The sequence below is a fragment of the Streptomyces sp. NPDC052301 genome (assembly GCF_044593395.1).
In the GTDB taxonomy this organism is placed as follows: Bacteria; Actinomycetota; Actinomycetes; order Streptomycetales; family Streptomycetaceae; genus Streptomyces.
Genome location: NZ_JBIUBE010000010.1, coordinates 170,643 through 228,313 on the forward strand (window position 1 = coordinate 170,643; position 57,671 = coordinate 228,313).

Here is a 57,671-nt window from a genome sequence, read left to right on the forward strand (position 1 = left end):
GGACCGCGAGCACGGCCTGCGCCTGGTCATCGAGATCAAGAACGGCTTCGTGCCGGAGGCGATCCTGGAGCAGCTGTACAAGCTGACCCCGATGGAGGAGTCCTTCGGCATCAACAACGTGGCGCTGGTGGACGGCCAGCCGCTCACTCTGGGCCTGAAGGAGCTGCTGGAGGTCTACCTCGACCACCGCTTCGACGTGGTCCGGCGCCGCAGCGAATTCCGCCGCACCAAGCGCCGCGACCGCCTGCACCTGGTCGAGGGCCTGCTCACCGCGCTGGTCGACATCGACGAGGTCATCCGGCTGATCCGGTCCAGCGAGAACTCCGCGCAGGCCAAGGAGCGCCTGATGGAGCGCTTCTCGCTGAGCGACGTGCAGACGCAGTACATCCTCGACACGCCGCTGCGCCGGCTCACCAAGTACGACCGCATCGAGCTGGAGGCGGAGAAGGACAAGCTCACCGCGGAGATCGCGGAGCTGACCCGGATCCTGGAGTCCGACGCGGAGCTGCGCAAGCTGGTCTCGAACGAACTGGCGGCCGTGGCCAAGAAGTTCGGCACCGACCGGCGCACGGTCCTGCTGGAGTCGGCGGGTGCCCCGGTGGCCGCGGTGCCGCTGCAGGTCGCCGACGACCCGTGTCGGGTCCTGCTGTCCTCGACGGGGCTGCTGGCCCGTACGGCGACCGACGAGCCGCTGCCGGACGAGGCCGGTGCCAGGCGCGTCAAGCACGACGTGATCGTCTCGGCGGTCCCGGCGACCCAGCGCGGCGAGATCGGCGCGGTGACCTCGGCGGGCCGGCTGCTGAGGATCAACGTGGTCGACCTGCCGCAGCTGCCGCCGACCGCGGCGGCACCGAACCTCTCCGGGGGCGCGCCGCTGGCGGAGTTCGTCTCCCTGGAGGGCGACGAGACGGTGGTCTGCCTGACGACGCTGGACGAGTCGTCCCCGGGCCTCGCGCTCGGCACCGAGCAGGGCGTCGTCAAGCGCGTGGTGCCCGACTATCCGTCCAACAAGGGCGAGTTGGAGGTCATCACGCTCAAGGAGGGCGACCGGATCGTCGGCGCGGTGGAGCTGCGCACCGGCGAGGAGGACCTGGTCTTCATCACGGACGACGCGCAGCTGCTGCGCTTCCAGGCGTCCATCGTGCGTCCGCAGGGCCGCCCGGCGGGCGGTATGGCGGGCATCAAGCTGACCGAGGGCGCGAAGGTCATCTCCTTCACGGCGGTCGAACCGGCGGCCGAGGCGGTGGTGTTCTCGGTGGCGGGCTCGCGCGGCACGCTGGACGACTCGGTGCAGACGACGGCCAAGCTGACCCCCTTCGACCAGTACCCGCGCAAGGGCCGGGCCACGGGTGGCGTGCGCTGCCAGCGGTTCCTGAAGGGCGAGGACTGCCTGGCGCTGGCCTGGGCGGGCCCCACGCCGGCGCGTGCCGCGCAGAAGAACGGCACCCCGGCGGAGCTGCCGGAGCTGGACCCGCGCCGCGACGGCTCGGGCACCTCGCTGCCCAAGACGGTGGCGGTGGTCGCCGGGCCCGCGTTCTAGGCCTCGTACGCCTCCTCGGCGTCGGGTTCTTCCTCGGAGCCCTGTACGTAGCGCAGGACGCCCCACATGCCGTGCTCGTCGGCGTGTGGGGCGTCGCCGTTCCCGCACCCCTCGAGCTCCTTGCGGAGGGCCTCGGTGTCGATACCGGAGCCGATCAGTACGAGCTGGGTGAGGCGGGCGTCCCCGGCCGGCGGCCAGGGTTCGGGGTAGAAGCGCAGGAACCGGCCGACGGCGTGCACGGCGTACCGGTTGAGCGTGTCGTGCGGCCCGAAGTCGACGTACCCCTTGATCCGGTACAGCCCCTCCGGCCGGCTGTCCAGGACCCGCATCAGCCGGCGCGGGTCCATGGGGACGTCGGAGGCGAAGGACAGACTGTCGTAGCCGGTGTGGAGATGGCCGGGGTGGTCGTGCCTGTGGGGGTCGTGCCCGCCGTGATCGTGTCCGCCGCCTTCGTGCAGGTCGCCTTCGTGCCTGTCGTCTTCGATCCTGTCGTCTTCGCGCAGGTCGTCGAAGGACAGCTGCCCGATGCGCTCCTCGCTCGGCCTGCAGTCGAAGAGGAGCTCCGGGTCGATGCGGCCGTAGGTGGCGGGGACGACGGCGGCACGGTCGGTCAAGGACCCCACCAGGCCGAGCACCCGTTCGGCGTCCGCGGCCCGGTCGAGCTTGTTGACCACCACCAGGTCGGCGAGGGCGAGGTGCCGGTCGATCTCGGGGTGCCGCGCGCGCGTGTCGTCGAACTCGGCGGCGTCGACGACCTCGACGAGGCCGCCGTAGACGATCCCCGGATGCTCGCTCGCCAGCACCATCCGCACGAGCTCCTGCGGCTCGGCCAGTCCGCTCGCCTCGATGACGATCACGTCGATGCCGGCCGCGGGCGCGGCGAGCCGGTCCAGGTAGAGGTCGAGTTCGCTCGCGTCGACGGCGCAGCACAGGCAGCCGTTGCCGAGGGAGACGGTCGAGTCGCCGAGGGCGCCCGCGACGGCCATCGCGTCGATCTCGATGGCTCCGAAGTCGTTGACGACGGCCCCGATGCGACTGCCTCCGCTGCGGTGCAGGAGGTGGTTGAGGAGTGTGGTCTTGCCGGAGCCCAGGAATCCGGCGAGCACGACGACCGGGATCTGCTGCGGGCCGCGGGCGCCGACCGGATGGCGTGTCCGGCCGTTCGCCACGGTGTTCCCCGGGCTGTTCCCCAAGCTCTTCCCCAACGGGCGACCCCTCTCGTGCTCTGTCCTGTCTCGTGCTCTGTCCTGCGGACCGGCTGCCGGATCAGGATAGGAGAACGGCGGGAGGGGGCCGGGTCCCGTCAGCCGGCGGTCGGCACCGCGACCGGCGGCTCCGGTCCCACGTAGCGCGCCACCGGTCGGATGATCTTCGAGTCGGTGGCCTGTTCCAGGATGTTGGCGCTCCAGCCGACGACGCGGGCCGCCGCGAAGGTGGGCGTGAACATCTCGCGGGGCAGCCCGCACAGTTCCATGACCACACCGGCGTAGAACTCGACGTTGGTGTGGAGTTCGCGGCCGGGCTTCAGCTCGGCGAGGATCGCCTCGACCCGGCGCTCGACCTCCACCGCGAAGTCGACCCTGGGTCCGCCGAAGCCGAGGGCGATCTCGCGGAGCATCCGCGAGCGGGGGTCCTCGGTGCGGTAGACGGCGTGCCCGAAGCCCATGATCCGGTCCCCGGCGAGCACCCGCTCCCGGATCCAGGGATCGATCCGGTCCGGCGTCCCGATCGCGTCCAGTGTGTCCAGGGCCCGGCTGGGTGCACCTCCGTGCAGCGGCCCCGACAGTGCGCCCAAGGCGCCGATCAGGCAGGCCGCCACGTCGGCGCCGGTGGAGGCGATGACCCGCGCGGTGAAGGTGGACGCATTGAATCCGTGATCAATGGTGGAGATCAGATACTGCTCGACCGCCCGGGCCCGCCGGGCGTCCGGTTCCTCGCCGGTGAGCATGTACAGGTAGTTGGCCGCGTACGGCAGGTCGTCGCGCGGTTCGACCGGGTCGAGCCCCTGCCCGAGCCGGTACAGCGCGGTGAGCAGGGTGGGTACGACCGCGCAGACGGCGACGGTGTCGGCCCGGCGCCGGTCCGCGTCGACGTCGTAGACCGGGCGGAGCGCCTGGGCCGAGCCCAGCAGCGACAGGGCCGTGCGCAGGCCGGCCAGGGGGCCGGAGAGGCGCGGCGCCGCGGCGATGGCGGGCAGCGCGGCGCGGACCTCCCGGGGCGGCCGGCGCAGTGCCGCCGCCTCGGCGGCGAAGGCGGCGCGGCGGTCGGCGTCGGGGAGCGTGCCGTGGATCAGGAGGTGCCAGACGTCCTCGAAGCCGCGGGTGCGCGCGAGTTCGACGGCCGAGTACTGGCGGTAGTGGTAGAAGCCCTCACGCCCCCGGACGTCACCGATCTCGGTCTCGGTGACGACGACGCCGGCGAGGCCGCGCGGGGCGTCGATCAGCGTCGGGGTTGCGGTCCTGTTGATGGTCATGTTGCTCCTTCCTGGACTTGATGTGACTGTCCATGCTTGACTAAATCCTTGTCAATATTGATCAAATCAATGTGTAGGCATCAAGGTGTGCACAGGCCGCTACGGTGGCCCCATGCGCGATCACGAACCCGCTCCGCACCGTCCCGGGCGAAGGCTGACCACCAAGGAGACCGCCGAACTGCTCGGTGTGAAGCCCGAGACGGTGTACGCGTACGTGAGCCGCGGCCTGCTCAGCAGCAGACGCGAACCCGGCGGCCGGTCCAGCACCTTCGAGGCCAAGGAGGTGGAGGCCCTCGCCCGGCGCAACCGGCGCGAGGCGGCCGGGAGTCCGGGCTCCGGCGGGGAGCTGTCCGTCCGGACGCGGATCACGCTGATCGAGAAGGACCGGTACTTCTTCCGCGGCGCGGACGCCGTCGAGCTGGCCACCGAGCACTCCTACGAGGAGGTCGCGGAGTGGCTGTGGACGGGCCGGCTGACCCCGGGGGTGACCTTCTCCGCGCCCGCGAACACGGTCGAGGTCACCCGCCGCGCGGTGCTCGCCCTGTCCGAACACGCCTCCCCCGTCGACCGGCTGCGGGTGGCGGCGATCGCCGCCGCGGCGGAGGACCCGCTGCGCTTCGACCTCTCCGAGGAGGCCGTGCTGAACACCGCACGGATCCTCATCCCCACGCTCGTCTCCGCCCTGCCGCCCGTCCTGTACGGCCCCCAGGACGACGGCCCGCTGGCCCACCGTCTGTGGGGCAGGCTGACCGCCCGCTCCGCCGACGAGGCCTCGCTGCGCGTCCTGGACACCGCCCTCGCCCTGCTCGCCGACCACGACCTGGCCGCCTCCACCCTCGCGGTCCGCGTCGCCGCCTCGGCACGGGCCCACCCCTACGCCGCCGTCTCCGCGGGGCTCGGCGTCCTGGAGGGCCCGCTGCACGGTGCCGCGAGCGGTCTGGCCCACCGGATGCTGCTCGACGTGCTCGATCAGGGCACCGCGGTCCCGGTGATCGCCGCCGAACTGCGCGAGGGCCGCCGTGTGCCCGGACTCGGGCATCGGCTGTACCCGGGCGAAGACCCCCGCGCGCGCGTGCTGTTCGACCTCCTGGAGCAGGTCCCGCAGGCGGAGTCCGCGCTGCTCGCGGCCCGCGACATCGTCGCCACGACCGCCCGGCACACCCCGCTGCACGCCAACGTGGACCTGGCCCTGGCGGTGTTCACCACCGCGTGCCGCATGCCCGCCACCGCGGGCGAGACGATCTTCGCCGTCGCCCGGACGGCGGGCTGGATCGCGCACGCCCTGGAGGAGTACGGCGAGCGTCCGCTGCGAATGCGTCCCAGCGGTCACTACGTCGGTCCGCGACCGCCGCAACCCCTGCCCGAGTAGGACACGACCACGGCCGGAAGTCACCTCGAGGGCAGTCAGGTTAGGCTCACCTCTGTGAGTAGGTGTGCGACCGTCTCCCGGAGTCTCGACGAGCCTGTTTCCGGTACGGCGGCCACGGCGCGGACGTGGCTGCTCCTGGAACAGCCCGGCCCCTGGGGTGCCAAGGCGCTCACTTCGAGCCATCTGGACCCCGCACTCGGCCGGGCGCTGGAGGCCGCTGCCGAGGGAACCGGCGTACGCGTCGCGCTCATCCGGCGCCCGGGGCGGCACGCCGACCCCGGCACGCCCCCGGTCCGGCACGTCTACGCCGCGCACACCGTCCCGGGGCGCGTGTGGCTGCACGGCGCCGTCACACGAGATCCGGAGCGGCTGCTCGACCTCGACTTCGCCGCCCTCGGCGCGGGCGACCACCGCACGTTCGGCGTGGCGCTCGGCGGACGCGCGCACACCGGCGACCCCTTGGCGCTCGTGTGCACCAACGCCAAGCGCGACCGCTGCTGCGCCCTGCTGGGCCGCCCCCTCGCCGCCGAGCTGGCCGCCTCCGGGGTGCGCGGCGTCTGGGAGGTCACCCATCTGGGTGGACATCGTTTCTCACCGACCGTGCTGGTCCTGCCGTACGGCTACGCCTACGGCCGCGCCGAGGCGCACACCGTCAAGGAGGCGCTGCACGGCACCCAGGAGGGGCGCGTGGTCGTCGAGGGGTGCCGCGGCTGCTCCGCCTGGGACCGGCCCGGCCAGGCGGCCGAGCTGGCGGTCCGCTCGGCCGCGGGCGAGTACCGGGCGGGTGTGCTGAGCGTCGTACGGACCGACGGCGGGGCCCCGCGCTGGGACGTCACCGTCCTGCACGCGGACGGCCGCCGGTGGCGGGTCACCGTGGCGCAGGGCGCGTCGCTCCCGCCCCGCCCGGAGAGCTGCGGCGCGACGGTCCTCGGGACGCCCGCACGGATGGACGTGGTGGCCGTGCGCGAGCTGCGGCCGACGGCGATGGCCGGCTGACCCGGCATCGCTCGTGCCGTACCGGCGCCGGACGTTGATCTTCCGTACGTATTGATCGGCAGATCAAGAACGGGTCAAGAGATCCACACCACATCTCCTGGGGCGGGTCCGGCCGTCCCACGTACCGTCGTGGGTATGAGCCCGACTCCCCCCGCACGCCGTCTGCGCCTCGGTCTGCCCCGGCGGATGTTCTCGCAGGTGCTGCTGATGCAGGTGGCGATCGCCGCGGGGGTCGCCGTGCTCGCGACCGGCCTGTTCCTGGCGCCGCTGAGCAAGCAGCTGGACCAGGAGGCGGAGCGCCGCGCACTGGCCATCGCCCAGACGACGGCCCAGGACCCGCAGATCGCCGAGGGCCTCCTGAACACCCCGCCGACCGCCGGCGGCCCGGTGCAGAAGGAGGCCGAGCGGATCCGGAAGGCCACGCACGCCGAGTACATCGTGGTGCTGGACACCCACAAGGTGCGCTGGTCGCATCCCACCACCTCGAACATCGGCCATGTGGTCTCCACCGACCCCCGCGACGCCCTGGCCGGCAAGGAGGTCATGGAGATCGACAAGGGCACCCTCGGCCGCTCGGCGCGGGGCAAGGTACCGCTGTACGACGCCCACCACCGCATCATCGGGGCGGTCTCGGTGGGCATCGCCTACGACAGCGTGCGGGCGCGGCTGATCAACGCGATCCCCGGGCTGTTCGCGTACGCCGGCGGCGCTCTCGCGGTCGGTGCGCTGGCCGCCTGGCTGATCTCCCGCCGGGTCCAGAGGCAGACCCGGGACCTGGCCTTCTCCGACATCTCCGCGCTGCTCGCGGAGCGCGAGGCGATGCTGCACGGCATCCGGGAGGGCGTGGTAGCCCTCGACCGGGGCGGCCGTGTCCGCCTGCTCAACGACGAGGCACGGCGGCTGCTGGGCATCGGCGACGAGGCCGTCGGCCGGACCCCCGACGAGGCGCTCGGCGCGGGCCGCACGACGGACGTCCTGGCCGGCAGAGTCACCGGCACCGACCTGCTGACGGTGCGCGGCCAGCGCGTCCTGGTCGCCAACCGCATGCCCACCGAGGACGGAGGCGCCGTGGCCACGCTGCGCGACCGTACCGAACTGGAGCAGCTCGGACGGGAACTCGACTCCACGCGCGGGCTGATCGACGCCCTGCGCGCCCAGGACCACGAGCACGCCAACCGTATGCACACCCTGCTCGGGCTGCTGGAACTGGACATGTACGACGACGCGGTGGAGTTCGTCGGCGAGGTGGTCGGCGACCACCGGGTCACCGCCGAGCAGGTCACCGAGAAGATCCAGGACCCGCTGCTGGCCGCGCTGCTGGTCGGCAAGGCGACCGTGGCGGCCGAGCGCGGCGTCGCCCTGTGGGTCGCGGAGCGCAGCCGGCTGCCGGACCGGCTGATCGACCCGCGGGGGCTGGTCACGATCATGGGCAACCTCGTGGACAACGCCCTGGACGCGGTCGCGGGCACCCCGCACGCGCGCGTGGAGGTCGAGGTGCGCACGGAGGGCCGAACCGTCGTCCTGCGAGTGCGGGACACCGGGCCCGGAATCCCGGCCGACCAGCGAGAACTGATCTTCACGGACGGGTGGACCACCAAGAAGCCGCCCGCGCACGGCAAGCGGGGCATCGGACTCTCCCTGGTGCGCCGGCTCGCCGAACGGCAGGGCGGCAGCGCGACCGTGGGTACGGCGGACGGCGGCGGCGCGCAGTTCACCGTGGTGCTGCCCGAGGCGCTGACCGAGCCGGAGCCGGTCGCGCCCGTCGAGTCCCTGGAGCGCGTCGCCGTCGCCGAGGAGGAGGCGTGATGATCGAGGTCCTGGTCGTGGACGACGACACCCGGGTCGCCCGGGTCAACGCCGCCTACGTGGAGAAGGTGCCCGGGTTCCATGTGGCCGGTGAGGCGCACAACGCGGCCGAGGCGCTGCAGCAGGTGGAGCGGCTGCCGCACGTCGACCTGGTCCTCATGGACCACTATCTGCCGGACGAAACGGGTCTCGCGGTGGTTCGCGAGATGCGCCGGCGCGGCCACCAGACCGACGTGATCATGGTGACGGCGGCACGGGACGTGTCGACCGTGCAGGCCGCGATGCGCCAAGGGGCGCTGCAGTACCTGGTGAAGCCGTTCGCCTTCGCCGGCCTGCGGGCCAAGCTGGAGGCGTACGCCCGGCTGCGGCGGACCCTGGACGGCGGCGGTGAGGCCGAGCAGGCGGAGGTGGACCGCATCTTCGGCGCGCTGTCCGCGCCGTCGGAGCCCGCGCTGCCCAAGGGACACTCGCCCACGACGGCCGCGTTGGTGCGCCAGGCGCTGATCAACGCGGAGGACCCGCTGTCCGCCCAGGAGATCGCCGAGCGGACGGGCGTGAGCCGGCAGACCGCCCAGCGGTATCTGAAGCTCCTGGAGCGCACGGGCCGGGCCCGGCTGACGCTGAAGTACGGCGACGCGGGCCGCCCGGAACACCGTTACGTGTGGGCGACCCGCGCCTGAACGCGGCCACTGCGCGCGTTACTTGACGGCCTTCACGAACTCGGTCGTGTACGTCTTGCTCAGGTCGACCTCGGCGTTCTTGATGTTGGGGTTGAACGCCTTGAGAACCTTCTCGACGGTCGCCGGGCCGTCCTGGGGCATCACACCGTCGTCGGTGAACATCGGCAGGGTGCTCTTGATGGACTGCGCGTAGAGCGCCTTGTCGCCCTGGGAGTAGTCGGCGGGCATCTTGGCGGCGATCTCGTCGGCGCTGTGGGTGGCCATCCACTTGAGCGTCTTGACGAATGCATTGGCCAGCTTCTGGACGGTGGCCTTGTGCCCGTTCACCCAGTCCGTCTGCATGTACAGACTTGACGACGGGTACGGGCCGCCCAGCGCCTTCTGCGAACCCTCGGGGGTGCGCATGTCGAGGAGGACCTTGCCGGCCTTCTTGTCCAGGATCGTCGCGACGGTCGGGTCGGTGGTCATGCCTCCGTCGATCGCGCCCTTCTGCAGGGCCGCGATGAACGTCGGACCGGCCCCTACGGCGACCGGGGTGAACTGACTGATGTTCACCCCGTTCTTGACCGCCAGGTACTTGGTGAGGAAGTCGGTGGAGGACCCGAGCCCCGTCACGCCCAGCTTGCGGCCCTTGAAGTCCTTCGGCGAGGTGAGATCGCCGGCCGCCTTGTTCGACACGACCTCGACCTCGCCGGGCGCGTGCGAGAACTGCACGACCGACTCCACCGACTTGCCCTTCACCTGGAGGTCGAGGGTGTGGTCGTAGAAGCCGACCGCCCCCTGCACCTGGCCCGAGACGAGCGCGGTCTCGGCCTGGACCCCTGCGGGCTCGCTGAGGAGCTGGACGTTCAGTCCCTCGGCCTGGAAGTAGCCGAGGCGCTGGGTGAGCATCGCGGGCAGGTAGATGACCTTGTCCAGGCCACCGACCATGATCTTGACGTTCTCCCCCTTGCCGCCGCCCCCGCCGCTGCCGGTGTCGGCCGTGGAGCTGGCCGCGTCGTTGGCGCAGGCGGTGAGCGAGGAGAGGGCGAGCAGGCCGGCGGCGGCCAGGGAGGCGTATCTGGCGGTCTTGCGCATGGCGGTTCACGTCCTTGTGAGAGGGCGGTGCGGGGAAGGGCAGGGGAGCGTGGTTCAGCTGTCGGAGCCGGTGGACTTCCAGCGGAAGATGCGGCGCTCGGCGAAGGTCAGAAGCCCCTCGGCGGCGAGGGCGACGACGGCGAGGATGACCATCGCGGCGTAGACACCGGCGGGGTTGAAGGTGTTCTGCGACTGCGAGACGAGCAGACCGATGCCCTTGGTCGCGCCGATGTACTCGCCGACGATGGCGCCGATGAGCGCGAAGCCGAAGCTCACGTGCAGGCTGGTGAAGATCCAGGAGGTGGCCGACGGGATGACCACCTGAAGGGTCACCCTGCGGTCGCTGGCACCGAGGATGCGGGCGTTGGCCACCAGATTGCGGTCCACCTCGCGGGCACCCTGGAAGGCGTTGAAGAACACCGGGAAGAAGACCAGCACGACGGCGGAGGCGACCTTGGAGGTCGGCCCGAGCCCGAACCAGATCAGGAAGATCGGCGCCAGGACGATCCTGGGGATCGAGTTGAGTACCTTGATGTAGGGACCAAGAACCTCGGCGAGCAATCTGATCCGCCCGAGCGCAATGCCGAGCAGTACACCGGCGACCACACCGAGGACCCAGCCCAGGAGTGCCTCGTAGAGCGTGTACCAGATCTGTTCGCCCAGCGAGCCGAGCGCGGTCCCGTGCATCACCCAGGTCCAGATCTGGTCCCAGATCTTCGAGGGCATGGAGAAGTTGAACGGGTCGATGACCTTCGCCCGGGACAGCCCCTCCCACAGACCGAGGACGGCCACCAGGAGCAGCACGCGTGCGGCGTTCACGAAGACCTTGCGGCGGCGGGCGGCCTGGGCGCGGGTCTGCGCGCGGTCGGGGGCCTTGGCGGTGTCGACGACCGGAGTGCTGAGAACCTCAGGCGACACGGGCGGCACCCCTCTCGCGGGTGATGCGGACCTCTTCGCCGAGGGACTCCCAGATCTCGCGGTAGATCTCGATGAACCGCGGCTCCAGGCGCACGGACTCGACCTTGCGCGGCCGGGGCAGGTCGATGTCGAAGACCTGCTTCACGGTCGCGGGCCCGGCCGTCATCACGACGACCTTGTCGGCCAGCGCGATGGACTCCTCCAGGTCGTGGGTGACGAAGACGACGGAGGCGCCGGTGCCCTCCCACAGCTCCAGCAGCTCGTCCGACATCAGCGCCCGGGTCTGCACGTCGAGCGCCGAGAACGGCTCGTCCATGAGCAGGATCTCGGGGTCGTTGACGAAGGTGGCCGCGAGGGCGACGCGCTTGCGCTGGCCGCCGGAGAGCTGGTGCGGGTAACGGTCCTCGAAGCCGGCGAGTCCGACCCGGGACAGCCAGTCCCGTGCCTTCTCCTTCGCCTCCGCCTTGGGCACGCCCCGGAAGCGCGGGCCCGCCATGACGTTGGACAGCACCGTCCGCCAGGGGAACGTGGCGTCCTGCTGGAAGACGAAGCCGACCTTGTCGCCGACGCCGTCGACCGGTGCGCCGGCCACCAGCACCTCCCCCTCACTGGGCTCCTCCAGACCGCTGACCAGGGTCAGCGTGGTGGACTTGCCGCAGCCGGTCGGCCCTACGACGGCCACGAACTCGCCGCGCTCGACAGTGAGGTCCAGACCGCGCACGGCCGTGTGCAGTCCCCCTGACGGGGTTCTGAAGGTCTTGCTCGCGCCCCGCAACTCGATGGCGGGGCTGGTGTGTGCGCTCATGGCCCGGGACGGTAGGTGTGGCCCCGGCCACAGCAGCAGTCTTGTGAGCGCAAGCCGTTCTTTTGCTCGCAAGCACCTGTTGTGCTCATTTTGCTCGCGTTACAACTGCGGAGCCGAAACACGGGCTCAACGCTCGTCGGCCTTGAAGGAGAGGCCTGATGATTGACGTCCTGGTGGTGGACGACGACTTCCGCGTCGCTGAGATAAACGCCAAGTACGTGGGGAAGGTTCCCGGCTTCCGGGTGGCCGCCCGGGCGCACAGCGCTGCCCAGGCCCTGACCGCGGTGGAGCGCGGCGGAATCGACCTGGTCCTGCTCGACCACTATCTGCCGGACCGGACCGGCCTCGACCTGGTGCACCGCATGCGTGAGCAGGGACATCACACCGACGTCATCATGATCACCGCGGCCGGCGACGTGACCACCGTCCAGCAGGCGATGCGCCTGGGCGCGCTGCACTACCTGGTGAAGCCGTTCACCTTCGCCGCCCTGCGCGCCCGCCTCGACTCCTATGCCGCCCTACGCCGCACGGTGGACCGGGTGGGCGGCCGGGGCCTGACCGGCCAGGAGCAGGTCGACCGGATCTTCGGGGCGCTGCGGACGGCCCCCGCACCGTCCGCGCCCGGCCTGCCGAGCGGCCACTCGGAGCCCACCACCGATCTGATCTGCGGTGTTCTGCACAGGGCCGACCATCCGCTCTCCGCCCACGAGGTGGCCGACAGGACCGGTCTGAGCCGGTCCACGGCCCAGCGCTATCTGCGCCACCTGGAACAGGCGGGCCGGCTCCGGCTGTCCCTGAAGTACGGCGACACCGGCCGCCCGGAGCACCGGTACGCGTGGGTGGCGCCGTAACGAACCGCGTGGCCCTAGGCGGCCCCGGCGCCGGTCAGCGAGCGTACTTCGGTCTCGGCGTACTTGGCCTCGTCGGCGGCCTCGTCCGAGGTGACCGTGCCCAGCCAGCCGGCGAGGAAGCCGAGCGGGATGGAGACGATGCCCGGGTTCTGCAGCGGGAAGTACTGGAAGTCGACGTCCGGGAACAGCGAGCCGGGACTGCCGGACACCACCGGGGACAGCAGCACGAGCACCAGCGCCGGGACCAGCCCGCCGTAGACGGCCCACACCGCGCCCCGTGTGGTGAAGCCGCGCCAGAACAGCGAGTAGAGCAGCACCGGCAGGTTCGCCGACGCGGCGACCGCGAAGGCGAGTCCCACCAGGAAGGCGACGTTCATGTCGCGGGCCAGCAGCCCGAGCGCGATCGCCGCGACGCCGATCCCGACCGCGGCGATCCGTGCCACCGCCACCTCGCTGCGCCCCGTGCCGTGCGGCCGTCGCAGCGAGGCGTAGAGGTCATGGGCCACCGAGGCGGAGGACGCCAGCGTGATACCGGCGACCACGGCGAGGATGGTGGCGAAGGCGACGGCGGCGACGACCGCGAACAGCACCGTTCCCCCCGTGGAGTCCGTTCCACCGCCCAGGTCGAGGGCGAGCAGCGGAATCGCCGTGTTCCCGGCGGCGTTGGAACCGCGCACGGCATCCGTCCCCACGACCGCCGCCGCCCCGAACCCGAGGACGATCGTCATCAGGTAGAACCCGCCGATCAGCCCGATGGACCAGACCGCGGAACGGCGGGCGGCCCGCGCGGTCGGCACCGTGTAGAAGCGGGACAGGATGTGCGGCAGCCCCCCGGTGCCCAGCACCAGCGCGAGTCCCAGGCTGATGAAGTCGAGGCGGGCGGTCCAGTCCCCGCCGTACTTCAGTCCCGGCGCCAGGAACGCCCTTCCGTGGCCGCTGCGCTCCGCGGCCGTCAGCAGCAGCCGGTCGAAGTCTCCGTGGAAGCGGAGCAGGACGAGCACGGTCAACGCGATCGTCCCGCTCAGCAGCAGGACCGCCTTCACGATCTGGATCCAGGTGGTGGCCCGCATCCCCCCGAACGTCACGTAGATCACCATGAGCGCGCCGACGCCGACGACCGTCCAGGTCTGGGCCGGCCCGCTGGTCCGCCCCACCAGCAGCGCCACCAGGCTGCCCGCGCCGACCATCTGCGCCACCAGGTAGAGCACGGACACCGTGACCGAGGACGTCCCCGCCGCGATCCGCACCGGCCGCTCGCTCATCCGCGCGGCCACCACGTCGGCCAGGGTGAACCGCCCGCAGTTGCGGACCAGTTCGGCCACCAGGAAGAGCACGATCAGCCACGCCACCAGGAAGCCCACGACATACAGCAGCCCGTCGTACCCGTACAGCGCGATGAGCCCGGTGACACCGAGGAAGGAGGCCGCCGACATGTAGTCACCTGCGATGGCAAAACCATTCTCCATCGGGGAGAACAACCGCCCGCCCGCGTAGAACTCCTCCGCCGAACCATGCCGTCTGCGGCTCACCCAGGTCGTGATCCCGAGGGTGACGGCCACGAAGCCGCTGAACAGCAGCAACGCCAGCGTCTGGTGGTCGCCGGTCACGAGGCACCTCCCTGCGCTTCGCGAGTCAGTTCCTGGGTGTCCCAGCGCAGTTCCAGCGCGGCCCGGTCCCGGCGCAACCGCGCATGCCGGGCATAGGCCCAGGTGAGCACGAAGGTGGTGAGGAACTGTCCGAGCCCCGCCAGCATGCCCACGTTCACCGCCCCAACCACCGGCCGGGCCATGAGTGCGGGCGCAGTCGTCGCAGCGACCACGTATGCCACGTACCAGGCCAGAAAGGCCGCGACACCCGGCACCACGAACCGCCGGTACCTGCTGCGCACCTCCTGGAACGCCGCGCTGCGCTGCACCTCGACGTACACGTCCCGTGCTCGGACCGCCGCCCCGCTCCGCTCCTCACGCGGGGTCGGTACGGCCGGCGTCGGCATCCCGGCGCCGTCCAGTTCGCCCCAGCCGGAGGCCAGCGCGTCGTACCAGGGGTCCTCGTACGCGGCGTCGCGGGAGGGCGCGCCGGCGTCTTGCTGCCTCTCGCCCGAACTCTCGGGACCGTCCCCGACTCCACGGGCGCGTCCGTTGCCTGACTGCATGCCCAAGGATGGACAGATCGGGAAGTTCCCTGACTCTTCTTCCCCCCGCTCTTCACCCCATCAGGTGACTCACTTCACCGGTGGTCGCACCAGCCCCTTGCTGTAGGCGTAACGCACCGCCTGCGCCCGGTCCTTCAGGCCCGTCTTCGAGAAGAGGTTGTTGATGTGTGTCTTGACGGTCGCGGTCGAGACATGCAGCCTGCGGGCGATCTCCTGGTTGTTCAGCCCGTCGGCGATCAGCAGCAGGACCTCGGTCTCGCGCGCGGTCAGTCCGTCGGGCGGCTCGGGCGGACCCTGGGCCGGGGTGGGCTCGGGCTGCGACAGCCGCTCCAGCAGCCGGCGCTGCACACTCGGCGACAGGCCCGCGTCCCCCGACAGCACGCTCTCCACGGCACGTACGATCTCGTCTCCGCCCGCGTCCTTGGTCAGGTACCCGCGCGCACCGGCCTGCAGGGCGGGGAACAACGACTCGTCGTCCGCGTACGTGGTGAGCACCACGACCTGGGTCCCGGGGTACCGGGCCCGGATCCGCCGGGTGGCCTCCACGCCGTCGCAGCGGGGCATCCTGAGATCCATCAGGACGACGTCCGGGGCGAGTTCGCCGACCAGTCGCACGGCCTCCTCACCGTCTCCCGCGGCACCGACGACCTCGACTCCGGGCAACAGCCCGAGCAACATCACGATGCCCTCGCGGACCACGGTCTGGTCGTCGGCGACCACCACCCGTGCGGGCTTCTTCTCCTCCCCCGTCTCCGTCATACCGGCACCTTCAGCGTCACAACGAATCCCTCCTCGTCCGGCCCCGCGTCGAGCGAACCGCCGAGCAGTTCGGCGCGCTCACGCATACCCAGCAGACCGTACCCACCTCCGGCCCCCGCCAGTTCGCCCGCGCGACCGCCCGAGTTCCGTACGTCCAGAGTCACTTCGTGCCCGCTGTAGTCGAGCTGCACATGCACCTTGGCGCCCTGGGCATGCTTTCGGACGTTCGTCAGCGCCTCCTGCGCGACCCGGCGCACCGCCTGGGACGCCTCGGCCGACAGATGTCTGCGCTCACCCGTGACGGTGACCTCGGCACCGGCCGTCCCACTGACGAGTTCGGCCAGGAAGTCCTCCAGCGGGGTCAGTTCGCCCCGCAGCGCGGACAACGCCTGCCGGGTCTCGGCGAGGCCGTCGCGGGCCATGCCCCGGGCGGCCACCACCCGCTCCAGGATGCGGTCACGGTCGGCGCCGTTCTCGATCAACAGCCGGGCCGCCTCCAGGTGCACCAGCTGCGCCGAGAGGCTGTGCGCCAGCACGTCATGGATCTCCCTCGCGATGCGGGCCCGTTCGGCCAGGGCGGCGGACTCCGCCTCGGCGGCCCGGGCGGCCCGCTCCTGGGCGAGCAACTGCTGCGCATTGCCGCGGGCTTCGGCGTCCAGCCGCAGGACGTATCCGGCGAGGGCCATGCCCACCACCGAGGCGGCCGTGGTCAGCCAGACGTCGTTGTTGAAGGCGGAGTACGCGGCCAGGCCCACCGATGTCACCGGGGTCGCGGCGGCGAGCGGCATCCGTTCCAGCGCGGTGATGCCACAGCCGCACCAGAGGACGAGGGAGAGGCCTCGGAACCCCGTGGCCTCGGCGGCGACCGCGACGGTCAGCAGGGCGCCTATCAGGGCCAGGGAGGGCACCAGCCGGTGCTCATAGGTCGTCCGGAAGAAGGCCCAGCCGAGGGCAGCGGCGACAAGCACCCCGGCCAGCGCCGCGAAGCCGTTCCAGACGCCGACATGCTTCTGGTTGTACGCGCCCCACAGCAGCATGGCGATCACCAGGAGCCTGACGGCCACGGTGAGCAGGCGCCGGGCCCGAGAGGCTCCCTCGCGGCCGAGCGCCTCCCGCGACGGCCAGCGTGTCCAGGCGTTCTCCGTCACGCGTGCTCCTTCCAGGCCGACGGCATGCCGTCACCGTATGTCGGGGCGGGCCGGCTCACGCCCTGCAGGGACTGCGCCCGCCAGACCAGGACACCGGCCCGGACCAGCAGGGTGGCGGCGAAGCCGAGCATCAGGGCGGAGCTGTCCTGGTGCAGGCCCAGTGCGGCGCCTAGGCCGAAGACGCCGATCCGCAGGGCGATGCCCACGGCCCACACCGCGGCGCTCGCCTTGGTGCTCTTGGCCCATATGACACCGTCCGGTGCCGCCCAGACCCGGCTCGTCCAGGCCCAGCCGGCGCCGATGGCCAGGCCGATGAACAGCTCCACCGCGAGGAGGGTGGCGGACTCGGTGCGATGGTGGGAATCGAGTATGCCGGGCTCACGCAACGCGACGACGGCGAGGATCACGGGCAGCAGCCACCAACGCCGGTCGGCCTTGATCACGCGAGGGCGGAGCTGCCTCCCGATCACGATGGCGGCGACGGCCACGATCACCAGCGCGTTGACGAGCCCGGACATCAGAACCTCCGTGAGCGGAAGAGGGTCGGTGCCGGAAGCGAACGCCGCCGGCACCATCGAAGCTACGGAAATTCCCAGGCCAGGGGATCGGAGCCGGGGTGGATCACGGGTGGACTCCTGACGCGGGTTCTCTCAACCCAGGGGTGGAGAAGCCCGACGGCTGGGGGGCGCGCAGGGGATGGAGCGCTGGGCGGGTCGAACGAGGCCTCGGTGGGCGGGGGTGGAGGGTCGGTACGCGGAGGAGGCCTCGCCGGGGCGGGCGGGGGCGGCCGGTGGAGGAGGCGGGGCCCTGCGGGCGGCGAGGCGATGCCGGTCCTACAGGCGGAGGAGGCGCGACTCGGCGAGCGCAGGAGGCCAGGGGCAGGGGGAAGCAGCCCGACCCCGGACACGGAGGAAGCCGCACGCAGACGGAAGCGACGCGGCCCAGTGAGCGGAGGAGGCAGAGCCGCAAGCGGAGGAGGCACGGCCGCGGTGGGCGGAGCAGGCGGCGCCGTTGGGCGCGGACGGGCCCGGTAGGCGGCGGAGGGGCTCGGCGGGCGGAAGGCGGGGGCGTGCATCACCGCGACCGCCCACGGGCATCGACGCCACCCGGACAGCCATGCCCCGCCCGCGCGGCCGACCCAGCCCGCGCCGCCACCGGATCCGCCTCGGCCGACCCAGCCCCACGCCGACCGAGGTCCCGTGGACCACCAGGCCCCGGCACCGGGCCACGAGCCCCCGGCACCGGGCCACGAGTCCCGCACCCTGTGCCCCAGCAGACTCCCGGCAAGCCCCCGATCGGCCGGGGCCCAGCGCAGCGGCTACGCGTCGATGCGCGACCGGTCCAGCGTCGCCGCCGAGCTGGAGATGAACTCCTTGCGCGGCGCCACGTCATTGCCCATCAGCAGGTCGAAGACCTGTTCCGCGGCCTCCAGGTCGGAGAGGTTGATGCGGCGCAGGGTGCGGTGGCGCGGGTCCATCGTGGTCTCGGCCAGCTGGTCGGCGTCCATCTCGCCCAGACCCTTGTAGCGCTGGATGGAGTCCTTGTACCGGATGCCCTTGCTCTGGAACTCCATGAGCTTGTCCCGCAGCTCACGGTCCGAGTACGTGTAGACGTACTTGTCCTGCCCCTTCTTCGGCTGGATCAGCTCGATGCGGTGCAGCGGCGGCACGGCGGCGAAGACCCGGCCGGCCTCGACCATCGGCCGCATGTAGCGCTGGAACAGCGTGAGCAGCAGGCAGCGGATGTGAGAGCCGTCCACATCGGCGTCGGTCATCATGATGATCTTGCCGTAGCGGGCCTGGTCGATGTCGAAGGTGCGGCCCGAGCCCGCTCCTATGACCTGGATGATCGCCCCGCACTCGGCGTTCTTGAGCATGTCGGTCACCGAGGACCGCTGCACGTTGAGGATCTTGCCGCGGATCGGCAGCAGCGCCTGGAACTCGGAGTTCCGCGCCAGCTTGGCCGTACCGAGCGCGGAGTCGCCCTCGACGATGAACAGCTCGCTGCGGTCGACGTCGTCGCTGCGGCAGTCGGCGAGCTTCGCCGGCAGGGACGAGGACTCGAGGGCCGTCTTCCGCCGCTGGGCGTCCTTGTGCTGGCGGGCCGCGACGCGCGTACGGGCGGCGGCGACCACCTTCTCCATCACGACGCGGGCCTGGGCGGCGGCGTCCCGCTTGGTGGCGGTCAGGAACGCCTTCAGCTCCTTGGTGACCACGTTGTTCACGATGCGCCGGGCCGCCGAGGTGCCGAGGACCTCCTTGGTCTGTCCCTCGAACTGCGGCTCGGCCAGACGCACCGTGACGACGGCGCTCAGGCCCTCCAGGGCGTCGTCCTTGACGATGTTGTCCTCGGCCACCCGCAGCATCTTCTTCGCGCGCAGCACGTCGTTCATCGTCTGGGTGAGGGCCTGCTCGAAGCCGGCGACATGGGTGCCGCCCTTGGGGGTGGCGATGATGTTGACGAAGGACCGGACGGTGGTGTCGTAGCCCGTGCCCCAGCGCAGCGCGATGTCGACGCCGAGCTCGCGGGTGACCTCGGTGGGAGTCATCTGGCCGTGCTCGTCCAGCACCGGGACGGTCTCCTTGAAGGAGCCCTGGCCCGAGAAGCGGAGCACGTCGCAGACCGGCTTGTCGCTCGCCAGGTACTCGCAGAACTCGCTGATGCCGCCGTCGAAGCGGAAGGACTCCTCGCCCTTGCTGCCGCCCTCGCCGAGGCCGAACTCGTCACGGACGACGATGGTCAGGCCCGGCACCAGGAAGGCGGTCTGCCGGGCGCGCTGGTGCAGGTTCTCCAGGGAGAGCTTGGCGTCCTTGAGGAAGATCTGCCGGTCCGCCCAGTAACGCACGCGCGTGCCGGTGCGGGTCTTGGGGATCTTCTTGGCCTTGCGCATGCCGCTCTTGGCCTCGAACTTCGCGTCGGCGCCGTCCGCTGCGAAGGCACCCGGCACGCCGCGTCGGAAGCTGATCGCGTGCGTGTGGCCGCCGCGGTCGACCTCGACGTCGAGACGGGCGGACAGGGCGTTGACCACAGAGGCACCGACGCCGTGCAGACCGCCGGAGGCGGCGTAGGAGCCGCCGCCGAACTTGCCGCCCGCGTGGAGCTTGGTCATGACGACCTCGACGCCGGACAGGCCGGTCCTCGGCTCGACGTCCACGGGAATGCCGCGGCCGTTGTCGCGAACCTCCACGGAGCCGTCGTCGTGGAGGATCACCTCGATGTGGTCGCACACGCCCGCAAGGGCCTCGTCCACGGAGTTGTCGATGATCTCCCACAGGCAGTGCATCAGACCGCGGCTGTCGGTCGAGCCGATGTACATGCCCGGGCGCTTGCGTACGGCCTCGAGCCCCTCGAGGACGAGCAGGTGCCGCGCGGTGTAGTTGGAACCGTCCCGGTCTGCTCCTGCCAGCAGCGCTGTGGACGGCACGGACGTATCGGCGGTCACGCGGTTCGCTCCTCGCTGAATTTCAGGTTCCCCCCTACTGGGTAAGGGGGCGGCTTCGGTTGCCGCTCAGAGGGTACCGAGGCCTGGTAGAGCCGGTGTAACGCCACCCTCGCTGAGAACTCAGACTAGTCCAGGTTCGTAAGCATGTTCGATCCCTCGTTGGAGTGAAGTACATATCACGTTCCCTTGGAGGCATGAACCATTTAGGCTCCGGGCACGTCCTCATGAACAACCGGCAACCCAGCCGGGAGGACCGAGACACACAAGACCGCGCGAAACCGTAAGCACCCAGACACGCACTACGGCACATTCGCCGCCAACCGGCAGCAGACAGCCGCCCCGGAAAGATTTTTTCGAGGAAAAGCCACGAGCGGGAACGTTTTCGGGCTGGTTGGATGTTGACCCTGGTACGACAGCTCGTCGAGCTAGAGAAGAGGCGACGTGACTACTGTTCTGACCCCCGCGAGCCCGTTGACGGCCGCCGATCGCTGCGACCGCTGCGGCGCCCAGGCATACCTGCGCGTCGTCCTGCTCAGCGGCGGAGAACTGCTCTTCTGCGCCCACCACGGTCGCAAGTTCGAGCCGGAACTCAAGAAGATCGCCGCTGAGATACAGGACGAGACGGAGCGGCTGACGTCCGTTCCGAACTCGGTTTCCGAAGAAGAGCGCTGAATCTCGCACACACGACGAGCCAGCCCCGGCACAGGCCGGTGAACGGGCGGCCGCTCCTCTCCAAGGAGCGGCCGCCCGTGCTCGTACCTTCACAGCGCCCTCAGGAGTGCCTGGCGGGACCCTTCGGGGCCGTCGAGGCCGGTCCCAGTACGCGCACGACGTCGGAGATGCGCGTATAGACCCCGGGGCTTCCCGGCTGCCCGCAGCCGTCGCCCCACGACACGAGCCCGATCAACCGCCCTCCGGCCACCAGGGGTCCGCCGCTGTCGCCCTGGCAGGCGTCGGGCCCGCCCGCGGCCTCCCCTGCGCAGAGCATGGAGCCGGCCCGGTAGGCGCCGTCCGGGCCTCCCGGATAGGCGCGGGAACAGAGATCGTCGGGCAGCACCTGTACGCGTGCGGCGTAGAGCCGGTGCGCGTAGGCGCCCCCGCCGGTCGTGTCGCCCCATCCGGAGACCAGCGCCTTCGTTCCCGGCGTGTAGGCCGGGTCGCCGGCGCGCGCCATCGGGACGACCGCGCTCTGGGGCAGCGGCTCAGCGAGGGTGAGCACGGCGAAGTCACCGGAGTTCGTGGCGGCGTCGTAGCCGGGGTTGACGTGCGCGTCCCGCACGGCGATCTCCTGGCCCTCGCTCGCCAGCAGGTCCGTACGGCCCGCGATCACCTTGAGATCACGCGCACGGTCCGGCGGCGCCCCCAGGACTTCCTCGCCCATGCAGTGGGCCGCGGTGAGCACGACGGTCCGCGCGACCGCCACACCCCCGCAGAACTGGCCGGCCCGGGTACCCCCGAACCGGTCACGGCTGGACAGCGCCACGGTCCACGGAGCCTGTGAGACCTCTATCGGAAATCCCCCGACCACCACGCTGTCGGCGGCCGCCGGGGCCGCGTCGACCAGGGGTATGGCGGTCATGGCGGCCGCCATCACCAGCGGCCGGATGAGCGCCCTGGCAATCCAGCGATACATGCAGGCTCCTCACTCTGGAGATCTACTGGGACACCCAGAGTCATCCAGAGTGCGATGTCGCGCAGCACGAAGGCCCGGCTCCCGCGAGGGAACCGGGCCTTCGGAGCCGTACGGCCGGACCTAGTCGAGGTAGTCGCGCAGCACCTGCGAACGCGACGGGTGGCGCAGCTTCGACATGGTCTTGGACTCGATCTGGCGGATGCGCTCACGCGTCACGCCGTACACCTTGCCGATCTCGTCGAGGGTCTTCGGCTGACCGTCGGTGAGACCGAACCGCATGGAGACGACGCCGGCCTCGCGCTCGGACAGGGTGTCCAGAACGGAGTGCAGCTGCTCCTGCAGGAGCGTGAAGCTGACGGCGTCGGCAGGGACGACGGCCTCGGAGTCCTCGATGAGGTCACCGAACTCGCTGTCGCCGTCCTCACCCAGCGGGGTGTGCAGCGAGATGGGCTCGCGGCCGTACTTCTGGACCTCGATGACCTTCTCCGGGGTCATGTCGAGTTCCTTGGCCAGCTCCTCCGGGGTGGGCTCGCGGCCCAGGTCCTGGAGCATCTGGCGCTGCACGCGCGCGAGCTTGTTGATGACCTCGACCATGTGCACCGGGATACGGATGGTGCGGGCCTGGTCGGCCATGGCGCGGGTGATCGCCTGACGGATCCACCAGGTGGCGTACGTGGAGAACTTGTAGCCCTTGGTGTAGTCGAACTTCTCGACCGCGCGGATCAGACCGAGGTTGCCCTCCTGGATGAGGTCCAGGAAGAGCATGCCGCGGCCGGTGTAGCGCTTGGCCAGGGAGACCACCAGGCGGAGGTTGGCCTCCAGGAGGTGGTTCTTGGCGCGGCGGCCGTCCTCGGCGATGATCTCCAGCTCGCGCTTCAGCTTCGGCGCGAGCTTGTCGGCGTTGGCCAGCTTGTCCTCGGCGAACAGACCCGCCTCGATGCGCTTGGCCAGTTCGACCTCCTGCTCGGCGTTGAGCAGGGGGACCTTGCCGATCTGCTTCAGGTAGTCCTTGACCGGGTCGGCGGTGGCGCCGGCCGCGGCGACCTGCTGAGCAGGCGCGTCGTCCTCGTCCTCGTCGGACAGGACGAAGCCCGCGCTCTCGGCACCCTCGGGCTCGTCGCCGACCTTGGTCTCCTCGAGAACCTCGTCCTCGAGAACCTCGGCGTCGTCCTTCTTGGCGGTCGTCTTCTTGGCGGCCGTCTTCTTCGCGACGGTCTTCTTGGCGGCCACCTTCTTGGCGGTGGTCTTCTTGGCGGCGGCCTTCTTGGCGGGCGCGGTTTCCTCGGCGGAATCGGCTTCGGCCGGAGCGGCAGGCGCCGTGGGGGCAGCCGTGGTGGCGGTGGCCTTCCGGGTGGTCACCGTCTTCGCCGCCACCGTCTTGGTGGCGGTGCGCTTGACCGGGCTCTTCGCTGCGACGCTCTTTCGGGTGCGCTTGGGCTCTGCTGCACTGACCATCAGCGTCACACCCTCTTCCTCAAGAATCTGGTTGAGGCTGCGCAGTACGTTCTTCCACTGAGTGGCCGGAATCTGGTCAGCTTCGAAGGCCCGACGCACATCGTCGCCGGCGATCTGCCCCTCAGCCTTTCCCCGCTCAATGAGCGCCATGACAGAGACGGACTCGGCGATCTCCGGCGGGAGCGTACGGGATGTGCTGGCCGACACGAACAACCTCTCGGAACGTTGGAAAACGGCTTCCGGCACCGTCCACTGCGGACAGGAGCCGACCACCGGCCTGGGGATGGGCCGACGGCGCGGGCGGGGGCCGGGAAGATTCACAGCGCCTGGTACGGCGTCCGTATTCCCTCCGCGGCTGTCACCTCTTAGGTCATCGCGTTGCTCCCACGAGCGTTACGCCCAATCTGCGTGGCCCGAGTCACACCCCATAAGTGGTCGAAGGCTGTCAATTATGAACAGAACGGATCGCCCGCGTCGTCATACCTGGTAGCCCGCGCGGTCACGGCGGCCCGTCGCACCGCCGGACCTCGCCGGACCCACAAGGATCCGGCGAGGTCCGGCGACGGCCGGTACCCGCCCCGGCGCCGCCACGAGAACCACGAGGACGCCGCACACTGGCGACCGCACCACCTTCGTCTCGGTCAGTGCTCGCGCGGGGCGGGCACCACACGCTCCACCTCGGGGTGCACCGTCAGCAGTTGGCGCATGGCCGCCTCCGCCGCCGTGCCGTCGCCGGTGCCGAGGGCGTCGACGATCCTCGCGTGCTGCGCGAGCGACGTCTCGTTCGGCCGGTCACAGCCGGTGACCGGGCCGCCCGAGACCTGCAGGGCGGCCGAGACGATGCCGGAGAGGTGCTCCAGCATGCGGTTGCCCGCGATCTGGATGAGCAGCGTGTGGAACTCGGCGTCGGCGCGCGAGTAGGTCAGCGCGTCGCCCTGCGCCATGGCGTGGCTCATGATCTCGACCATGTCGCACAGGCGCTGCTGCACCTCCTCGCGCCCGTGCCCGGCGGCGAGCCGAGCGGCGAGTGGCTCGATCGTCCAGCGCAGCTCGCTGAGCTCGCGACGCTGGTCGTCGCGCTGGGGCCCGAAAGCCCGCCACTCGATGATGTCCGGGTCGAGGAGGTTCCAGTCGCTGACGGGACGCACGCGCGTGCCGACGTTGGGGCGGGCACTGACCAGGCCCTTGGCCTCGAGGACGCGGAGGGACTCGCGGACGACGGTACGGGAGACCTCGAAGCGCTGGCCGATCTCCTCCGGCACCAGCGGGCGGTCGGCACCCAGGTCGCCGGAGACGATCATCTGTCCCAGCTGCTGAACGAGTTGGCCGTGCAGGCCGCGTCCGCGGCTGCCCGCGGCCCGCCGGCCGACACGGCCCAGATCGGGCTCCGCGCCGTCCCAGGAGGGCGCTCCGACGCGGTCGGCCACCGGGGCCTCGGCGTAGGGGTAGCGGTCGAGTTCGCCCGGGCCGGCCAGACCGGAGTCGGAGGAGCGGGCGGCGGTCATCATGGTGTGCGCAAGGGTACTCACGGATCCTTTGTCGGCGTCGCCTCCAACTCCCTTGAGGTCTTTGGTGAAAAGCACACGAAAGGGTGATCGCTCACAACGTCGCAATTGACGCCTTATCGGAAAGAAATGGGCTTTCTGCGGGGAGTTGCGCACACACTGGGACCAGAAACTTACACATGCTCGTCACCGGAGCCTGGTGCGCAGTGCGGTGAGCAGATACGCACAGAGCAGCGCCGCCAGCGACAACGCCAGTGCGACGCCGACCGGTTGGGCGAGAATCCGCACCGCGCCGACCAGATAGCGATCGCCCCCGAAGGGCCACTGCAGCAGCAGAAGCTCCCGCATCCGTACGGGCAACCCGGCTGCCATCCGCACGCCGTTCCCCTGGAGCACCATGTGCGCCAGGGGAACGACGAGGACGGGTACGGCGAGTACGGCGGCCAGGCCGGCCGTGGTCGACCGGAAGACTCCGGCCGCCAGCACACCGGCCCAGGCACAGCCGACGACCAGACCGAACCAACTCGCGGTCAGCGAGAGCCAGTCCGCGGGAACCTGCGTGAGTTCCCGTCCGTAGAAGATGTAGAGCACTTCGGCGTCGCAGCCCATGGTGAGGAAGGCCAGCAGCATCGCTGTGGCCCCCGCGACGAGCAGTTTCGCGGTCAGCAGCCCCAGTCGGCGGGGCACAGTGCCGCGGTCCGCCGCCAGGGCGGGGTGGCGGAACTCGTCCCCGAAGGCCAGCGCGCCGAGCAGCCCGGCTGCCAGCGCGGCGGGCGGCAGCGGCAGCTCCCGCGGCCACGCCGCGAACAGCCGCGCCTGTGGGGTGTGGCCGATTCGGGCCAGCAGTACGGCGGTGATCGCCGACACCGCCAGGACAGCACCGCAGGTGAGGAAACCGGCACCGACACCCGCCGCACGCCGGATCTCGTAGCGCAGAGGGCGCAGGGGGCTGGGGGCCGCGCGGACGGAGATGGGGGGCGGGAGGAGCGTCGGGGCTTCGAGGGTGCGGACCGTGTCCGGTCGGATGGTGCGGTTGGCCGGCGAGGGGCGGGTGCCGGGGTTCCTGGCACCGGGGAGGCGGGTGCGGCTGGCGGGGATGCCCGCCGAGGGGGGCGCCGCACCGCGGTCGTGCGATTCGGGGACCGTGGAGACGGTGGCACGACCGATGTGCGTCGTGGCCGTCGCGTCGGCGGACCGGCCGCGGTCGGATGCCGCGGGCGTACCGGAGGAGACGGTCCCGGCGGGAAGTGCCCCGGGGTCACTGCCGGGTACGCCCTCGCCGACGGGCCCGAGGGCCCCTTGCGGTGTGTCGCCGGCTTCCGGGACCACGGCCGTCGACGACCCGGTCCGAGCGGTCTCCGTCCGTTGCGACTCCGGCCGCTGATCGGAGCCGTCCCCGAGCACCGACCGCTCGCCGTCACCGGCCTGTGACCGCTCCGGCGCCGAGAAACCGAACACTCTCTGGGTCTCGGCGCGCACGGAGAGGCCTGACAGCGCCCGCTCCGCTTCCGGCACCGACGCGGCCACGGTGACATGGCGCTCTTCCGAGGAGGGGCCCGCTGCCGTGGCGTCCTGTGGCCCTGACGCGGCGCGCTCTCGCTCCTCGGAGGAGAGGCCGACCGCGTTGGCGTCCTGCTCGGGCACGGACGAGTCGAACTCGGATTCTTCGTTCCCCGCAGCCGGCAGACCGGGCGTCGCCGTGTCCGACTCCTCCGGCGTCGGGCCGAGCGCCGCGTCATCCGTGTCGGCGGCGGACGAGCCGAGGGCCGTGGCCTCGGACTCCGCCTCCGGCCGGCCGGGAGCGGTCATCTCGCGTTCGGCCTTCGCCTCCTCTCCCACGATGTGCCCCTGCTCCGCCGAGGAGGTTCCGGACACGCCAACGGCGCCCGGCCCCATGTCGCCCACCTCGTCGGCCAGTTGGTGCACCAGGATGCCGTGCCGGAACGCCGTCTCGCCGATGTCGGCGGTCGTGGAGCCGTACACCGAGAGGCGGTTGCCGCCTTCCCGGACGACTTCCACGGAGCGGCGGGCGGTGCGGGCCTCCTTGGTGAGCAGCGCCGCGAGACGCGCGGCGTGAGGGCTGCGCACGGCCACGCGCGGGCGCAGCCTGGTGCGGGCGAACTCCTTGGCCTCCTGGTCGGCGACGAGCCTGCCGCCGTCGAGGGTGACGACCCGGTCGGCTGTGCGCGCCGCTTCCTTGGAGTCGGCGGTGGTGAAGAGGACGGTGCCGCCCTGGTCGGCGTGGGCGCGCAGCATGCTGTGCATCCATTCCGCCTCGCGGGCGGAGAGACCGGCTGCGGGTTCGTCCAGGACGAGCGTGTGCGGGTCGGGCAGCAGGGCACCGGCCAGGCCGAGTCTGCGGTCCATGCCGCGTGAGAGCGTGCCGAGGCGTTCCTCGCGCAGGCTGACGAGGCCGACCACTTCGAGGACCTCGTCGGCGCGCCGGGCGGGCACTCCGGACGCCGCGCACAGCATGCGCAGATGTCCGCGGACCGAGCGGGAGGGATGCCCCGGTACATCGCCGAGGAGCACGCCGACTTCCCGCGCCGGATGAGCGATCCGGTGCAGGGGGCGCCCCTTGAAGTACGTGATGCCGCGGCCGGGTTGGAGCTCGAGCATCAGTCTGAGCGCCGTTGTCTTGCCCGCCCCGACGGCTCCTTGGAGCGCGGTGACATGCCCGGCGCGCGCTTCGAAGGAAACGTTGTCGAGGGCGGGCGGGTGCGCCTTGCGGGGATTGCTGGTCAGTCCGAAGGCCTGGATCACCTGCAGCAAGATAGCGTGCGATGTCCAGTTTTTCCGGTATAACCGGGTCTGCTCCCGCGGCGCCGCGGATCCCGACCCGGCTCATGTCCACCGTTCGACGCAGCCGGGGGCCATCCGGCGCGGTCGGTCCGCCTGTCGTCACGGCGGCCGGTCACCGCGCGTCTCAGACCTCGGGACGCAGCATCGGCGGGTTGAGCAGGGTGGCGCCGCCGGCCCGGAAGAGCTGAGCGGGCCGGCCGCCCTGGCGCGTGGTCGTTCCTCCCGTGGGCACGAGGAATCCGGGGGTCCCGGTGACCTTGCGGTGGAAGTTGCGCGGGTCGAGGGCCACCCCCCACACCGCCTCGTACACCCTGCGCAGCTCGCCGACGGTGAACTCGGGCGGGCAGAACGCGGTGGCCAGCGACGAGTACTCGATCTTGGAGCGGGCCCGCTCCACCCCGTCGGCGAGAATCTGCGCATGATCGAAGGCGAGCGGTGCCGCGGGCTCGCCGTCCCGGCCGTAGCCACCCTGCTGGAGCAGTTCCTCGACCGGTGCCCAGCGGGCGTTGCTGGCGTCGCCTCCCGCGCGGGGTGCGGGCAGATCGGGCGCGAGCGCCAGGTGGGCGACGCTGACCACGCGCATACGCGGGTCCCGCTTGGGGTCGCCGTAGGTGGCGAGCTGCTCCAGGTGGGCGCCGTTGTCCTGAGCCGGAACCGAGGGATCGTGTGCGCACAGCCCGGTCTCCTCGGCCAGCTCGCGCGCCGCCGCCTGGGACAGGTCCTCGTCGGCCCGTACGAAACCGCCGGGCAGCGCCCAGCGCCCCTGGAACGGGGGCTCGCCCCTGCGCACCGCCAGCGCGCACAGGGCATGGCGGCGCACGGTCAGCACGACCAGGTCCACGGTGACGGCGAAGGGCGGAAAGGCTGACGGGTCGTAGGGCATGCCGCGATCATAGTCGTCTGCCTGACGATAAACACTCCCTTCCCCGCCCGCATGGGTGGTGGTTCCACTTCGTTCCGGTATGGGGCGCAGGGTGGCTCCTTCCGTCCGTACCGGTCCTGTCGTACGAGGTCACCCGCCCCGTCGTACGAGGTCACACTCCCAGTTGCAGGCCGTCCGCCGCCTCCTCGACCATCGCGAGTCCCAGTCGGCTGATCCGTACCGCGAAGGGGGCGCCCGCCACGCGCAGCCCGGTCAGCCCCAGCTCGCCGAGCGGCGCGCTCCGCACCGGGCGGAGGGTGACCGTACCGGCAGGGGCGTCGGGGCGGATGCCCGCGAGCGCGGTGAGGATCAGGATCACTGAGGCCGCGGCGGTGGCCGCCGGGCGGCAGGCCGCGGGGTGCGGGACGGGTGCGCTCCCGGCGGTGCGCTGTTCGCCGGCGAACATCTCCGGCAGCCGGTGGTCGAAGTGCTCCGCGGCGTCCAGTAGTCCTCTCAGCAGGCCACAGACTTCCTTCTCATGATCGGTGGCGGCCAGCCCGGCGACGGCCAGCGCGGTCTCGTGGACACGCACGGCTCCGGTCCGGTGGCCGAACGGATTGTGTCCCGGTTCCTTGGCGCCGAGACCCCGCAGCCCCCAGCCCGCGTCCATGGCGGGCCCGCCGAGCAACCGGGCGAGGTGTTCGGTCTGCACCTTGTCGAGCAGGCCCGGGGCGAGCCGACCGGAACCGAGCAGGCCGGTGTCGAGCAGATGGACTGCGTGGGAGCCGAGATGCGGCAGAGGCCGTCCGTCGGGTGCCAGGGCCGCGGCCGGGCGTCCGCCGCCGTGGTCCTCGATCCAGAAGTCGGTCCGGAAAGCCGTCCGCAAGGCCTGCGCCCACTCGCTCAGTTCCCTCGCACCCGGTCTGTCGTAGGCATCCAGGAGGTCGGCGCCGAGCTGGGCCGCACGCCAGGCGTGGGCCTGTGTCTCGCAGCGGACAGGGCCTGCCGGCTGCGGGTCGGGGAGGTAGGGACCGTCGCCGGCTGCGGCGCGTAGCCAGGCCAGGCAACGTTCGGCCGTGGGCAGCAGCTCTCTCGTCTCCTGTTCGGGCAGTCCCCAGCGGCGGGCCTCCGCGAGGAGGGCGGGGAAGAGCAGGGTGGCCTCCGTTCCGGTGCAGCCCGGTGGGAGGAGCGGGCCGACGTCCCGTCTCGGCCCGGGGATCATGCCGGCCTGAGATCCCGGGCCCGTGAGCTGGGTGCGGGCCAGGGTGCGCAGTGTCCCTGCGGCGAGCCGGGTGCCGAGGGGCAGAGTCATGCGGGCGGCGGCGAGAGCCTCGGCGGGGGCCATCCCGCAGCGCCACGGTGCGCCCGCCGCGAGGTAGGTGTCGCAGGGGTGCGCGGGGTCACGCACGAGCAGCGCCTGGAGGTCGGCGACAGCCGCGTGCAGCAGGGCTGCCACGCGAGGGTCGTCGCCTGCCGCGCGGGCGGGGGCGCTGGTCGCGGCGGACCCCGCCGCCCGCAACGGCCCCCCGCCGGCTGGTCGTACCCGCAGTTCCACGGATGTCGTACCGCCAGGTGGCAGCTCCACTTCCCAGCGCAGCAGCCCCGCGGACGCCAGGGAGTCGGCGGGCGGCGGATCGGCGGTGACGCAGGCGGCGAAGCCGGCGTGGGCCCAGCGCAGGCCCGAGTCGTGGACCGTGGCCGGGAGTTCTGGGCCCGCCGTGCCGGAGGCGATGGTGCCGAGTTCCGCGAGATCCGTGCCGAGGGCGACTTCGACGGGCAGCCGCAGGGCACGCGGTGCGGCGTTGCGAAGGGTGATCCGCTCGGTTCCGTCGGCGTGACGCGTTCGCTCGACCACGACGTCCGGATCGGGGCGCGCGGCCTGGCACATGCGCAGCATGCCCACGAAGCGGACACCGTCCGCTCCCGTCATCCTCGCCTGCAGCGGTAGTGGTTCGCGGCCTGCGACGCGGAGCTGACACCGCGAGAGCAAGCGCCTGCCGTCGCGGTAGTACCCGTCCAGGCCCCGGCCGGTCAGCTGTCCCAGCTCGTCGGAGATGACGAGGCCGGGCAGGGCGACGCAGACCAGTGCCGCGTGGGTGGAGGGCAGCTCGGGCGCCGGACGACTGCCCCGGGCCGTGAAAGACGGTGGGGCGGCTCGGGACCGGCCGCGGCCGGGGGACGGTGACAGGGGCCTGCCTGGGCGGCCCGGGGATGCGGGCATGAACGCTGGAGGCGGTGGTGGCGTCGGCGGGTGCGGTGGCACCCCGATGGCCGTCCGTGGGACGGCGCCGGGCGCGGCCCGGCGGGAACGGCTCACACCTGTCCCAGGGCGGACGTTCGTCGTCGGCCGCGGAGGGCGAAGTCGGCTGCTGGTACATGGGGTGGCTTCTTCTGCGCTCGGTGGGCCTCTGACGTGCTGGGCGGCCGCTGGGGCGCCCCGGGGAGCTGGGGTCGTGCGGCGAGCGCCCCTCGAGGCGTTCCGCCACTCAGGTGAACGGAGACGGACTCCTCCGGGTCACGGCTCGGCCGGGGGAAGCCGACCGAATGGCGGCGTGGCGGGGTGGGGAGGGGGCCTGTGAGCGCTCGCCCGAGCCGGTGCCACCATCCGTCGCGCGATGCGCCTGTATGTACCAGCGGCGCGCTCCGGCGTGCGCGGTGAAGCCGGCCCGGGAGACGGGCCTGACGGAGCGAGGAGACCCGGCGGGGCGAGGGAGCACGAGCGGGTGAGGGAGCACGAGCGGGTGAGGGTGTCGAGCGGGGCGGGGGCGCCGAGCGGGCCGTACGAGCCTGGTGGGCGAAGCACCCGAGGCGGGACGAGCCGGCCGGGCAACCCCCATATGGAGTACGGCCCGGGCGGGCCCAGCGGTTCAAGCGGGTCAATGGGTGACAGTGGGCCGAGCGCCCACGGCGGGCCAGGTGCCCGAGACGGTGCAGGTTGGCCCCGACGCGACGGCAGCGGCGCTGATCATTCACCTGCGGCCGCCCGAGGCGCCGCGCCGAGCGCCTGTCACGGCGGCGCGCACCCTGTGCCCCACTCGACACCCGAGCACCGGGAGCCTTCACCTCGGGGGTCGGCTTTTGCGCGACCGGGCGGCAATCCGCGCGGACGGCCCCTTGGCCCTCCGAACGCCGGCCCCGGTCGACCCGCCCGGCGTTCATCCATCCCCCTCGGCTTCAAGATGACCGCTTCCCGACTGTGCGCCGCTCGCCGTGCTGTCGTCGGCTCCGGCCGCACGGGTACGCGTGGCGCCCCGACCCCGGGTTCCGGGCCGCGCGGGTTCGGCGGCGGACGATCGAGGGCGGGAGCCGGCCGGACGCCGTCGTCCGGTCGCCGCGCGGGCGGTACGGACAGCGTCACCGGGGTCGGCGGGGCGAACTCGGTGCCGACGCCGTGTGGCCGTCCCGCAGTCGGCATCAGCCCTCTCCTCGGCACCCGATCCGCCGGCCTGTTGATCCGTCCGCTCGGTCGCTCCGGGCGTCGCCACCGGCGGTTCGGCGCGCTCGGTCCCCGTGGGTCCCGGCGCCGACTCGGAGTGCCCGGTGCTCTCCGGTGATGTCCGCTCCGCGCGTTCCGCGCGCAGGCAGCGGCGGATCGATTCGGGATCCAGTCCTTCGTTGCACGCCTGGTGCAGCAGGCGCGCGAAGAGGTAGTCGGGATCGGCGCCCAGCGCCATGGCCAGTGCCTCTCGGGCCTCCAGCTCGTCACCTGTCGACCAGGCGACCCAACCGGCCAGGGTCAGCGGTGCGGCGGCGTGCTCGCCGTAGGGCCCGACACAACGACGGGCCAGGGCGCGCCACAGCCGGAGCGCCGGGCCTGCCTCGTCGCCCTCCATCCACGAGGCCGCCCGGTCACGGGTCGTACGGTCCTGGAGGCCGAGGACGAGTGTCGCCGCCTCGTCGTCTCCGAGCAGGTCGTCGTCGCGCAGGTCGGCCGGATGTGTGCCGGACACGGGCGCGGCCGCGGCGAAGCGGCGGATGACCCGCTCGGCGAGATCGAGGGTCTCCTCCGCCACGTCCTCGCGGGTCGCCTCGTCCAGCATGCGGGGTACCAGGGACATGCCGGCCGCGTCGAGCGCGATCTCCTGCTGCAAGGCGGCGCCGGTTTCCCAGGGCTGCAGCCTGGCACGCAACTCCCTCAGGGTGCCGCGTACCTGGATGCCGGCGTAGGTGGCTGCGGCGGCCAGTACGGACGTGCCGGGCAGGCCCATCGGCGAGCCCTCGTCGGGGCAGCAGCCCTTCGTGGGGCAGCAGTACGACCAGTAGCGGCCACCCGAGATGCACAGTGCCTCGACGACCGGCACGTCGAGGTCACCGCACTGGGTGCGCAGCAGGTGGGCCAGTCGATCGAGTCGTCGCTTGACGTCCTTGCCCGACTCTCCCGGACCCGGTTCCTGGCAGACGTAGGCCACCATCCGCTCTGGACGGGTGCCGCGCCGCTCGCTGCCGGTCACCAGGCCGTGGGCCAGCTGGTGTGCGGCCGCGTCCCAGTCCTCCTCGTTCTCGGGGATGCCGAGCCGGGCCCGGCCGCCGAACCTGCCCCGGCCCTCGTGGTCGTGGAGGGCGACCAGCACCATGCTGTCCTCCGGGCGGTAGCCGAGCAGGTAGGGCAGGGCATCGGCCAGTTCGGCCGGGGTGCGCAGGGTGACCTGCGGGTCGTGCGCGGACGGGCCGGGTGACGGCTCCCGTCCCGGGATGTCGCTGTTTTCGAACGGTCCGGTGGTTTCGCTGTGATTCGTCATGCGCCGACGATCTCGCGGATCTTGAGATTCCGCTTGGGCCTGTGGATAAGTCGAATCAGGGACACGACAACGTCGATGTGGTTGTCCACAGCCTCGGGGCCGCCCGGCCCGATTGTCGGTCCCGTCCTGTTGTATGGGACGCATGGAGCACACGAGCAACGCGGATCTCCGGGCCCAGGCCGACGCCGTCCTCGCCCGGCTCGTCGGGGACGCCACGGGCGCGGCCCGGCTGCGCGAGGACCAGTGGCGGGCGATCGAGGCGCTGGTGGCCGACCGCCGCCGGGCCTTGGTCGTGCAGCGGACCGGGTGGGGAAAGTCCGCGGTTTACTTTGTGGCAACCTCGCTGCTGCGGGCCAGAGGCAGCGGCCCCACGGTGATCGTCTCGCCCCTGCTCGCGCTCATGCGCAACCAGGTGGAGGCCGCCGCTCGGGCCGGGATCCACGCCCGCACCATCAATTCGGCCAACACCGAGGAGTGGGAGGCGGTCCAGGCCGAGATCGCGGCAGGTGAGGTCGACGTCCTGCTGGTCAGCCCGGAGCGTCTGAACAACCCGGACTTCCGCGACCAGGTCCTGCCCAAGCTGTCGGCGGCCACCGGGCTGCTGGTCGTGGACGAGGCCCACTGCATCTCGGACTGGGGCCACGACTTCCGGCCGGACTACCGACGGTTGCGCACCATGCTGGGCGACCTCCCACCCGGTGTTCCTGTGCTGGCCACCACCGCCACGGCCAACGCACGGGTGACCGCGGACGTCGCCGAGCAGCTCGGCACCGGCGGCACCTCGGACGCTCTGGTGCTGCGCGGACCGCTGGACCGGGAGAGCCTGAGCCTCGGCGTGCTGCGGCTGCCGGACGCCGCGCACCGGATGGCCTGGCTCGCCGACCATCTCGACGAGCTGCCGGGCTCCGGCATCGTCTACACGCTGACCGTCGCCGCCGCCGAGGAGGTCACCGCGTTCCTGCGGCAGCGTGGGCACACCGTCGCCTCGTACACGGGCAAGACGGAGAACGCCGAGCGGCAGCAGGCCGAGGAGGACCTGCTCGCCAACCGGGTCAAGGCGCTGGTCGCCACGTCGGCGCTCGGCATGGGTTTCGACAAGCCCGATCTCGGGTTCGTGGTCCACCTCGGCTCGCCCTCCTCCCCCATCGCCTACTACCAGCAGGTCGGCCGGGCCGGCCGCGGTGTCGAGCACGCCGAGGTTCTACTGCTGCCGGGCAGGGAGGACGAGGCGATCTGGCAGTACTTCGCGTCGCTGGCCTTCCCCTCCGAGGAGTTGGTCCGGCGCACCCTGGACGTCCTCGCCCGGGCGGACGGGCCGCTTTCACTGCCCGCGCTGGAGCCACGTGTCGAACTGCGCCGCTCCCGGCTGGAGACCATGCTGAAGGTCCTCGACGTGGACGGGGCGGTGCGCCGCGTCAAGGGGGGCTGGATCGCGACCGGACAGCCCTGGTCGTACGACGCCGAGCGCTACGAGTGGGTGGCCCGGCAGCGGGCGGCGGAACAGGAGGCGATGCGCGCCTACGCGTCCACGGCCGAGTGCCGCATGGAGTTCCTGCAGCGTCAGCTGGACGACGAGGGCGCCAAACCCTGCGGCCGGTGCGACAACTGCGCGGGTCCGCGCTTCACCGCCGACACGTCCGCCACGGCAGTGGACGCCGCGCGGAGCGACCTGGGCCGTGCCGGGGTGGAGGTGGACCCCCGGCGCATGTGGCCGACCGGCCTGGCTGCCATCGGCATCGACCTCAAGGGGCGCATCCCGGCCGGTGAACAGGCCTCGCCGGGGCGCGCTCTCGGGCGCCTGTCGGACATCGGCTGGGGCAATCGGCTGCGTCCGCTCTTCGCACCCCAGGCACCGGACGCCCCGGTGGCGGACGATGTGGCGCGAGCCGTGGTCGACGTGCTGGCCGACTGGGCCAAGGGGCCCGGCGGCTGGGCTTCCGGCGCAACCGACGCTCCGCCCCGGCCCGTGGGTGTGGTCACCATCGCCTCGCGCTCCCGGCCTCGGCTGATCCAGTCGCTGGGCGCGCGGATCGCCGAGATCGGCCGGCTGCCCCTGCTCGGCTCCGTGGACTATGCCGGGGACGCGCCCCGGCTGCCGCGCAGCAACAGCGCGCAGCGGCTGAAGGCGCTCGACGGTGCGCTGACGGTGCCCACCGGCCTCGTCTCGGCGCTCTCCGAGGCCCGCGGGCCGGTGCTGCTGGTCGACGACTTCACGGAGACGGGCTGGACGCTCGCGGTCGCGGCACGCCTGCTCAGGAAGTCCGGCGCCCAGGGGGTGTTGCCGCTGGTCCTGGCCGTCCAGGGCTGACCGGGTCACGGTTCCCGAGGCAGCCGTACCCGCCGGCAGGGGTCCAGGCGTCAGCAGTCGAACCTTTGGGTAGGGATATAAGCCTCACACCACCAGATAAGAGTCGGTGGCCTCAATTGCTCGTTGCCGCAGCCAAGTTCGACAGGAAGAATTGAGATCCGCTCCCCGCACGGCTCGTCCGTGATCCGGTAGGGCTTCGCTGCGGTGCGCGCTCCCCCGAATCCGACCTCGCCCGCAGTATGGGCGCGTAGCCGAAGGGAGGAACGTGACCTTCGGATTCGCCTCGTCCTCGGCGGCATCGTTGTCGACCTCCGTGTCCGCCGCTTCCGCCAGTCGCCTGCTCGAGCCGGCCGAGTGGGCTTCCGCCGGAATCCCTCTGCTGCGCAACCCCCGTGAGGTCGTCAGCGGGCTGCATACCCGGCATCGCCCGAAGCCGTCCACGGCGGTCGTGGCGGTGCTCGATCCGGAGGAGCGGCTGTGCGCCAGCGCCTCCTTCACCCGCCGTCCGGCTCCGGCCGACGGCTGGATGTTCCGCAACGCGCTGCTGGCCCAGCTCCGCCGGATCATCCCGCACGACCTGCGCCGCCGTACGCCCGTGCGCACGGCGGTACTGCTCTACTGCCGTGAGGGCGACGGGCGTTGGACGGAGGAGGACGGCGCCTGGATGTGGGGCCTGCGCGACGCCTGCACCCTGCACGGGCTGCGGTGCGGGGCGTACATCACGCTGACCCATGAGGGCTGGCAGGTGCTCGGCGAGGGACGCGGTGGACGCCGTCCGAGCGCTCACTCGGAGCCGGAGTCCTTCGCCATGGCGGAGGCCCCGCCGCGCGCACCGCGCACCGGCGGCCCGGTCTCCGAGGTCCTGCGCCGCGCGGCGGCCCGCTGAAGAGCGGCGCCGGTCCCTCCGCCTGCCCGAACTCCTGGGCCGTCCACCGGCCAGTTGGGCGGCAAGGCCCGGTGCCGGCTCGACCGGGACGCCATGCGCGCCATCCGGCGCCGAACAGCCGACGACCGACGCTCACTCATCGCGCTACGCGCGGCCGGTTCGGCGTACGGCCGCCCCGGCCGCCGCACGGGCACCACTCGCGGCACACCGGGAGCGGCTGTGCGGGCTCCGCCCGCGGACCGGCCGGGCATGCACGGCCACGACGGGCTGAGACCGGCCCGCCTGAACGCTCTCCGCTGCGGGCGTCGGAAACACGCACCATCAGCGGAACGGCCCCCGCACGTCATCCGGGCACGCCAAAGGGCACACCGTGCGGACGACCATGGGAGCGGCCGCCACTTCACCCGGTACCCCGAGGGGCCGGGCTCGGCTCAGACCCCGGCGCCCAGCACCGAGTTGATCTGCTGCGGGTCGCCGCAGACGATCAACAGAGCACCGGCCCGTGCGTGGGCCAGCGGAAGCGCGGCGGCAGCGGCGGAGGCAGGGCCTCCGTTGACGGCCACGACGACCACGGGGCGGGATCCGGCACGCGAGGCGGCGGCGCCGTCGGCGTAGAAGACGTCGTCACCGGCGTCGTGCTGCGCCCAATAGGCGGCTTCACCGAAGGACAGCTCATGCTCCGCCCACGGGTGCTGGGCACCGGTGGTGAGCACGAGCACGTCGCCGGGGGCACGGCCCGAGTCCAGGAGCAGGTCCACCGCCTCTTCGGCGGCGTCCAGCGCGCCCTCGGCCGAGGCCGGGATCAGCTGGATCTGCGGGGTCGCCGCTGCGGCGGCGGGAGCGATCGGGCCGGACGGGCCCGGCTTGACCGGAGCCACGTCACGCGGCGTGCGCTGCACCGGCGCCGCGGGCCGCAGAGGGCCGGGACGACCGGGGCGAGCCGGAGCCGCGGGGCGGGGGCCGGGTACGGGGCGGGGGGTCGGCGCGGTACGGCCGCTGGCCGGAGTGACGCGGGGACCCTGGGCACTCTCGTGAATCTGAGGCTCCTCGGGAATGAGAGGCATGAGCTGATATTTATCAAACATTGGTGCGGCGCGGATGACCGGGTGGCACATCAGTGCGAGCGGAACCGTCAAAAATCGAAGCCGAGCTGACCCTCGATTTCCGGAACGCTTCCTTCCGTCCAGCTGCGGACCTTCTTGAGGTGCCGCCACTGGGGCAACGCATCAAGATACGCCCACGACAAGCGGTGGTGCGGGGTGGGCCCCCACTCCTCCAATGCGGCCTTGTGCACGGGGGACGGATACCCGGCGTTGTCCGCAAATCCGAAGTCTGCATGGTCGATACCCAGTTCGGCCATCATTTTGTCGCGCTGAACCTTGGCGATCACCGACGCCGCGGCGACGGCCACACACGATCGATCGCCCTTGATCACCGTGCGTACCGCCCAGGGAGCGCCGAGATAGTTGTGCTTCCCGTCGAGGATGACGGCATCGGGGCGGACCGGAAGGGCGTCCAGGGCACGAACCGCGGCGAGCCGCAGCGCGGCCGTCATCCCCAAGTGGTCGATCTCCTCGGGGGAAGCATGCCCCAGCGCATAGGACGTCACCCACGCATGCAGAATCTCGGCCAGTTCCGTACGTCGCTTGATCGTCAGCAGCTTGGAGTCGGTCAGCCCCTGCGGGGGCCGGCGGAGTCCGGTGATCGCGGCACAGACGGTGACGGGTCCGGCCCAGGCGCCGCGCCCCACCTCGTCGACACCGGCAATGACCTTCGCTCCGGTCGTGGCGCGCAAGGAGCGCTCGACGGTGTGTGTAGGCGGTTCGTACGGCATGGCGCCCTTAGACTACGCCGCCGGGATCACCCGGCGACACCCCGGTCTCCCGCCCCTCGGCGAGATCTTCGGCGCGGGGGATCAAGCTGCGTAGGGACGTAGCAGCGGCAGCATCAGCTGGTCGATCATCTCCTCGAGATCCTGATCGCTCCATTCGCTTGCGCACATCTTCGAGCGATACATCATCATGGCCGGTACGGCGTCGAAGACGTACCCGTTCGCCGCATCCGCTCGAACCTCTCCCCGCTCTATTCCACGCATGATGACCTCGCGGAGCAGCCGGACGGTCGGCCCCACCACCCCCTCGACGATCACACTTTGGAAGCGCTCGGCCTGCATCTGGTCGCATTCGTGAATGACTGCACGGATGGCCACCCCGGGCGGTGAGTACATGATCCGCCGCACCTGCCGGCACAGGGTGAGAAGGTCCTCGCGCACACTCCCGAGGTCCGGAGCCGTCTCCATCCGAGGCAGGCCCGCCACCAGCGCGTCCGCGACGAGGTCCTCCTTGCGGGGCCATCGGCGGTACACCGCGGCCTTGCCGGTCTGAGCACCGGCCGCGACCCCTTCCATGGTCAGACCCTTCCAGCCGACCACGCCCAACTGCTCGAGAGTGGCGTCCAGGATCGCTCGTTCCAGCACCGCACCGCGCCGACGGGGAGCAGCCGGCCGCGTGGAGGCGGCCGACCAGCGCGAGGTAACCATGTGCGTTTCTCCAACATGCAAGGGAAGCGGGGATTCCGGGGCGGGGAGCGCCACGCGGCAGCAACAGGGGGACGCCGGGCGGGGCTCGAGATTAAGTGAACGCTTGCGTTCACTGTTGGGGACTCACTACCGTGGATGCGCCAGTGAACGCGAGCGTTCACTAATGCCTTCATGGGGGACCCATAGTGACGACCTCTCAGCTGCTCCAGGACCAGAAACCGGGCGTGGCCCGCCGGGAGGGGCATCCCGGCATCGCACTCACCGTCATCGCCGCCTGCCAACTCATGGTGGTACTCGACGCGACGATTGTGAACATCGCGCTCCCGCACATTCAAGACGCGCTCAAGTTCAGCACCACCGACCTCACTTGGGTGGTCAGCGCCTACACCCTCACCTTCGGCGGTCTGCTGCTGCTCGGAGCGCGGGCCGGTGACATCCTCGGCCGCCGCCGGGTGTTCATGGCCGGCATCCTGCTGTTCACCTTCGCTTCGCTGCTGGGCGGCCTGGCCCAGGAACCCTGGCAGCTGCTCGCCGCACGCGCCCTGCAGGGCATAGGTGGCGCGATCGCGTCGCCGACCTCGCTGGCGCTGATCACCACGACCTTCCCCGAAGGCCCGGAACGCAACCGGGCCTTCGGCGTGTTCGCGTCCGTCTCCGCGGGCGGAGGCGCCATCGGCCTGCTCGCCGGCGGCATGCTCACCGACTGGCTGGACTGGCGGTGGGTCCTGTTCGTCAATGTCCCCATCGGCGTGCTGATCGCGTCGCTCGCGCCGCTGTACATCAACGAGTCCCAGAGGCATCCCGGACGCTTCGACGTCACAGGTGCGCTGACCTCGACGGCGGGCATGGCCTCGCTCGTGTACGGATTCATCCGCGCCGCGGAGAACGGCTGGCGGGACGAGCTCACCCTCGGTTCGTTCGGCGCAGCCGTGGTGCTGCTGCTCGCCTTCGTCTTCACCGAGATGCGGGCGAAAGAGCCGATCACCCCGCTGAAGATGTTCGCCGACCGCAACCGCTGGGGCACGTACGTGATCATGCTGAGCCTGGCCGCGGCCATGTTCGGCATGTTCTTCTACATCGTGCTGTTCGTGCAGGACGTGCTCGGCTACAGCGCCATCGAGGCCGGTCTGGCCTTCCTCCCCGTGACCGTCGCGATCGCGGTGGGCGCGGGACTGTCCCAGCGCTTCCTGCCGACACTCGGCCCCAAGCCGTTCATGATGGTCGGCACGGCGCTCGTGGCGATCGGCCTGATCTGGCAGACGTTCATCCGCCCGGACAGCTCCTACCTCGGTGGAGTGCTCGGGCCGATGCTGGTGTTCGGGTTCGGCATGGGCCTGAACTTCGTGACGGTCACCGTCACGGCTGTCTCCGGCGTGGCGCAGCACGAGGCGGGTGCGGCTTCCGGGTTGCTCAACGCCATGCAGCAGGTGGGTGGTTCCCTGGGACTGTCCATCCTGACGACCGTCTTCGGCTCGGCCGGCAAGGACGAGGTGAAGAAGCAGCTGCCGAAGTTCCTCGCCGACGCCTCTCCCGAGCAGAAGGCTCAGTTCGCCAAGACGCACCAGCTGCCCGCGCCCTGGGGCCACGAGGTGCTCGCCCACGGCATCTCCACCGCCTTCGTGCCGGCCGCCGCGATGGCCGGCCTGGCGTTCCTCACCGCCTGGCTGGTGATCCGGGTCCGCAAGAGCGACCTCGACTCCCTTGCCGGCGTGGCGGGCCCGGGCATGGGCTGATCCCCCACGAGCCGCGCAGAGCCGCGGCCGAACGGACCGCTGCCCGGGGACCGACGGCGCATGCGGCGGCCCGATCGGCCGCACCACGGCCACCAGCACCACTGACGGCAGAGCCGGCATCAGGAGGAGAACCAGGATCAACGGCGGAAACGCCGCAGGCGCCATCGAACTGAGCACCATGGCACACCCCCTCCATCCCTCCTCGCACCTCACCGCTGACCCGCCGGCTTCGACCAGGCGCCCGAAGACGCGGCACACGGCGGATACGGGAAGAACGAGCCGTGGTCACGGAGAGTTCCCGGTGGACACGGAGAGTTTGCGACGCCTATCCGCTGGAACCGCGCGCATGCCGAACGCTCACGGCCGCCACGCCGGGCGAATCACGCCGCTCGGAACCCTCACGGTCCCGAGGGGACCCAGCCCGGCAGCGCCTCGGTGCGCTCCACCCACTCGGCGGGCGGTGCCCCCGCCTTGCCGGACGCGAGAACGCCACCCATGATCGCGCAGGTCGTGTCCACGTCGCCGCCCACCTGGGCGGTGGTCCAGAAGGCCGTCTCGTAGTCCCCGAGGCTCCGCGCCGCGGACCAGAGGGCGAAGGGCACGGTGTCATGGGCCGTCGTACGGCGCCCGCATCCCAGCACTGCGGCGACCGTGGCCGCGTCGCCGTAGTCGAGCATGTCGCGAGCCCGGCGCAGCCCCTGGCCGACCGCGCTCTTGGGCACCAGCGCGATGACGCCGTCCAGGAGCGCCTCGGGGCCGGGCGGCCCGTCGGGCGAGCCGGCCAGAGCCGCCGCGGCGGCCACGGCCATGGCTCCGACCACGGCCTCCCGATGCTGATGTGTGGGGTAGGCGGAGATCTCCGCCTGATGGGTCGCCTGCTCCGGATCATCCGCGTACCAGGCACCCAGGGGTGCGATCCGCATCGCCGCTCCGTTGCCCCAGGAGCCCCGGCCGTCGAAGAGCCCGGCGGCCAGCTCGCGCCAGTCCTGGCCCTCCCGGACGAGCCGCAGCAGCCGGTTGACCGCGGGGCCGTACCCCCGGTCGAAGTCGTGGTGCTCGGCGAAGGAGCGGGCGAGCGCGTCCTGGTCGATGCGGTGGTGAGCCGCGAGTACGGCGACCACCGAGCCGGCCATCTCGGTGTCGTCCGTCCACTGCCAGGGCCCCGCGGGCAGCTCGCGCCGCTTCAACAGGGGGTAGTTCGCCGGTACGAAGAACTGGGAGCCCAGGGCGTCCCCGACGGCCAGTCCGCGCAGGCTGGCCAGGGTGCGCTCCAGGCGTCCTGGGGAAGAGAAGTCAGCGGTCATCGCTCTGCCACTTTATCCGGTGACCCAGTACGGCACCGGCTTCCGCCAGCGCTCGAAGGGCCGGTCGAGTGTGTACTTGCCGTCCTCACCGAGGACGAGCATCCGCATCTCGCCGTTCCCCGGATTCGACAGGGACTCGAATTCCGCGACCGTCCAGTGGAACCAGCGCATGCAGAACAGCCGCATGGCCAGCCCGTGCGTCACCAGGAGCACGTTCGGGGGGTGGTCGGGGGCCTCGAAACTGCGGAACAGGCTCTCCAGGAAGCCGCCGACCCGGTCGTACACGTCGGCGCCGGACTCCCCCTGCGGGAAGCGGAAGAAGAAGTGGCCGTACGCGTCGCGGTAGGCCTTCTGCAGGCGCACGTCGTCGCGGTCCTGCCAGTTCCCCCAGTCCTGCTCGCGCAGCCTGGGCTCCTCCCGGACGCGTATGAGGTCGGGGTCGAGGTGGAAGGCGCGGAGGGTCTCGTGGGTACGGCGGTACGGGGAGACGTACACGCTCACACGCTCGCGGCCGAACAGCTCCCGGACCTGCTTGCCGGTCTCCTCGGCCTGCCGTCGGCCCCGCTCGGTCAGCGCGAGAGCGTGGTCGGGCTCGCGCTCGTACACGGAGTCGTCGACGTTGCCCGTTGACTCGCCGTGCCGGACAAGGACGATGCGCCGTGGTCGTGCCATGCCAAAACCCTAGATCCAGCGGGGCGAAGTCGAGCACTCGTACAGGCCTCATACGTCATACGTCACACGAATCCGATGGCCGGGGACATGCGCCAGCGCGGTCTACGGCGCTTTTGCGGGATTCGCGGCGCCCCTCCCATACCCCTCGACGTGAGGGTTTGATTTTCAAACCCGTCGGCGGAGTCTCAGACCGTCCAGGACGGTTCAAGATCAACGATGTCACCCGAAAGCCCCATGACGTCCGTCTCGGTCTGGGCCCGCAGGGCCAGGCGTTCCACACGTTCGGTGCGGTACTTGCCGTGCTCGGCCGCCGACCGCCACATCGACAGCACCAGGAACTCCTGCTCAGGTGCCTCGGCGAACATCCCGCGGATCATGCCGGGGGAACCGGCCATCGCGGGGTTCCAGACCTTCTCCTGCATGAGCGTGAAGTGCTCGACGCGCTCCTCGTGGACCCGGCAGAGGGCCACCCGGATCAGATCGGCGTCGGTGAAGCGCGGCTCGAAGCCCGTCTTCACGTCGAAGCGGTATTCGAAGAGCTTGACCTGGGCGTCCTTGAACGTGCCGGACTGAGCGGTCGCGAGGCGGTCGTGCGAGCGGGCCATGAAGGAGTCGTAGAAGGCACGGCTCTCCCAGAAGGCGAATATGTGCGCCCTCCCCGCCCGCTGCCGGCTCCAGCCCCCGCCCTGTCCGCGAAAACCCGGCTCTCCCAGAAGCCCCGCCCATTTCCGCTGCCCCCGCTCGAACCCGCGGCGGTCCACCACGGTGCAGCGAATCCACTTGACCAGCACCGCGCCATCGTAAGGCCACCGGGCGTGGCGTCGGTCACGCTCCGGCGGAGATCGCCCGCGCACACGCCCCCGCGCGCATGGCACGATGGACAAGGAGCCCTGACTTTCGGCGAGTTGGGGGACCGAGGTTCCTACAGGGGGGAAGGGGACGCCTGGTGACCGGCTTCAGCAAGGGGATCCGCAAGGTCGAGGTCGCGCTCAAGTGGGACCCCAGCCCGGCGGGGCAGCCGCCGACGGATCTGGACATCGTCGCTGCGACCTTCGTCTCGGCTGACGCGTACGGGACTCCGGCCTATCTGGTGCACTTCGACAGCCGCTCACCGGACGGCACGATCTTCCTGAACCGGGACAGCACCGACGGCAAGGGGTTCGGCTGGGACGAGGTGATGACGCTCGAGCTGGACCGCCTCGACGGCCGGTACACGCGCGTGGTGGTGGGTGTCGTCATCCAGCAGCGCGCCGCGCACAAGGCGTTCGTGGACGTGCTGGATCCGGCCATGCGCATCCGGGAGGGCTACACCGTGCTCGCCGAGGACGACTTCGGCTCCGTCCTCGGGGCCACGGCGGCGACGATCGCCGAGTTCGTCCGGGACGACTCCGGGGAGTGGGCTTTCCGCCCGGGTGTGCACGGCTTCGACGAGGACCCGGCGGACTTCCCCCGGGTCATGGGCAGAGCCCGGTAGCGGTAAGGGGCGCCGGCCAGTGGCCGGCGCCCCTTACTTCAACAACCGTGTGTCATCAGCTGCAGCCGCTGGTCGAGCCGCAGCCCTCGCAGATGTAGCAGGAACCGGCCCGCTGCATCTTCGTACCGCAGGAGAAGCACAGCGGGGCGTCGGCCTGGATGCCCAGCTGCATCTCCACCAGCTCCGCGCTGGTGTGCGCCTGCTTCGGGGCGGGCGCGGCCGCCTCGGACTCGGCCTTCGGCGTGGCGACCGCCTTCAGCTCCTGGGCACGCGGCGCCGACTGGGCCAGGCCCTCGACGTCGACCTCGTCGTCGGCCGGCTCGTAGGAACCGGTCTCCAGGTGCCGCTGGCGCTCCTCGGCGGAGTGGATGCCGAGCGCGGAGCGGGTCTCGAAGGGCAGGAAGTCCAGCGCCAGGCGGCGGAAGATGTAGTCGACGATCGACTGCGCCATCCGCACGTCCGGGTCGTCGGTCATACCGGCCGGCTCGAAGCGCATGTTGGTGAACTTCGAGACGTACGTCTCCAGCGGCACGCCGTACTGCAGACCGACGGAGACCGCGATGGAGAAGGCGTCCATCATGCCCGCGAGAGTCGAGCCCTGCTTGGACATCTTCAGGAAGACCTCACCGAGACCGTCGTCCGGGTAGGAGTTGGCGGTCATGTAGCCCTCGGCGCCACCGACGGTGAAGGAGGTGGTGATCCCCGGGCGGCCCTTGGGGAGGCGCTTGCGGACCGGGCGGTACTCGATGACCTTCTCGACCGTCGCGCGGATGGCCGCCTCGGTCTTCTCGGTGACCTCGGCCTTCTCCTTCTCCTTGGTCTTGGCGGAGAGCGGCTGGCCGACCTTGCAGTTGTCGCGGTAGATGGCGAGCGCCTTGACGCCCAGCTTCCAGGCCTCGAAGTAGATCTCCTCGACCTCCTCGACGGTCGCCGTCTCCGGCATGTTGACCGTCTTGGAGATGGCGCCGGAGATCCACGGCTGGATCGCGGCCATCATGCGGACGTGGCCCATCGGGGAGATGGCGCGCTCGCCCATGGCGCAGTCGAAGACCTCGTAGTGCTCGTGCTTGAGGCCGGGGGCGTCGACCACATTGCCGTGCTCGGCGATGTGGGCGACGATCGCCTCGATCTGCTCCTCCTGGTAGCCCAGGCGGCGCAGGGCCTGCGGGACGGTGCCGTTGACGATCTGCATCGAGCCGCCGCCGACGAGCTTCTTGAACTTCACCAGGGCGAGGTCCGGCTCGACACCGGTGGTGTCGCAGGACATCGCGAGACCGATGGTGCCGGTCGGGGCGAGGACGGACGCCTGGGAGTTACGGAAACCGTTCTTCTCGCCGAGACGGACGACGTCCTGCCAGGCCTCCGTGGCGGCGGCCCAGACCGGGGTGTCCAGGTCGTCCATGCGGACGGCCTTGCCGTTGGCGTCGGCGTGCTGCTTCATGACGCGGTTGTGGGCGTCGGCGTTGCGGGCGTAGCCGTCGTAGGTGCCGACGACCGCGGCCAGCTCGGCCGAGCGACGGTAGGCCGTGCCCGTCATCAGGGAGGTGATGGCGCCGGCGAGGGCGCGGCCGCCGTCCGAGTCGTACGCGTGGCCGGTGGCCATCAGCAGGGCGCCGAGGTTGGCGTAGCCGATGCCGAGCTGGCGGAACGCGCGCGTGTTCTCACCGATCTTCTGGGTCGGGAAGTCCGCGAAGCAGATCGAGATGTCCATCGCGGTGATGACCAGCTCGACGACCTTCTGGAAGCGCTCGGTCTCGAAGGACTGGTTGCCCTTGCCGTCGTCCTTCAGGAACTTCATCAGGTTCAGCGAGGCCAGGTTGCAGGACGTGTTGTCCAGGTGCATGTACTCGCTGCACGGGTTCGACGCGGTGATCCGGCCGGACTCGGGGCAGGTGTGCCAGTTGTTGATGGTGTCGTCGTACTGGATGCCGGGGTCGGCGCAGGCCCACGCGGCCTCGGCGATCTTGCGGAACAGCGCCTTGGCGTCGACCTCCTCGATGACCTCGCCGGTCATCCGGGCGCGCAGGCCGAACTGGCCGCCGTCCTCGACCGCCGTCATGAACTCGTCGTTCACGCGGACCGAGTTGTTGGCGTTCTGGTACTGGACGGACGCGATGTCGTCGCCGCCCAGGTCCATGTCGAAGCCCGCGTCACGCAGGACGCGGATCTTCTCCTCCTCCTTGACCTTGGTCTCGATGAAGTCCTCGATGTCGGGGTGATCGACGTCGAGCACGACCATCTTGGCGGCGCGGCGGGTGGCGCCACCGGACTTGATGGTGCCGGCGGAGGCGTCGGCGCCGCGCATGAAGGAGACGGGACCGGAGGCGTTGCCGCCGGAGGAGAGCAGTTCCTTGGAGGAGCGGATGCGGGAGAGGTTCAGGCCGGCGCCGGAGCCGCCCTTGAAGATCATGCCCTCTTCCTTGTACCAGTCGAGGATCGACTCCATGGAGTCGTCGACGGACAGGATGAAGCAGGCGGAGACCTGCTGGGGCTGCTTCGTGCCGACGTTGAACCAGACGGGGCTGTTGAAGCTGAAGATCTGGTGCAGGAGGGCGTACGCCAGCTCGTGCTCGAAGATCTCGGCGTCGGCGGGCGAGGCGAAGTACTTGTGGTCCTCACCGGCCTTCCGGTACGTCTTCACGATGCGGTCGATCAGCTGCCGCAGGCTGGTCTCGCGCTGCGGGGTGCCGACGGCACCCCGGAAGTACTTGCTGGTGACGATGTTGACCGCGTTCACCGACCAGAAGTCGGGGAACTCGACGCCACGCTGCTCGAAGTTGACCGAGCCGTCGCGCCAGTTGGTCATGACGACGTCACGGCGCTCCCACGAAACCTCGTCGTACGGGTGCACGCCGGGGGTGGTGTGGATGCGCTCGATGTGCAGTCCCTTGTTACCCGCCTTGGCACCCTTGGCTCGGGAACCTCGTGCCGGACCGCTCGCCGTCTCTGTCATGCCGCCTCCCTATACGGGCAAAAAACGCCCTGAAGTGCCCCGTTTGTTCCCGTGGCACGGTGTTGTGTCTTGTGTTGCGGGCACCCTCAGCTGCCACCCGCAACAGGTCTTCGGTCGCCGCCTCCCGGCCGGAACCCGGGCTCCTCCCGGTTTCCGGCCCGCCGGTCAGTCGGCGGCGTGGGCGGGCACGGGAACCTGAGAGGTTCCATCCGGCCCGCGAACGTCTTCGTGGCTCCCCGCGCCCGCGTCTTCCTCGTCCACGGCGCGGCCTCGCGTCGCCTCCCTCAGTTCCGCGATGGCGGCCTCGAAGTCCTCGAGCGAGTCGAACGCCCGATAGACGGAGGCGAACCGCAGATAGGCGACGAGGTCGAGCTCCTGCAACGGGCCGAGTATGGCCAGCCCCACGTCGTGGGTGGTCAGCTCGGCGCTTCCGGTGGCCCGCACCGCCTCTTCGACCCGCTGGCCGAGCTGGGCGAGCGCGTCCTCGGTGACAGGCCGCCCCTGGCATGCCTTGCGCACACCATTGATGATCTTGGTGCGGCTGAATGGTTCGGTGACGCCGGACCGCTTGACCACCATGAGCGAACACGTCTCCACGGTCGTGAAACGACGGGAGCAGTCAGGACACTGGCGGCGCCGGCGGATCGACGTGCCGTCGTCGGTCGTACGACTGTCGACCACACGGCTGTCGGGGTGCCTGCAGAAGGGGCAGTGCATGATCTCCAACCCTCCTCACAGCAGACTCAAAAGCCTCGTCAGACCCCATGGGTCCCGCGAAGCAGCCCTAAGCATAGGCGATCGCGGAGTCGGCTCCGACCCGGGGGACCACAACTTGTGGGCTGCTGTAGCCATCCAACCACTAGATGTGGGGATTGGCTCATACACCGAGGCAGACTCGCGTGTCGCAGTGCGACGACGCTCCGCGAGGACCTGCGGCACCCGTCCGGGACACGCGGACGCACAGCCGTATCGCTGTGGCGGTTACGGAGATACCGTGGGCGCGGCACGGAGGACGCGTAGGACTCCGGCACAGAAGGAACCCGGGTCACGGAGGAGCGGGTTCCGGATGGCAGACTGGGGCCACAGCCCACGAGGCGAGCAACCCTGGCGGTGAAGAGTACAACAATGGGCACTTTTGCCCATCGACTGTCGCGTCAGCCATACACCCAGACACATGATCACGTCAGGTGAAACGCACTTTTTCACTCGAACGTGTGTTTGGCGCAACCTTTCGAAAGCAACTACCGTTGTCCAGCAGGGAGACCATCGAGAGGGGCCGACGTGACCACCACCGCAGACAGTGCCACCATCACTGCCCAGGACCGCTCCCAGGGCCGAGTCGAGCCGGTACATGCGATGAACGAAGCCGCGAATCCCGAGGGACACAAGCGCTCCCTGCCGGGCCGACCTCCAGGGATCCGGGCGGACAGCTCGGGCCTCACCGACCGGCAGCGCCGGGTGATCGAGGTCATCAGGGATTCCGTCCAGCGGCGGGGCTACCCGCCGTCGATGCGCGAGATCGGCCAGGCCGTCGGCCTCTCCAGCACGTCCTCGGTCGCACACCAGCTGATGGCACTGGAGCGTAAGGGCTTCCTGCGCCGCGATCCGCACCGCCCGCGCGCGTACGAGGTGCGCGGCTCCGACCAGGCGGTGACGGTTCAGCCCACGGACACCGCCGGCAAGCCCGCCGCGTCGTACGTCCCGCTGGTCGGCCGTATCGCCGCCGGTGGCCCCATCCTCGCGGAGGAGTCCGTCGAGGACGTCTTCCCCCTCCCCCGCCAGCTGGTCGGTGACGGCGAGCTGTTCGTCCTGAAGGTCGTCGGCGACTCCATGATCGAGGCAGCGATCTGCGACGGCGACTGGGTCACCGTACGCCGGCAGCCGGTGGCCGAGAACGGCGACATCGTCGCGGCCATGCTCGACGGCGAAGCCACCGTCAAGCGCTTCAAGCGCGAGGACGGCCACGTCTGGCTCCTCCCGCACAACGCGGCCTACGAGCCGATCCCCGGCGACGACGCGACCATCCTCGGCAAGGTCGTCGCCGTGCTGCGCCGCGTGTGACGTCCGCGGCGGGCGGGCCGGCCGGCTCGCTCCCTGACCGGGCCCCGGAACCCCTGCGCCGGTTCCGGGGCCCTGCACGTTCCGAGGCTCTACTGCGCTTCTGCCTGCTTCGCCGCCGCGTCGATCGCCGCGAGCGACTTGCGGACCTGGTTACGGTCCGTCGTGTACCAGAAGTCCGGCATCGAGGACTTGAGGAAACCGCCGTACCGCGCGGTGGCCAGGCGCTGGTCCAGTACGGCGACCACGCCCCGGTCCCCCGACGCGCGGACGAGACGGCCGGCACCCTGCGCCATCAGCAGGGCCGCGTGGGTGGCGGCCACCGCCATGAAGCCGTTGCCGCCCGCCTCCTCCGTCGCTTTCTGCCGCGCGCTCATGAGCGGATCGTCGGGGCGGGGGAAGGGGATCTTGTCCATGACCACCAGCTGGCAGCTGGGGCCGGGCACGTCGACGCCCTGCCACAGGGACAGCGTGCCGAAGAGGCAGGTCTTCGGATCGGCGGCGAAGTTCTTGATCAGTTCGCCGAGCGTCTCCTCGCCCTGGAGCAGGATCGGGAACTCCGGGATTCGGGCACGCAGCTCCTCCGCCGCGAGCTGGGCCGCCCGCATGGACGAGAACAGCCCGAGGGTGCGACCGCCTGCCGCCTGGATCAGCTCGGTCAGTTCGTCCAGCATGTCGGCGCGCTCGCCGTCACGCGCGGGCCGTGCCAGATGCTTGGCGACATACAGGATGCCCTGCTTGCGGTAGTCGAAGGGCGAGCCCACGTCGACGCCCTTCCACGTCGGCAGGTCGTCGCCTTCCACGCCCTCGGGACCGAGCCCCAGGGAACCGCCGACCCCGTTGAAGTCGCCGCCCAGCTTCAGGGTCGCGGAGGTGAGGACGACGCTGCGGTCCGCGAAGAGTTTCTCCCTCAGCAGCCCCGAGACCGACATGGGAGCGATCCGCAGCGAAGCGCCGAAGCGGTCGTGACGCTCGTACCAGACGACGTCCCACTCCGAGCCGTTCAGGACCCGCTCCGCCACGTCGTGCACCGTCTCCACGGACGCCAGCGCCTGCTTGCGTACCGCGTCCTCGTCCTGCACCGACTTGTCGCGCGTCGCGCCGATCGCGGAGATGACCGTGCGGGCAGCGTCTCTGAGCGCCATCAGGGCGTAGCCGAGATCCTCCGGAATCTCCTCCAGCCGGCCCGGCAGCGCCAGCTCCATCAGCCGTTCGAAGCCCTCGGCGGCGGTCTGGAGCTGGTCCGCCGCCTTCTCGTTGACCAGTTTGGCCGCACGCCGCACCGCGCGGTTCACCTGGCCTGGCGTGAGCTCGCCCGTGGCCACGCCGGTGACGCGGGAGACGAGCTCGTGCGCCTCGTCCACGATGAGCACCTCGTGCTGGGGCAGCACCGGGGCGCCCTCGATGGCGTCGATGGCGAGCAGCGCGTGGTTCGTCACCACGACCTCGGCGAGCTTGGCGCGCTCGCGCGCCATCTCCGCGAAGCACTCGGCGCCGTACGCGCACTTCGAGGCGCCCAGGCACTCCCGTGACGACACCGAAACCTGCGCCCAGGCGCGGTCCGAGACGCCCGGGGTGAGGTCGTCCCGATCGCCGGTCTCGGTCTCGTCCGACCAGTCGCGCAGCCGCAGGAGGTCCTGGCCCAGCTTGCTGGTCGGCGCGGCGGCCTCGAACTGGTCGAAGAGTCCCTCTTCCTCGTCCTGTGGTACGCCCTCGTGCAGGCGGTGCAGGCAGAGGTAGTTCGACCGGCCCTTCAGCATCGCGAACTCGGGGCGACGGCGCAGCAGCGGGTGCAGGGCCTCCACCGTGCGCGGCAGGTCACGCTCCACGAGCTGGCGCTGGAGGGCGAGGGTGGCCGTCGCGACGACCACTCGCTCCCCGTGCGCGAGCGCGGGCACGAGATAGCCCAGCGACTTTCCGGTGCCGGTACCGGCCTGGACCAGCAGGTGGGATCCGTCGTCGATCGCCTCGGCGACCGCTTCGGCCATGGTCACCTGGCCAGGGCGCTCCGTGCCGCCGACGGCTGTGACAGCGGCATGCAGGAGTTCGGAGAGTGAGGGCTTCGTCATAGCCCGACCACCCTACGGCCCGGCACTGACAAACGGGCGATCAAGGCGGTGACGTGGGACGGGACCACGAGCGGGATCACGGCCGGGCTCCTGGGTGGGGGGATGTCGGGGACTGGGCGGGGGGGACGGGGGCTACGGGGGCTACGGGGTGAGGGACGACGGAGGCAGGAGAGCTACGGGGAAGAGGACCTCTCCGCAGCCGTCGCACGCTCCGAGCGACGGGCTCACTTTCTTCTCAGCCGAGTGGGAACCGGACCGGCCCGGCCGGTGTACCAGGTGTGAAAGCGTCGTGACTCGGCGCTACGGCACATCGCGCAGGTGCCGGTCCCGGATCATGAGGGCGGCCCGCTTGCCGGGCAGGTCGACCTCGGCCGCGAGCCGGAAGCCGGCACTCAGGAAGGCGGCGACGGAGGGGGTGTTGCGTGCATCAGGTTCCGCCACGACATGTGCGCATGCGGGACGCCGATCGAGGATGAGGTCGGTCACGGCTCTGAGCAGGGCGGTTCCCAGCCCGCGGCCTCGGTTCGCGGCATCGCCGACGAGGAAGTGGACACCGGTGTCGTGCGGACGGGCTGGATAGCGGCGGGCCAGGGGGTCCAGGTCTGCCCGGTAGATCTCCCAGTAGCTCATGGGTGTGCCGTCCAGCACCCCGAGACACGGCACGCTGCGTCCGTCACCGTGGAGTTGGGCCCGCAGATGTTCCTCCGTCCGGTCCGGGGGCCCGGCCAGTTCCCAGAATTCCGCGACGGCGGGGTCGTTCATCCAGCGGTGGACGAGCGGCAGGTCGTGGTCGAGGCGTACGGGCACGAGTTGGAAGGCGCCGACAGGGGTGACGACCGGACCCCACGTGGGGAGCCGGTCGAGGAGGTAGGCCGTCCCTCCGGCGAAGAGGGCGACGAACTCCGAGGGCAGGTGGAGGTCCAGGGTGTCCTCACTGTCGGCGTCGTCGTCCTCGACGGTGAAGTGGCTGAACAGGGCGTCCGGCATGCCCGCGGTGCCCGTTCGGGGGCCGGTGCGACTCGGTGGGACAGCGGCGGGACCGGAGCCGGCGCTCGCGTCGGTGGAAGGCACGGTGCGCTCCTCTCGGAAGACGTGGTGGGTCATGTTCCTCGGAAGTGCGGGAGATCGGTGTGATGTGGTCAGGGACGAAGGGGGTTGGCGATGGTGACGTAGACGGACTGGGTGTCGACCGGACCGACGAGTTCGTCCAGGCCGTGCAGCCGGGTCAGCAGATTGGCCTTGCAGCGCAGGACGGGTGAGTCGAGCAGGCGGCCGGGCAGGGTTGAGCGCAAAGGAGCGGGCCCGGAGGCGAGGTTGCCGAGGAACCGCCGGAAGGCCGCGAGGAGCAGTCGCTCGTCGGCAAGACGCTCGGAGCCGAACGCGCCGATCAGGCCCAGCACGTTGTTGACGGCGAGGTAGTACGTGAAGCGTTCGTCGGTGACCTCGTCGGCGACGAAGGTGTCGCTGCGCTCGCCGATGCCGGGGAGCAGTGCGTCCAGGTCGGCCCGCCGGGACTCGCGGAAGTAGTACCCCTGGTTGTCGCGGTAGCGGCCGCCGGTGGGCCAGCCTTCGCTGTCGAGCAGAAGCAGCGTGTTCTGTTGATGGGCCTCGAGAGCGATGCCGGCCTCGCTGTCCAGCCAGAGCACGGGCCGCACGACCTGCTCCAGATAGCGCAGGAACCACTCGGCGGCGACGGCTCCGACGGGGCGGCCGGTGCGTGCGGCGAGCCGAGCCACGAGCTGGGCCAGCCGGGAGCGCATGGGCCACGCGGGAGGGTGCGTGGCGGGGCTGCCAGCCGGCTCGAGGGGGACGGGCCGAGGTGATACGAGTCCGGCGACGCAGCCGACGTCGTCGGTCGGGGTGAACGGGTTGTGCCTGATCATCACATCGAGCCCGGGCACGGGCAGTCCGTCCGGGCCGTCGACGGCCAGCCAGGCCGGGTCGCGGACGATGTCGAAGCCGGGATGGGCTGCCTGCCACCGCTTGCACAGACCGGTGCGCAGCAGCCGGTGCACCTCGACTCCACGACGGAGTTCCTTGCGCAGGTTCTCGCGGCGGGAGTTGGTGATGCGCAGGCCCAGCGACAGCTTGAGCATCGCGGGGGCGCCGGATCGGTGGACGGTTCGTACGGAGGACGTGGGGTGCCAGGCAGGGCCGAGGGGGCCGAGGTCCCGGAGGTGCCCGGCGTCGAGCAGGGCGGCCACAGGTTCCCGGAGCAGTAGCTCGCGTGCCTGCCAGGGGTGCATCGGAAGGGCGGTGTAGCCGTCGGGCAGAGGGAGCTCGGTTTCGGCGAGGCGTCGCGTGAGATGGCCCGCCGGGACGGCACGGCCACGTTCGGTCCAGGCCGAGTCCGTGGCCAGGAGACGGGGTGCGACTGCCAGCCAGTGCAGGGGAAAGGAGCCGCGCACCTCTGGTGAGAAGAGGCGGGATTCGGTCTCGGTCAGGCCTTCCCGGCTCTTGGGGGTCGGGTGCAGGGGGTGTCCGAGGAGGAGGGCCTGCTCGGTGCTGAGGAAGAGGTCCGGGGTGTCGGCGGGGTGTGCGCGTCGGTCGCGGATGAAGGTCACGGTCCGGCGGAGCGAGTCCGCCACCCTGGCCACCAGGTCGCCGCCGTCGCCGGTGGCGGCGGGGTCCGAGGTGTGGGCGGCGCTGCTCACTGCGCTGCCGGTGCCCCCGGCTGTCTCACGGGTGAGCAGCGCCGCGAGGGTGACGGCGTCGACGGGAGGAGCGGTGTCGGGGGCCTCGGCGAGGCGCGGTGGTCCGAAGCGGTGCCAGCCCGTCGGGGACCAGTAGCGGACCGGTACGACCAGGGAGGTGCCGCTGGCGGGAAGGGGGATGCACAGGCTTCCCGTCGTCGGCGCGGTCAGGTCGGTCTCGCGTACCCAGCACCGCAGGAGGTTCTCCACGGCGGCGGCCTCGGCGGCGGTGCGCGGATCGGGGTCCTCGAGTGGATCGGGGCCGGGTTCCGTGCGGCGCGTCAGGTCCGCGGTCCGCCGCTTCTGCGGGGGCACCGTCTCGGCCAGCGGCACGGGCGCGTGGGGGGCGCCGGTGTCCCCCTGGTCGTCGGGGGTGTCGGAGCGGCCGTCGGGGGCGGGCGTGGCGTTCATGGCGGCTCCTCGGGGGCTGGGGACGGTTGGTGCGCGGGGCGGTCACGGCAACGGATCGGTTGCCCTCCCCTCCTGGGCGGCACGAATGGGTCGGTGGCCGGTCGGGTGGCTGGCCGGGCATCGTCCAGCGGCCGCTCCGGTGGGGCGGGGGGTGTGAGCGAGGCGGAGGGGCGGGTCGTCTGCGGAGGCCGGTGGGGGCCTGGATGTTCGTGGAAGGAGGAGTGGGCGTGATGGGGGTCGGTCAGGGCACGGGGGCTGGTGCCGGGATCGGGGGCCGGGTGGCGGGCGTACGGCTCTCAGCCCGCGCGCTGGGCGGGGCCGTGGTGTCGGCGGTGTCGTGGGCCGTGCTCCTCGTGGTGGCGGGCCACCGCGGCCAGCGCGTCGGCCAGGCGGTCGAGCACGGCCGCCGCCTGTTCGTCGCTGATCGTGAGGGGAGGGAGCAGCCGGACCACGGCAGAGTGACGGCCGCCGAGTTCGACGATCAGCCCGCGCTGGAGGCATTCCCGCTGTACGGCGGCGGCGAGTTCGGGGGCGGCGGGGCGCGGAATGCGCGTCGGCTCCAGGCCGGTCGGCGTGGAGCTGCGTTCGCCGGTGGCGGGTGTCTCGCCGGCCGCGGCTCCGTCCGCCTCCGGTTCCACCAGCTCGACCCCGATCATCAGCCCACGGCCCCGCACCTCCCCCACGCACGCGAACTGCCGGGTGTGTTCCCTGAGGTGGGTCAGCATTCGGGAGCCGAGGTCGGCGGCTCGTTCGGCGAGCCCGTTCTCGCGGACGTGCGCGAGGGTGGCGGTGCCCGCGGCCATGGCGAGCTGGTTGCCTCGGAAGGTGCCCGCGTGGGCGCCGGGTTGCCAGACGTCGAGGTCTTCGCGGTAGACGATCACGGCGAGCGGAAGGCTGCCCCCGATCGCTTTGGACAGGACCATCACGTCGGGGGTGATGCCGCTGTGGTCGACGGCCCAGAAGGCGCCGGTCCGGCCGACTCCGGTCTGGATCTCGTCGGCGATCAGCGGGACGGACCGGTCCGCCGTGAGCTGCCGCATGCGGCGCAGCCAGTCGTCCGGTGCCGGAATCACTCCGCCTTCGCCCTGGACCGGTTCGAGGATCATCCCGGCGGGCAGCGGCACGCCCGACTTGGGGTCGTCGAGGAGGGACTCGGTCCAGCGGGCCGCGAGTTCGGCGCCGCGCGGTCCGCCGACGCCGAAGGGGCAACGGTAGTCCTGCGGATAGGGCAGGCGGGCGACCTGGATGTCACGGGCGCCGCCGGAGGCGGCCAGGGCGCCGGCGGTCATGCCGTGGTAGGCGCCGGTGAAGGCGAGGATGCCGGTGCGCCCGGTCGCGGCCCGGACCAGTTTGAGGGCGGCCTCGACTGCGTCGGTGCCGGCCGGTCCGCAGAACTGGACGCGGGCCCGGTCGGCGAGGCCGGACGGCAGGGTGCGGAACAGCTCGGTGATGAAGGCGTCCTTGACGGGTGTCGCGAGGTCGAGGACGGAGAGGGGGGCGCCCGAGTCGAGGACGCTGCGGATCGCCTCCAGCACGACGGGATGGTTGTGGCCGAGGGCGAGGGTGCCGGCGCCGGAGAGGCAGTCCAGGTAACGGCGGCCGTCGGCGCCCTCGATGGTGAGGCCGCGCGCCCGGACGGGCACGATGGGCAGGGCGCGGGCGTAGGTGCGCGCCGAGGACTCGCGCGCCGACTGGCGTCTGAGGATCCCCTCGTGCACGGTGCGTGCTTCCCCGTGCGTGCCCTCAGCCACCGACTCCGTTACGGACACGGCTCGCTGTCCTCCCCGTTGTTCACAGGCATGTTGATCCATGGAGACCGGTCACAGACAGCAGGCCCCACACCGCTACAACCGCCGACCGCCCGACGGGTTACGGGTCATCACAAGATCCTTTCCGGTGGGTGCCTGTGGCCGCTCCAGCACCGCCCGGTGCAGCCGCGCCTCGGGACGGCAGGGGGAGCGCGGCGATCGACGGGGCCGTCTGTGTGCGGGCCGTCCCGCCGGTACGGCCGAAACCCCCTCAGACGTGATCAGACGCCAACTCGGCACCATGGGACGCGATTGACCAGGTCAGGCTGCTTGTAGCCGAACCGTTGCCGTACCGTCGGAACTCCCCCACAGCGACCGCATAGTGTGTACTGCCGTTCCCAGACGGTCGTGAGAACGGCATGAACTCCCCATGAGTTCAGCGCCGGTGTCACGGCCGAAGCGCCGAGTACCTTCACAGCAGGGGGAGTCAAGAGCATGCGATCCATACGGCCGTCGTTCACCGTTCGGCGAGGGAGGGGCGCCCGCCGCACCTCCTCCGCGCTGGCGACGGTCGCCCTCGTCTCGGCGCTGGCGATGACCGCCACCGCCTGCAACGGCGACGGTGACGACCACGCCGACGGCACGCCGACCGCCACCGCGACCGCGGGCGGCTCCGGCGACGGAAAGATCAGGATCCCGGAAGACCTCAGGAAGAGGCTCAAGGAGCACGGGATCGACATCGACAAGTGGAAGACCGGCGCCTGGAAGGACTGGAACAAGCAGGACTGGCTGCGCGAGGCCAACGACTTCATCAACCCGATCATCAAGGGCCTGTGGGACCCGGACCGGATGCGCCACGCCAACGACCCGAACAAGGGGGTCGACGAGAACGACATCTCCGGTGACCAGGGCGTCACGGACCCGACCCCGCAGCCCGTGAAGGCGCAGGCGGTCACGGCGCCGTACCACACCAACGCGGCGACCTCGGGCAAGGTGTTCTTCGACTCCCCCGAGGGCCACATGGTGTGCTCGGGCACGGTGGTGGAGGACCCCGCGCACCCCGGCAAGTCGAACCTCGTCTGGACGGCGGGGCACTGTGTGCACGCCGGCAAGGAGGGCGGCTGGTACCGCAACATGGCGTTCGTGCCGTCGTACAACAACTCCGGCAAGTCGGCCGATCAGCTGCAGACCGCCAGCAGGTCCGAGATCGCGCCGTACGGCGTGTGGTGGGCCGATGCGGCGCAGACCTCGCAGCAGTGGATCGACCAGGGCGGTGAGACCGGCGGCAACGGCGCCCCGTACGACTTCGCGGTGATCCATGTGACGCCGGAGCAGGGCAGCGGCGGCAAGTCGCTGGAGGAGACGGTCGGCGGGGCGCTGCCGGTGAACTTCAACGCCCCGGCGGTCCCGAAGGTCGCCGGCATCACGGCGTCCGGTTACCCGGAGGCGGCTCCGTTCGACGGTCAGCTGCTGTACCAGTGCAAGGACAAGCCGGGCCGGCTCTCGATCGAGCGGTCGGACCCGACGATGTACCGGATCGGTTGCACGATGACCGCAGGCTCCTCCGGCGGCGGCTGGGTGGAGACCGGTGCGGACGGCAAGCCGGCGCTGGTGTCGAACACCTCCATCGGCCCGGTGAGTTCGGGCTGGCTGGCCGGTCCCCGGCTGGGTGACGTGGCCAAGGGTGTGTACCAGTCGGTGAGCAAGAAGTTCGCCGGGCAGTAAGCACGTAAGCGCTGAAAGGCCCGCCCCCTCGGAAGGGGGCGGGCCTTTCGTACAGCCGTGGATCAGGCCGCCGAGACCGGCGTGTA

44 protein-coding genes (2 of these 44 cut by a window edge) are annotated in these 57,671 nt (G+C 71.0%); 13 read left to right on the plus strand and 31 right to left on the minus strand.

What is annotated here, in order from left to right:
• Positions 1-1,540 carry the 3' portion of a DNA topoisomerase (ATP-hydrolyzing) subunit A gene (locus ACIHEJ_RS27435; RefSeq protein WP_400139359.1) on the plus strand. Its footprint begins 920 nt before the window's first position, so 1,540 of the gene's 2,460 nt are visible here — the last part of the coding sequence; its start codon lies beyond the left edge, outside the window; it ends in the stop codon at positions 1,538-1,540.
• On the opposite strand, the gene ACIHEJ_RS27440 is transcribed toward ACIHEJ_RS27435, so the two are convergent.
• Together ACIHEJ_RS27440 and ACIHEJ_RS27445 are read right to left on the minus strand one after the other, a co-directional pair.
• Entirely contained in the window at positions 1,537-2,709 is a 1,173-nt protein-coding gene (locus ACIHEJ_RS27440) for a CobW family GTP-binding protein (protein WP_400139360.1), read from the minus strand. The two genes, ACIHEJ_RS27435 and ACIHEJ_RS27440, sit on opposite strands and share 4 nt — an antisense overlap.
• Positions 2,710-2,843: 134 nt before the next feature.
• Entirely contained in the window at positions 2,844-4,013 is a 1,170-nt protein-coding gene (locus ACIHEJ_RS27445; protein WP_400139362.1) for a citrate synthase, read from the minus strand.
• Positions 4,014-4,125: 112 nt separating this feature from the next.
• On the opposite strand from ACIHEJ_RS27445, the gene ACIHEJ_RS27450 reads away from it, so the two are divergent.
• The 4 genes from ACIHEJ_RS27450 (at position 4,126) to ACIHEJ_RS27465 (ending at position 8,864) form a co-directional block, all read left to right on the plus strand.
• Positions 4,126-5,382 carry a citrate synthase family protein gene (locus ACIHEJ_RS27450; RefSeq protein ID WP_400139363.1) on the plus strand — a complete coding sequence of 419 codons (1,257 nt, stop codon included), beginning with the start codon at positions 4,126-4,128 and terminating at the stop codon, positions 5,380-5,382.
• 54 nt (positions 5,383-5,436) lie between these two features.
• The gene (locus ACIHEJ_RS27455; protein WP_400139365.1) at positions 5,437-6,378 is read left to right on the plus strand and encodes a sucrase ferredoxin; all 942 of its coding nucleotides are present in this window, start codon (positions 5,437-5,439) and stop codon (positions 6,376-6,378) included.
• Between the two features lie 135 nt (positions 6,379-6,513).
• Positions 6,514-8,184, plus strand: coding sequence for an ATP-binding protein (locus ACIHEJ_RS27460; protein WP_400139367.1), 1,671 nt, complete (start codon positions 6,514-6,516; stop codon positions 8,182-8,184).
• Entirely contained in the window at positions 8,184-8,864 is a 681-nt protein-coding gene (locus ACIHEJ_RS27465; protein WP_400139368.1) for a response regulator, read from the plus strand. Before ACIHEJ_RS27460 ends, ACIHEJ_RS27465 begins: the two co-directional genes overlap by 1 nt.
• 18 nt (positions 8,865-8,882) lie before the next feature.
• Here ACIHEJ_RS27465 and ACIHEJ_RS27470 read toward each other — a convergent pair whose 3' ends face one another.
• The 3 genes from ACIHEJ_RS27470 to ACIHEJ_RS27480 are packed head-to-tail and all read right to left on the minus strand — an operon-like array spanning position 8,883 to position 11,664.
• On the minus strand, positions 8,883-9,941 hold the full coding sequence (locus ACIHEJ_RS27470; RefSeq protein WP_400139370.1) for an ABC transporter substrate-binding protein: 1,059 nt from the start codon (positions 9,939-9,941) through the stop codon (positions 8,883-8,885).
• 54 nt (positions 9,942-9,995) lie between these two features.
• On the minus strand, positions 9,996-10,859 hold the full coding sequence (locus ACIHEJ_RS27475) for an ABC transporter permease (protein ID WP_400139372.1): 864 nt from the start codon (positions 10,857-10,859) through the stop codon (positions 9,996-9,998).
• On the minus strand, positions 10,849-11,664 hold the full coding sequence (locus ACIHEJ_RS27480; protein WP_400139374.1) for an ABC transporter ATP-binding protein: 816 nt from the start codon (positions 11,662-11,664) through the stop codon (positions 10,849-10,851). The genes ACIHEJ_RS27475 and ACIHEJ_RS27480 overlap by 11 nt, the downstream gene beginning before the upstream one ends.
• Before the next feature lie 158 nt (positions 11,665-11,822).
• Here ACIHEJ_RS27480 and ACIHEJ_RS27485 point away from each other — a divergent pair, with 158 nt between their 5' ends.
• Positions 11,823-12,515 (plus strand): response regulator, encoded by a 693-nt coding sequence (locus tag ACIHEJ_RS27485; protein ID WP_400139375.1) that lies wholly within the window; start codon positions 11,823-11,825, stop codon positions 12,513-12,515.
• A 14-nt stretch (positions 12,516-12,529) separates the two neighbouring features.
• Here the strand turns inward: ACIHEJ_RS27485 and ACIHEJ_RS27490 are convergent, their stop codons facing one another.
• From ACIHEJ_RS27490 to ACIHEJ_RS27515, 6 genes are all read right to left on the minus strand, one after another.
• Entirely contained in the window at positions 12,530-14,122 is a 1,593-nt protein-coding gene (locus ACIHEJ_RS27490) for a cation acetate symporter (protein ID WP_400139377.1), read from the minus strand.
• Positions 14,119-14,667, minus strand: a complete 549-nt coding sequence (locus ACIHEJ_RS27495; RefSeq protein ID WP_400139379.1) for a DUF485 domain-containing protein — start codon at positions 14,665-14,667, stop codon at positions 14,119-14,121. Before ACIHEJ_RS27495 ends, ACIHEJ_RS27490 begins: the two co-directional genes overlap by 4 nt.
• Positions 14,668-14,736: 69 nt before the next feature.
• Positions 14,737-15,426, minus strand: coding sequence for a response regulator (locus ACIHEJ_RS27500; RefSeq protein ID WP_400139381.1), 690 nt, complete (start codon positions 15,424-15,426; stop codon positions 14,737-14,739).
• Positions 15,423-16,574: a sensor histidine kinase gene (locus tag ACIHEJ_RS27505; RefSeq protein ID WP_400139382.1), complete on the minus strand. Its 1,152-nt coding sequence runs from the start codon at positions 16,572-16,574 to the stop codon at positions 15,423-15,425. The genes ACIHEJ_RS27500 and ACIHEJ_RS27505 overlap by 4 nt, the downstream gene beginning before the upstream one ends.
• Positions 16,571-17,092, minus strand: a complete 522-nt coding sequence (locus ACIHEJ_RS27510) for a DUF1453 domain-containing protein (protein WP_400139384.1) — start codon at positions 17,090-17,092, stop codon at positions 16,571-16,573. Before ACIHEJ_RS27510 ends, ACIHEJ_RS27505 begins: the two co-directional genes overlap by 4 nt.
• An 800-nt stretch (positions 17,093-17,892) precedes the next feature.
• On the minus strand, positions 17,893-20,016 hold the full coding sequence (locus tag ACIHEJ_RS27515) for a type IIA DNA topoisomerase subunit B (RefSeq protein ID WP_400139386.1): 2,124 nt from the start codon (positions 20,014-20,016) through the stop codon (positions 17,893-17,895).
• A gap of 441 nt (positions 20,017-20,457) precedes the next feature.
• On the opposite strand from ACIHEJ_RS27515, the gene ACIHEJ_RS27520 reads away from it, so the two are divergent.
• Positions 20,458-20,688, plus strand: a complete 231-nt coding sequence (locus ACIHEJ_RS27520; RefSeq protein ID WP_400139388.1) for a hypothetical protein — start codon at positions 20,458-20,460, stop codon at positions 20,686-20,688.
• Positions 20,689-20,788: 100 nt separating this feature from the next.
• Here the strand turns inward: ACIHEJ_RS27520 and ACIHEJ_RS27525 are convergent, their stop codons facing one another.
• The 7 genes from ACIHEJ_RS27525 to ACIHEJ_RS27555 all read right to left on the minus strand — a co-directional run bounded on the left by ACIHEJ_RS27525 (position 20,789) and on the right by ACIHEJ_RS27555 (position 33,012).
• Complete coding sequence (locus ACIHEJ_RS27525; protein ID WP_400139390.1) at positions 20,789-21,649, minus strand: serine protease; 861 nt, start codon at positions 21,647-21,649, stop codon at positions 20,789-20,791.
• A 120-nt stretch (positions 21,650-21,769) separates the two neighbouring features.
• Positions 21,770-23,311, minus strand: coding sequence for an RNA polymerase sigma factor (locus tag ACIHEJ_RS27530; protein ID WP_400139391.1), 1,542 nt, complete (start codon positions 23,309-23,311; stop codon positions 21,770-21,772).
• Positions 23,312-23,745: 434 nt separating this feature from the next.
• A complete protein-coding gene (locus ACIHEJ_RS27535) occupies positions 23,746-24,633 on the minus strand; it encodes a FadR/GntR family transcriptional regulator (RefSeq protein ID WP_400139392.1) in 888 nt (295 codons plus the stop codon).
• Positions 24,634-24,795: 162 nt separating this feature from the next.
• Positions 24,796-27,372, minus strand: a complete 2,577-nt coding sequence (locus tag ACIHEJ_RS27540) for an ATP-binding cassette domain-containing protein (RefSeq protein WP_400139394.1) — start codon at positions 27,370-27,372, stop codon at positions 24,796-24,798.
• 163 nt (positions 27,373-27,535) lie between these two features.
• On the minus strand, positions 27,536-28,294 hold the full coding sequence (locus ACIHEJ_RS27545) for an NUDIX domain-containing protein (protein ID WP_400139396.1): 759 nt from the start codon (positions 28,292-28,294) through the stop codon (positions 27,536-27,538).
• A 151-nt stretch (positions 28,295-28,445) separates the two neighbouring features.
• The gene (locus ACIHEJ_RS27550) at positions 28,446-30,494 is read right to left on the minus strand and encodes a glycogen debranching N-terminal domain-containing protein (RefSeq protein ID WP_400139398.1); all 2,049 of its coding nucleotides are present in this window, start codon (positions 30,492-30,494) and stop codon (positions 28,446-28,448) included.
• A 934-nt stretch (positions 30,495-31,428) separates the two neighbouring features.
• Complete coding sequence (locus ACIHEJ_RS27555) at positions 31,429-33,012, minus strand: DUF4192 family protein (protein WP_400139400.1); 1,584 nt, start codon at positions 33,010-33,012, stop codon at positions 31,429-31,431.
• 142 nt (positions 33,013-33,154) lie between these two features.
• On the opposite strand from ACIHEJ_RS27555, the gene ACIHEJ_RS27560 reads away from it, so the two are divergent.
• Together ACIHEJ_RS27560 and ACIHEJ_RS27565 are read left to right on the plus strand one after the other, a co-directional pair.
• Positions 33,155-35,320 carry a RecQ family ATP-dependent DNA helicase gene (locus tag ACIHEJ_RS27560; protein WP_400139401.1) on the plus strand — a complete coding sequence of 722 codons (2,166 nt, stop codon included), beginning with the start codon at positions 33,155-33,157 and terminating at the stop codon, positions 35,318-35,320.
• Positions 35,321-35,585: 265 nt separating this feature from the next.
• Positions 35,586-36,206: a hypothetical protein gene (locus tag ACIHEJ_RS27565; RefSeq protein WP_400139402.1), complete on the plus strand. Its 621-nt coding sequence runs from the start codon at positions 35,586-35,588 to the stop codon at positions 36,204-36,206.
• Between the two features lie 431 nt (positions 36,207-36,637).
• Here ACIHEJ_RS27565 and ACIHEJ_RS27570 read toward each other — a convergent pair whose 3' ends face one another.
• The 3 genes from ACIHEJ_RS27570 to ACIHEJ_RS27580 form a co-directional block, all read right to left on the minus strand.
• Positions 36,638-37,270, minus strand: a complete 633-nt coding sequence (locus ACIHEJ_RS27570) for a hypothetical protein (RefSeq protein ID WP_400139403.1) — start codon at positions 37,268-37,270, stop codon at positions 36,638-36,640.
• A 68-nt stretch (positions 37,271-37,338) separates the two neighbouring features.
• The gene (locus ACIHEJ_RS27575) at positions 37,339-38,040 is read right to left on the minus strand and encodes a ribonuclease HII (RefSeq protein ID WP_400139404.1); all 702 of its coding nucleotides are present in this window, start codon (positions 38,038-38,040) and stop codon (positions 37,339-37,341) included.
• A gap of 81 nt (positions 38,041-38,121) precedes the next feature.
• The gene (locus ACIHEJ_RS27580; protein ID WP_400139406.1) at positions 38,122-38,745 is read right to left on the minus strand and encodes a TetR/AcrR family transcriptional regulator; all 624 of its coding nucleotides are present in this window, start codon (positions 38,743-38,745) and stop codon (positions 38,122-38,124) included.
• Between the two features lie 185 nt (positions 38,746-38,930).
• On the opposite strand from ACIHEJ_RS27580, the gene ACIHEJ_RS27585 reads away from it, so the two are divergent.
• Positions 38,931-40,478, plus strand: a complete 1,548-nt coding sequence (locus ACIHEJ_RS27585) for an MFS transporter (RefSeq protein ID WP_400139408.1) — start codon at positions 38,931-38,933, stop codon at positions 40,476-40,478.
• 398 nt (positions 40,479-40,876) lie between these two features.
• On the opposite strand, the gene ACIHEJ_RS27590 is transcribed toward ACIHEJ_RS27585, so the two are convergent.
• From ACIHEJ_RS27590 to ACIHEJ_RS27600, 3 genes are all read right to left on the minus strand, one after another.
• Positions 40,877-41,782: an ADP-ribosylglycohydrolase family protein gene (locus ACIHEJ_RS27590; RefSeq protein WP_400139410.1), complete on the minus strand. Its 906-nt coding sequence runs from the start codon at positions 41,780-41,782 to the stop codon at positions 40,877-40,879.
• 12 nt (positions 41,783-41,794) lie between these two features.
• Positions 41,795-42,454: a histidine phosphatase family protein gene (locus tag ACIHEJ_RS27595; protein ID WP_400139412.1), complete on the minus strand. Its 660-nt coding sequence runs from the start codon at positions 42,452-42,454 to the stop codon at positions 41,795-41,797.
• A 185-nt stretch (positions 42,455-42,639) separates the two neighbouring features.
• Positions 42,640-43,245 carry a YdbC family protein gene (locus tag ACIHEJ_RS27600; RefSeq protein WP_400139414.1) on the minus strand — a complete coding sequence of 202 codons (606 nt, stop codon included), beginning with the start codon at positions 43,243-43,245 and terminating at the stop codon, positions 42,640-42,642.
• Positions 43,246-43,400: 155 nt separating this feature from the next.
• On the opposite strand from ACIHEJ_RS27600, the gene ACIHEJ_RS27605 reads away from it, so the two are divergent.
• Entirely contained in the window at positions 43,401-43,928 is a 528-nt protein-coding gene (locus ACIHEJ_RS27605) for a TerD family protein (protein ID WP_400139416.1), read from the plus strand.
• A 55-nt stretch (positions 43,929-43,983) separates the two neighbouring features.
• Here the strand turns inward: ACIHEJ_RS27605 and ACIHEJ_RS27610 are convergent, their stop codons facing one another.
• The gene (locus tag ACIHEJ_RS27610) at positions 43,984-46,881 is read right to left on the minus strand and encodes a vitamin B12-dependent ribonucleotide reductase (protein WP_400139418.1); all 2,898 of its coding nucleotides are present in this window, start codon (positions 46,879-46,881) and stop codon (positions 43,984-43,986) included.
• Positions 46,882-47,046: 165 nt separating this feature from the next.
• The gene (nrdR, locus tag ACIHEJ_RS27615) at positions 47,047-47,598 is read right to left on the minus strand and encodes a transcriptional regulator NrdR (protein ID WP_400139420.1); all 552 of its coding nucleotides are present in this window, start codon (positions 47,596-47,598) and stop codon (positions 47,047-47,049) included.
• 564 nt (positions 47,599-48,162) lie between these two features.
• Between nrdR and lexA the strand changes: the two genes are divergently transcribed.
• A complete protein-coding gene (gene lexA, locus ACIHEJ_RS27620; RefSeq protein ID WP_366013993.1) occupies positions 48,163-48,942 on the plus strand; it encodes a transcriptional repressor LexA in 780 nt (259 codons plus the stop codon).
• An 89-nt stretch (positions 48,943-49,031) separates the two neighbouring features.
• Here the strand turns inward: lexA and ACIHEJ_RS27625 are convergent, their stop codons facing one another.
• The 4 genes from ACIHEJ_RS27625 to ACIHEJ_RS27640 form a co-directional block, all read right to left on the minus strand.
• Complete coding sequence (locus ACIHEJ_RS27625) at positions 49,032-51,008, minus strand: ATP-dependent DNA helicase (protein ID WP_400139423.1); 1,977 nt, start codon at positions 51,006-51,008, stop codon at positions 49,032-49,034.
• A 300-nt stretch (positions 51,009-51,308) separates the two neighbouring features.
• Positions 51,309-52,079 carry a GNAT family N-acetyltransferase gene (locus ACIHEJ_RS27630; protein WP_400139425.1) on the minus strand — a complete coding sequence of 257 codons (771 nt, stop codon included), beginning with the start codon at positions 52,077-52,079 and terminating at the stop codon, positions 51,309-51,311.
• A gap of 68 nt (positions 52,080-52,147) precedes the next feature.
• Positions 52,148-54,112: an IucA/IucC family protein gene (locus tag ACIHEJ_RS27635; protein WP_400139427.1), complete on the minus strand. Its 1,965-nt coding sequence runs from the start codon at positions 54,110-54,112 to the stop codon at positions 52,148-52,150.
• A 296-nt stretch (positions 54,113-54,408) separates the two neighbouring features.
• On the minus strand, positions 54,409-55,881 hold the full coding sequence (locus ACIHEJ_RS27640; protein ID WP_400139428.1) for a diaminobutyrate--2-oxoglutarate transaminase family protein: 1,473 nt from the start codon (positions 55,879-55,881) through the stop codon (positions 54,409-54,411).
• A gap of 474 nt (positions 55,882-56,355) precedes the next feature.
• On the opposite strand from ACIHEJ_RS27640, the gene ACIHEJ_RS27645 reads away from it, so the two are divergent.
• Positions 56,356-57,585, plus strand: coding sequence for a trypsin-like serine peptidase (locus ACIHEJ_RS27645; RefSeq protein WP_400139430.1), 1,230 nt, complete (start codon positions 56,356-56,358; stop codon positions 57,583-57,585).
• Positions 57,586-57,647: 62 nt separating this feature from the next.
• On the opposite strand, the gene hflX is transcribed toward ACIHEJ_RS27645, so the two are convergent.
• Positions 57,648-57,671: the 3' end of a GTPase HflX gene (gene hflX, locus ACIHEJ_RS27650; RefSeq protein WP_400139432.1), read on the minus strand. The gene runs 1,467 nt beyond the window's last position; the window shows 24 of its 1,491 coding nt (coding positions 1,468-1,491); its start codon lies off the right edge, out of view — the gene reads right to left on this strand; it ends in the stop codon at positions 57,648-57,650.

Excerpts from the sequence above, each read along its gene's own strand:
- ACIHEJ_RS27570 (WP_400139403.1), bottom strand. The coding sequence starts at position 37,270 with ATGCCTCTCATTCCCGAGGAGCCTCAGATTCACGAGAGTGCCCAGGGT.
- ACIHEJ_RS27445 (WP_400139362.1), bottom strand. The coding sequence starts at position 4,013 with ATGACCATCAACAGGACCGCAACCCCGACGCTGATCGACGCCCCGCGC.
- ACIHEJ_RS27560 (WP_400139401.1), top strand. The coding sequence starts at position 33,155 with ATGGAGCACACGAGCAACGCGGATCTCCGGGCCCAGGCCGACGCCGTC.
- ACIHEJ_RS27465 (WP_400139368.1), top strand. The coding sequence starts at position 8,184 with ATGATCGAGGTCCTGGTCGTGGACGACGACACCCGGGTCGCCCGGGTC.
- ACIHEJ_RS27525 (WP_400139390.1), bottom strand. The coding sequence starts at position 21,649 with ATGTATCGCTGGATTGCCAGGGCGCTCATCCGGCCGCTGGTGATGGCG.
- ACIHEJ_RS27625 (WP_400139423.1), bottom strand. The coding sequence starts at position 51,008 with ATGACGAAGCCCTCACTCTCCGAACTCCTGCATGCCGCTGTCACAGCC.
- ACIHEJ_RS27495 (WP_400139379.1), bottom strand. The coding sequence starts at position 14,667 with ATGCAGTCAGGCAACGGACGCGCCCGTGGAGTCGGGGACGGTCCCGAG.
- ACIHEJ_RS27550 (WP_400139398.1), bottom strand. The coding sequence starts at position 30,494 with ATGCCCGCATCCCCGGGCCGCCCAGGCAGGCCCCTGTCACCGTCCCCC.
- ACIHEJ_RS27470 (WP_400139370.1), bottom strand. The coding sequence starts at position 9,941 with ATGCGCAAGACCGCCAGATACGCCTCCCTGGCCGCCGCCGGCCTGCTC.
- ACIHEJ_RS27545 (WP_400139396.1), bottom strand. The coding sequence starts at position 28,294 with ATGCCCTACGACCCGTCAGCCTTTCCGCCCTTCGCCGTCACCGTGGAC.
- ACIHEJ_RS27595 (WP_400139412.1), bottom strand. The coding sequence starts at position 42,454 with ATGGCACGACCACGGCGCATCGTCCTTGTCCGGCACGGCGAGTCAACG.
- ACIHEJ_RS27460 (WP_400139367.1), top strand. The coding sequence starts at position 6,514 with ATGAGCCCGACTCCCCCCGCACGCCGTCTGCGCCTCGGTCTGCCCCGG.
- ACIHEJ_RS27575 (WP_400139404.1), bottom strand. The coding sequence starts at position 38,040 with ATGCCGTACGAACCGCCTACACACACCGTCGAGCGCTCCTTGCGCGCC.
- ACIHEJ_RS27480 (WP_400139374.1), bottom strand. The coding sequence starts at position 11,664 with ATGAGCGCACACACCAGCCCCGCCATCGAGTTGCGGGGCGCGAGCAAG.
- ACIHEJ_RS27485 (WP_400139375.1), top strand. The coding sequence starts at position 11,823 with ATGATTGACGTCCTGGTGGTGGACGACGACTTCCGCGTCGCTGAGATA.
- ACIHEJ_RS27590 (WP_400139410.1), bottom strand. The coding sequence starts at position 41,782 with ATGACCGCTGACTTCTCTTCCCCAGGACGCCTGGAGCGCACCCTGGCC.
- ACIHEJ_RS27555 (WP_400139400.1), bottom strand. The coding sequence starts at position 33,012 with ATGACGAATCACAGCGAAACCACCGGACCGTTCGAAAACAGCGACATC.
- ACIHEJ_RS27580 (WP_400139406.1), bottom strand. The coding sequence starts at position 38,745 with ATGGTTACCTCGCGCTGGTCGGCCGCCTCCACGCGGCCGGCTGCTCCC.
- ACIHEJ_RS27450 (WP_400139363.1), top strand. The coding sequence starts at position 4,126 with ATGCGCGATCACGAACCCGCTCCGCACCGTCCCGGGCGAAGGCTGACC.
- ACIHEJ_RS27635 (WP_400139427.1), bottom strand. The coding sequence starts at position 54,112 with ATGAACGCCACGCCCGCCCCCGACGGCCGCTCCGACACCCCCGACGAC.
- ACIHEJ_RS27645 (WP_400139430.1), top strand. The coding sequence starts at position 56,356 with ATGCGATCCATACGGCCGTCGTTCACCGTTCGGCGAGGGAGGGGCGCC.
- ACIHEJ_RS27510 (WP_400139384.1), bottom strand. The coding sequence starts at position 17,092 with ATGTCCGGGCTCGTCAACGCGCTGGTGATCGTGGCCGTCGCCGCCATC.
- ACIHEJ_RS27500 (WP_400139381.1), bottom strand. The coding sequence starts at position 15,426 with ATGACGGAGACGGGGGAGGAGAAGAAGCCCGCACGGGTGGTGGTCGCC.
- nrdR (WP_400139420.1), bottom strand. The coding sequence starts at position 47,598 with ATGCACTGCCCCTTCTGCAGGCACCCCGACAGCCGTGTGGTCGACAGT.
- ACIHEJ_RS27610 (WP_400139418.1), bottom strand. The coding sequence starts at position 46,881 with ATGACAGAGACGGCGAGCGGTCCGGCACGAGGTTCCCGAGCCAAGGGT.